The organism is Collinsella aerofaciens, from assembly GCF_039752985.1.
GTDB classification, from domain to species: domain Bacteria; phylum Actinomycetota; class Coriobacteriia; order Coriobacteriales; family Coriobacteriaceae; genus Collinsella; species Collinsella aerofaciens_BT.
In genome coordinates, this window is record NZ_JBDMHA010000001.1 from 18,716 (window position 1) to 72,753 (window position 54,038).

The window sequence follows — 54,038 nt, forward strand, 5'->3', positions numbered from 1 at the left end:
GCCGAGAGGGACACCGAGCTCGCCGCCCACGCTTCCGCAGACGCCTTCATCGGAGAGGATGAGTAACCATGGAAAACGAGAACATCACCGCCGTCGCCGAGGGCAAGCCCTCCGGCTACAAGGTCACCAAGAAGGATCTGCGCAACGCGAACTGGCGCTGGCTCATGAGCGTGTGCACCTTCAACTACCAGACCCAGCAGGGCGCCTCAGTCGCCTACGCCCTCTCGCCGGTCCTGAGGAAGATCTACACGAACGACGAGGACTATAAGCAAGCGCTCAACAACCACTTCCGCTACTACAATACCCAGCCTTGGCTCGCCGCCATCATCCTTGGCGCCTGCGTGGCCATGGAGGAACGCGACGGCCTAGCGGCGGCGGACGCCGTCCAAGACCTGAAGATCGGCACCATGGGACCGCTCGCCGGCGTCGGCGACTCCCTGCTCATGACCATGATCCCGACCATCATGGGCTCCATCGCCGCCTACATGGCCATCGAGGGCAACCCCGTGGGAGCCGGCATCTGGTTCGCGCTCATCCTGGCCATCTTCTGGGTCCGCATGCACGCCCTCGAGTTCGGCTACAAGCAGGGCGTGAAGCTCGTCACCGACTTCAGCGAGAAGCTTCCCAACCTCACTGCCGCCGCCTCCGTGCTCGGCCTCACCGTGGTCGGCTGCCTCATCGCCTCGGTCATCGGCGTCACCTGCCCGATTAGCTTCAGCTTCGGCGACGTCTCGATGGAGATTCAGCCGCTGCTCGACAAGATCCTGCCTGCCATGATCCCCGCCGCCATCACGGGAAGCGCGTATTACCTTCTTACCAAGAAGAACGCGAGCATGACGGTCCTCATCCTCGTGGTGATCGTCCTCGCGATGGTCGCCTCCGCCGTTGGCATCCTCGCCTAGCTTCGACCCAAGAGATTGGTGAATCAATGAGAAAGATAGTTGTGGCGAGCCATTCCCTTCTCGCCCAGGGCTTCAAGGACACCCTCGAGTTCCTTACGGGTAAGAGCGACGCCGTCAACGCCGTGTGCGCCTACGTGAACGACAACGGCGAGGGGCTCGACGCGGCGGTCGAGGCGGCTCTTTCGGGCACTGACGAGGTCGTCGTCCTCACCGACGCGCTCGGCGGCAGCGTGAACCAGCGCTTCTCCCGCTTCGCCTCCGACCGGATCCACGTGATCGCGGGTGTCAACCTCCCGCTCGCCATGACGGTCGCGCTCGCGCGCCCCGACGAGAAACTCGACTTCGACGCCCTCGTCGACGAGGCGCGCCAGCAGATCGTCTACGTGAACGGTGCCAGTTCCGCCGAGTGCGAAGACGACGAATAGAGGAGGTCGACGATGAGAGAGTTCCTTAAAGACGTGTGGATGCACGGCGGTGAGGAAAGCCGCGCCATCACCCCCGAGAACATCACGGGCGAGAAGGGCCGCGCCGCCATGTCGGCCAGCCACCTCGGCGTCGGCCGCAAGGGTTCGTGCTGCGTGCCCCTTGAGTCCGGCGAGACCATCACGCTCGCGGACATCGAGGGCCCCGGCATCATCCGCCACATCTGGATGACCGTCCCCGACAAGACCGCCGCCGGCAGCTTCGTCATGCGCGACCTCGTGCTGCGCTTCTACTGGGACGACGAGGAGACCCCCTCGGTCGAGTGCCCTGTCGGCGACTTCTTCTGCAACGGCTTCGGTGAGCGCGCCATCGTCAACTCGATGCCCATCTGCGTGAACCCGACGGGCGGCATGAACTGCTACTTCGAGATGCCCTTCAGGAAGCACGCCAAGGTCACGCTTACGAGCGAGCACCCCGGGTTCATTAAGTACATCTTCTACACGTTCAACTACGCGCTCACCGACGTGCCGGACGACGCCATGTACTTCCACGCCCGCTTTAACCGCGAGCGCAGCACTCGCAGGGGCGTCGACTACACCGTGCTCGACGGCGTGCGCGGCAAGGGCTACTACGTCGGCACCTACATGGCCCTGTGCGCCCTGGAGCGCTATTGGTGGGGCGAGGGCGAGATGAAGTTCTTCCTCGACGGCGACGAGGAGTTCCCCACGGTCACCTCGACGGGAGCCGAGGACTACTTCGGCGGTGCCTGGGCCTTCCTCGACAGGCCGCCCCACGCGCTGCCCGAGGCGCAGTGCTTCAACACGCTGTTCGCCGGCTACCCGTACCGCTCGACGCGCGACGCCACGCGCGACCGCTTCAGCGCGGGCAAGCCGAACCCGAACCCGATGCTCGCGACCAACGACGACGCGCTGCCCAGGCACGGCCTCTACAGGTGGCACCTTCCCGACCCGATCTCGTTCAAGGAGGACCTGCGCGTGACGTTCCAGGACCTCGGCAACGACGACATCAAGCTCTACGAGCGCGAGGACGACATCTCCACCGTCGCCTACTGGTACCAAAGCGAGCCGCACGCCGTGCTCGCCCCGTTTGCCGCAAGGCAGGACCGCGTGCCCAGGTAGGGTCGCCTCGAAACAAGCCAACGTTATGGGCGCCCGCGGTTGACCATGACTGCGGGCGTCCCTTTGTAAGGAGGATCACATGAGCGAAAAGCAAATGAGGCTCGGCGCCCTCGAGGCCGGCGGGACCAAGATGGTCTGTGCCGTGGTGTCCGGCGACGGCGAGGTCCTCGACCGTATGGAGACCCCGACGCTTACGCCCGCCGAGACCGTCCCACAAATGGTCGAGTGGTTCACCGCCCGCGATGTGAACGCGTTGGGCATCGGCGCCTTCGGCCCGACCTGCGTCGACCCCAACGATGAGCGCTACGGTTCCATCCTCCAGACGCCCAAGCTCGCGTGGCGAGGCTATGGTCTTCGCGCCGCGTTCGCCGACACCCTCGGGATTCCGGTGACCTACGACACGGACGTGAACGTTGCCTGCCTCGGCGAAGTAGTCTTCGGCTGCTGCAAGGGGCTCGAGGACGCCGTCTACGTGACCATCGGCACCGGCGTGGGCGCGGGCGTCATGTGCGCGGGCAGGCTCCTTCACGGCATGCTGCACCCCGAGGCCGGCCACATGCTGGTAAGGACCCGTCCCGCCGAGGAGGGACGCTGCGTCTGCCCGAGCCACGCGAGCTGTCTCGAGGGCCTCGCCTCCGGCCCCGCCATCGCCGCGCGCTGGGGAAAGCCCGCGGCCGAGCTCGCGGACAACGCTGAGGTGTGGGCGCTCGAGGGGGATTATCTGGGGCAGATGTGCGCGAACCTCGTGCTCATGTACTCGCCTCGCCGTATCGTCCTCGGCGGCGGCGTGATGCACCAGGAGCAGCTCTACGGCATCGTCCGCAAGAAGACCCTCGAATATCTGGGTGGCTACATCCAGACCGCCGAGCTTAAGGACATAGAGAGCTACATCTGCGCCCCGGGCTGCGGCGGCGACCAAGGAATCCTTGGCGCGGCCGAGCTGGCAAGAAGGGCGCTCGCGTAACTTGCGCTCTCTCCGCCATACAACGCGTTAAGGAAAGACGAGCGCTTCTTGCCAATTGGGCGGCAAGAAGCGCTCGTCTTTTGCATTTTTGCCTCTCAAAATCTTATTTTCACGATTTGCATTTTCATCCCATTGTCACCGACCCTTGCGAGAAACCGGAAAAAGCCGCTGACAGAAGGGTCTCTCAAATCGTTGTAACCCAGCATATAGCCGCGACTTGTGACCTGCAGACGGCTGTCCCACGTGCCGATTTCCTTGGCGGCATCCGAAACCGCAAAATATGCCCCCACATCCTTGATTTTTGCAGTCTTAAGCCATGTTTTTGCGATCATCTTTACTGCCATCCGATTGGCAGCATCAAAGACCAGCACACCGCCGGGGAAAGCGTCCGCCATCTCCCGCACCAGTTCCCGGACCTGCTGGGTCAGAAAGTAATAGAACACCCCGGAGGCAAAGAACACCGCCCCGCCGGAGGCATCGATTTTGCCAAACCATGCGGTGTCTTTCAGATCGCAGGGGATATTTTGTTCTCGATCCTCGGCGGGCAGCAGCTGCTGCCGCAAGGCAATCACATCCGGGAAGTCCAGATTGTAGATCTTGCATCTACCGTTGTCGCAGGTTCTGCCGGTGTTGTCCAGCCCACAGCCCAGATTGACCACCGCCGCATTGGGGTGGCCTTTCAGGTAATCCCGCACCTCGAAAGCAAGATCACCCTGCCGCATGGCCACCTCCAGCGCACCAAAGCGCTGCATCAGGCTGCGGGAGTTTTTCTCTGCCTCTGAAAAGTCGTAGTCGATCTGGTCGAGCAGGCGAACCGCTGTTTCATCCCTGTAAAGGTTCGGGTACAGCTCCGTACACAGCTTCCGGGAATACAGCGGGAGGATCAGCGTCTCCTGCACGGTGTTTTTCTCAATTTTACATTTCATAGGTTTCTTCCTCAGTGAATAAGAACTGTCATAATTGCCGCCAGCACAGCCGCTATGACCGTCATGCCTATCGCCATGTGCAGGATGGATGCAAAAATGCCCGTGCTTGTTACCCTTACTTCCGTGCCGTGACGCAGAGCCACCTTTTCTTTTTGCGTATCTGCACCTCGTGAAAACCCGCCTGCTCCAGACACGCCTTTAATTCAATGTCCTTGTAGATGGTCATGCCGCCGATGATCTGCGTCCACCTCTCGTCCTTGTCCGTATCGCCATTGCTCTCGTTGCAGATAAGAACTGTCGCGCCTGGCTTCAGCGTCCGCCAAACCTCACGGAAACATCGGGGCAAATCAGGCCAGAAATAGACGGTCTCAAAGGCCGCGGCAGCATCGAAACAGCTATTCTCAAACGCCATATCCGCCACACTGCCTTGCAGAACGGCGCAACGCCCCTCCTGAATTGCAGTTCGGTTGAGCTTTCTAGCCTTCTCCACGCTGACGGGCGAATAGTCGATGCCCTTGACGACGCCATGCGGGCATTTTTTCAGCAGTCGTTTTATGTTTGCCCCGCCGCCGCAGCCGCAATCTAGCACCTTGGCGTTTGGCGCAAGTCGTAGAAATCGAAGTCCCCACCGCGCCACAGGGCCGTGGCCCAGATTCATCATGGCAACCATAAGTTTTCCGCCGAGGCCCACGGGCTTGCGGGTGTTTTCAAAGAACGACATCTGGCCCCTCCGATTTCGTGCATTCCGTATAGGTCAACTGGAACGAGGCCTTCAGCACCGCGCTTTTCTGCACCGCCCAGCCGTTTTGACGCAGGAAACGTAGGTATTCCTCGCTTGTCCACCTGCTGTGGAGGGGGAATCCCGCCATACTCATGAAAAAGGCTTTTGTCTTGCCGGAAACCGAGTTTCCCGCGTGGGTGAAGGTTGGCGCGATGAGCACGCCGTCGTCCTTCAGCACCCGCCTGATTTCTTGCAGGGCCTTTTCCGGATGCGGCACTATGTGAAGCGCGTTGGACACGATCACCACTTCGAAGGACTTCTGTGCATAGGGCAGGCGGAACATATCTTGTACGGAAAAGTGCAGCTTTGCGGATTGATTGTCCCGTTTTGCTTCAAGGATCATCTGTGCAGAAGCGTCCGTAGCCTCGATATGCGCCGCTGTATTCACGATGCTCTTTGCGATAAGCCCCGTGCCGGTGGCAACCTCCAGTACGGTTTTTTCTTTCACCACCGGCCGGATCAGCCCATACATCTTCTCATATGCCGCCCGGTCGTTTCGCATGAAACGGTCGTACCGACCGGCATTCTTGTCCCAGAAGTCCTTGCGTTCGTGCATGGCTATCGCCCCCAAAAAGTTAGAGCCATCTAACCATAACACACGAATCATGCAGTAAGATAAGGCTAACCTTATTTTCTTGGCAAAGATGCATCTCTCCGACCCTTTGAATCACCCCTTTTCACGCCGCCCGCTACGAACCCCGGCGGAAACCAGGGAGTGATTAAAGGAGCGACCTGCGGTTTTGCGAATCAATTGAGTCATTCCCGAAACCGCGAATCAAGGGCCTGATTCGCTCAAATTGCGCACGAATCAGCTCTCGGGCGGTACGACGCGACACGCATCGACAATACTCGGATTGGATTAGTCACTGAGCGGGAACAGTAATAGAACACTTGTTCTTGTATTTCATACGGTTTCGTACGGTCCGATGGCGACCGATGGGGGCGTTTCGCAACCGCCGCACCTGCAAGCCACATGGTTTCACAATCGGGCAAAAACTCAGAAGGCTCCTCGAGAAAAACGAGGAGCCTTCCTGTTTCCTTCGGCGCGGGCGGATCGGGACCCACCGCCGATCTAGAGGCACTCGGTCAGAATCTGGAACACCTCGCTGCGCTCCAGTTTCTTGGCGCAGCCGCCGATGAGCACGCAGGTGTCCGCAACCTTGTGCAGTGTCTCGTCGGACGCGTCGGAGCCCATCTCGGCGAAGCTCGTGGGAAGCCCCATCTCGCCGATGAACGTTTGCAGGCGGTCGATGCCCTCCAGCGCCACCGTAAGGTCGTCTTTGCCCTTGGCGTCGACGCCCCACACCTCGCGCGCCCAGCGGGCGAACTGCGCGGGCGCCTCGGGGGCCAGGTGGCGGTAGAGCGCAGGGTGGATGACCGCGAGGCCCATTCCGTGGTTGGTGTGGGTGTACGCGCCGTACTGGTGCTGAATCATGTGCGCCTGGAAGTCCGTTGACTTGCCGATCTTGAGCATGCCGTTCTCGGCCATGGCGGAGTCGTATACGAGCTCGCTTCTGGCATCGAGGTTCTGGTCGTCGTCCGCGATGATCCGCATGTTGCGGATGACGTTACGCTGGATGGCGAGGTTGATGTCGTCGGTGACGTTGCGTCCGCGCGGGCTTCCGAAATAGCTCTCCATGCAGTGCGAGAGCGTGTCGAACGCGCCGCTCATGAACTGCGCGTGCGGTACGGTGAGCGTGAGCGCCGGGTCGAGCGCCGCCCACATGGGCATCGCCCCCAGATAGGCGCCCTTCACGTGTGTCTCCTCGTTGGTGATGACGGCCCCGTTGTTCTGCTCGGCGCCCGTGCCGGAGAGTGTCACGATGCAGCCCATGGGGATGAACGAGCTCGGCATCTTGCCGTCGACGTGCTCGAACGTCTCGATGTCCTCATCAAGCATCGCCTGCGCGGAGACCACCTTGCAGCAGTCGAAGACCGACCCGCCGCCGACGGCGAGAATGAAGTCGACCTGCTCCTCGCGTGCGAGCGCGGCGCCTTCCTGGCACTTCTCGTAGGTCGGGTTGGGCATGATGCCGCCGAAGTCCACCACGCGCTTGCCCGCGCTCGTGAGCTTATCGACCACGTGGCCGTAGACGCCGGTTCGCTTGACCGAACCTCCGCCGTAGGCGAGCATCACTGTCTTGCCCATGGCACCCATCTCGGCGTCGAGTGCCTGGTCCATGGCCCCCTCGCCGAAGTAGTTCCTGACCGGGTAGTCGTACGTGAATGAGTTCATGGCAATTCCTCCTAGTAAGTTATCAGTGCGGTCTGACCGCTGGTCTACACGTTGCGCACGAGGCCGGACATCCATTCGATGGTGGCGGGGTCGTGGTGGTCGAAGAACGCGCTGCGCCCGGTGTCGAGCGCGGTGATGGCGACCATCTCGTCGTCGCCCAGCGCGAAGTCGAAGACGTCGAAGTTTTGCTCCATGCGATCGCGGTGCGTGCTCTTAGGGATACAGACCACACCGCGCTGCAGCAGCCAGCGCAACACGACCTGGGCGACCGTCTTGCCGTGCGCCTCGCCGATGCGAGCGAGGACCTCGTTGCGGAAGAGGTCGTTTCTGCCCTCCGCAAAGGGCGCCCAGCCCTCCATGGCCACCTCCTTGCCGGCCATGTACTCCTGCGCCTCGCGCTGCTGGAAGAACACGTTGCACTCGACTTGGTTCACGGCGGGGGCGATGCGGTTGAACGAGATGAGGTTTGCGAGGTGATCGGGGTAGAAGTTAGCTGTGCCTATGACGCGGATAACGCCCTGCTCGTAGAGCTCCTCCATGGCGCGCCACGCGCCGAAGACGTCGCCGAACGGCTGATGGATGAGGTAGAGGTCGACGTAGTCGAGCCCCAGCCGCTTGAGCGACGCGTCGAAGCCGCGCTTGGCCCCCTCGTAGCTCACATCCGACATCCACAGCTTGGTCGTCACGAACACCTCGTCGCGCGGCAGACCGCTCGCACGAATGGCGGCCCCGACCGCCTCTTCGTTGCCGTAGCTCGCGGCCGTGTCGAGCAGCCGGTAGCCGACCGAGAGCGCGTCCTCTACGGCGCGCTGGCATTCCGTGGCGTCCGGGATCTGGTACACGCCGAAGCCGAGCTGCGGCATCCTGACGCCGTTGTTCAAGGTGATGTAGTCCATGGTACCTTCCTTCCTCGCAACTTGACGTATCCACCATACGAGGGGCGCCGTACCGGCGGAAGTTTCCGTTGGTGAGGGTTCTATAACGCTGGGGTGCGCACGGGGTTATAATCCGCGGGTTCTAGGCGTCACCTCAAAGAGATCGGCGCCGAGCTCGTCGGCGATGGCCTGAGCTACGACAGCGGTGTGGCCCTGTGCCGAGTAGCAGGCCACGAGGACGTTGCCGTCTGCAGCGGGCACTGCGGCGGGCTCGTCCTCGACAGCCGACTGGTCCTCGGCGGCGGCTTGGTTGGTCCGTTATCGTCTGAGCGCTACTCCTGCGCGTCGAAATCGGGGCGTATGGCCAGGTAGCCCTCGAGTGCTTCCTCAGTGGCGGTGTAGTAGGTCATGGTCCCGTCGAGCTTGGCAATCTCGGCCATCTCGTCTTCGGTGAGGGAGAAGTCGAAGATGTTCGCGTTGTCGGCGAAGTGGGCGGGGTTCTTGGAGCCGGGGATGATGGAGGTGCCCATCTGCACGTGCCAGCGCAGGATCACCTGGGCCGGGGTCTTGCCGTACTTCTCGGCGAGAGCGACGAAGATGGGCTCCTCCAGAAGACCTTTGTCGCCGTGGCCGAGCGGGTACCACGCCTCGATCACCGTGCCGTACGGCGCGAGGTAGGCGCGCAGGTCGCGCTGGGCGTGATAGGGGTGGCACTCAACGGTCACGAGCTGCGGCATGATGTCGGCGACCTCGATGACCTCGGTGATCTTGTCTTGCGGGAAGTTGGAGAGGCCGAGGGCGCGCACCTTGCCCGCGCGGTACGCCTCCTCCATCGTGCGCCACGCGGCCAGGTAGTCGCCTACCGGCTGGTGCAGGATGAGCATGTCGACGTAGTCGAGCCCCAGGCGCTGGAGCGTGGCGTCCACCGCCGGCATGCCTGCGTCGTAGACGCTCGGCCAGAGCTTGGTGGAGACGAAGATCTTGTCGCGCGCGATGCCGCTCTTGGCGATGGCACGGCCCACGGCGCGCTCGTTCATGTAGGCGTTGGCGGTGTCGATGTGCTCGTAGCCAGCCGCGAGCGCGGCGGTTGCGGCCGCCTCGGCCTCGACCGGGGTCATGAGGAAGGTGCCCAAACCTTCGATGGGCATCTCTGCGTCGTTATTGAGCTTCAGATACTCCATGGTCTCCTCCTTAATGGTGACTTTTCGAATGCAATGCTACGGCGTTTGCTGACGTGCGAGAAGTTCACGTTGGAATGATGGATATAACCATGGGGTATATACGGCACATAATGCGTGACAGGAGGATCGATGTACAACCCACAGCTTGACACTTTCATCCGCGTGGCGGAGGCGGGCAGCTTCTCCAAGGCGGCACAAGAGTCCTTCATCACGCCCACGGCCGTCATCAAGCAGATGAACCTGCTGGAGTCGCGGCTAGGCCTTACGCTGTTCCACCGATCGCATCAGGGGCTTTCGCTTACGCGAGCAGGCAGGTCGCTGCTCGCCGACGCCCGCCATATCGTGCAGTACTCTCAAGAATCAATCGCACGCGCCCGCGTCGCCGAGCGTGGAGAGAAGCGCATCATCCGCGTGGGAGTGTCGCTCATGACGCCCAGCACGCCGCTCACGAAGCTGTGGCCGAAGGTGAAGGAACGTTGCCCTGGCATGAGCCTTCAGGTGGTAACGTTTGAAAACACACCCTCGGCGGCACGCGGTTTGGCGAACCTCGGGCAAGACATGGATATCGTGGCGGGGATTTTCGACGATGCCTTTCTTAAAGAGCGCGGGTGCCTGGGCCTCGAGCTTTCGCGCGAGCCGCTCTGGTGCGCCGTTCCCGTCGACAGCGAACTCGCCAAACGCGACATCGTCACATTCGACGACCTCCACAATCACAGTCTTATGCTTATACGCCGGGGCTGGAACGCCGAAATCGACCGCGTGCGCGACGAGATACTCTTGCATCATCCTCAAATCGCGCTCGTAGACTTCCCGCAATATCGGGCGGAGGTGTTCAATCGCGGCGCGAACGAGGACCTCGCGCTTGCGACGCTGCCGTTGTGGGCCAACGTCCACCCCATGCTCAAAACCGTCCCTACCGATTGGGACTGTCTCGTGTCTTACGGGCTGCTTCATTCGTCGCACCCCGCAGACCATGTGCGGGAGTTCCTCGATGCGGTGTCTGCCGCGCTCGAGGCAGAGCATCGATAGGCAATCGCGAACAGATGCGCTTATGCCTATGGGAATAACGGGAATAACAGCCTCCGGACCCTCTGGTTCGGAGGCTTTCTTTTTCGTTCTGCTCGGAAAGAGCCCCTTGCCAAAGCCCCTTGAGCATCGGGCGGCATTATTGAGCGTGGGCGTTATTGTAGGTATCTTTGATCTCTTCCGGCAAATCGTCGGGGATCAGCGCCTTCAGTCTATCCTCGTTGCCATCCTGAATCGCCTGCTCGTAGTACCAGCATTTGAACTTCAACATGTCCAGCGCGCGGTTCATCTTCGCGATCTCCGACTCCATGTGGGTCTTCCGCTCCTCGAACATGGCCTTGCGCTTGGGATATGTCGATGGGCCCTCCGCACACCATTCCATGAACAGCCGGATGTCCTTGATCTCCATTCCGGCCTTCTTCAGGCATTCGATGACCCGAAGCGCCTCGAGTTCCGTATCGCCGAATCGGCGAATGCCGGACGTCCGCTCCAATTCCGGGAACAATCTCTGCTTGTCGTAATAACGCAGCGTGGAAACGGGCAGATCGAACATCTCCGCCACCTGTCCGATTGTGTACATGGTCCCTCCGGACAAATCTCGAATTTACTCCTTGACCTAAAGTTAGGTTTAGGTATTACCTTCATTCTCGTCAATATAAATTGGGAGCGCAAGGGATTTTCGCCAAAGGCGCACGCTTGCCGGAACGGTTTTCGCCGGCGGCGTGAACGACGTGGGTAATATCGCCGGGCACCCTGCTCTTGAGCAGGCGCGACGAATGGGCATGGGAATCTAGGCGGGCCACTTGGCCATGCGTAAACAGATTCGTGTCCAGAACCATCGATAGGAGGAAATCGATCATGGCAATTAAACAGACGGCGGGCAGAGACGCCCTGGGGGATTTTGCCCCCAAATTCGCTCAGCTCAATGACGATGTGCTGTTCGGCGAGGTGTGGAGCCGAGAAGACGGGCTTTCCCTTCGAGACCGCAGCGTGGTGACGGTGGTGGCCCTAATGGCGCAGGGGCTGACGGACTCTTCGTTCCAATATCATCTGATGTCCGCAAAGAGCAACGGGGCGACCAGGGCTGAGATAGCGGAAATCCTTACGCATGCGGCGTTTTACGCGGGATGGCCCAAGGCGTGGGCGGCCTTTCGCATGGCGAAGGAGGTCTGGGCGGATGGCGACGCCGCCGACGCAAGAGCTGAGCACCAAAACGAGATGGCCTTTCCTATCGGCGCCCCCAACGACGCATTTGCGAAGTACTTTATCGGGCAAAGCTACCTCGCGCCCCTTTCCACCAAGCAGGTCGGCGTCTACAACGTGACGTTCGAACCCGGCTGCCGCAACAACTGGCACATCCATCACGCCAAAAGCGGCGGCGGACAGATCCTCGTCTGCGTGGCTGGTCGAGGGCTTTACCAGGAATGGGGCAAACCGGCACAGGAGCTGTGCCCTGGCGATGTAGTAAATATTCCTGCGGGCGTAAAGCACTGGCACGGTGCGGCGCCCGACAGCTGGTTCTCCCATCTCGCGGTGGAGGTTCCGGGCGAGGAGACCTCCAACGAGTGGTTGGAGCCTGTGGACGACGAGGAATACCTTACAGCGACTAACAAGGAGGCATGAAGATGGAACAGTTGAATCTAGCGTAGGAATGGGACAAGGTGTTCCCCAAAAGTGACAAGGTTGAGTGCAGCAAGGCGACTTTCAACAACCGATACGGCATCACGTTGGTGGTCGACGTCTACGTGCCAAAGAACGTGAAAGGCAAGCTGCCTGCCATCGCCGTCAGCGGTCCGTTTGGCGCGGTGAAGGAGCAAACGTCCGGCCTTTATGCGCAGAAAATGGCGGAGCTGGGCTTTTTCGCGATTGCCTTCGACCCGTCCTATACCGGCGAGAGCGACGGTGCACCCCGCTATGTGGCATCGCCGGACATCAACACCGAGGATTTCTGCGCAGCGGTGGATTTCCTCTCTGTGCAGAATAGCGTTGACCTGGAGCGCATCGGTATCATCGGCATCTGCGGTTGGGGCGGCATGGCAATCAATGCCGCAGCCATCGACACCCGCATCAAGGCCACCGCGGCTATGACCATGTACGATATGACCCGCGTGACCGCAAACGGCTACTTTGACGCCGAGGATTCCGAGCAGGCGCGCTTTGAGAAGCGTAAAGCGCTGAACGCGCAGCGCACCGAGGACTATAAAAATGACAGCTACGCGCTGGCGGGCGGCGTGGTCGATCAGCTGCCCGATGACGCGCCGTAGTTTGTGGCGGACTATTACGACTACTACAAGACTCCGCGAGGCTACCATCCCCGCAGCCTGGGCTCCAAAGGCGGCTGGAATGTGACGTCCTCGCTGTCGTTTTTGAATATGCCGATTTTGCAATATAGCAGCGAAATCCGCTCTGCTGTGTTGCTGGTGCATGGCGAGAAGGCGCACTCCCGCTATTTCAGCGAAACCGCGTACAGCAAACTGACCGGGGACAACAAGGAGCTGCTTATTATCCCTGGTGCCAGCCACACCGACCTTTACGATCAGATGGACGTCATTCCGTTTGGAAAGCTGAAAGCGTTCTTTGAGGAGTATTTGAAATAAGGCGTGCCTTGATTCAATGCCAAGTCTCCAGCAACGATTCTTCTAAAGAGTGGGAGTAGCTGAAACGAGGCGATTGAATAGCTCCATCCGTTTTGGTTAAAACAAAAAATATGCCGCGCGCCTGCGGCATGAAGGAGGGAGATTCTTATGAATATCGTTGTGTTGAGCGGTAGCCCGCGCAAGGGCGCCAATACCGACACCATGGTCGAGGCGTTTGCCGAGACCGCGCGCGAGGCCGGCCATACGGTCGAGGTCATCCGCGTTGCCGGCAAGAAAATCGCTGGTTGCCTGGGGTGTCAGTATTGCTTCGCCCACGAGGGCACTTGCGTGCAGAAGGATGACATGGCCAACGTGATTGAGTCGCTGAAAGACGCAGATATGGTCGTCTTCGCCTCGCCTATCTACTGGTTCGATATCACCGCGCAGGAGAAGGCCGCCATCGACCGCCTGTACGCCTTCGGTGCTACGGGCTTCCCGTTCACCAAGACGGCCTTTTTGCTCGATAGCCACAGCGAGGGCGTCTATGATGCGGCGATCGCTATGTACAAGTCGACCTGCGCGTACTGCAAGTGGGAGGACCTGGGCATTGTCACCATCAGCGGTATGACCGAGCGCGACAGCATGGCATCCTCGCCCAAGTTGGAAGAGGTTCGAGAGCTCGCTCGCAAGCTCGCCTAAGGACAAGAAGAACGCATGGCAATCGGTGTTGGTGGAAAATGCTTGCTGTCCTTACCAAGAGGAATGCCGATTGCCATGCAACGATGCTCCAGCGGACAATTCCGGTGTGCTAAAACGCCTTCTCGTTCAAGAACTCCCTGAATGCGGGGATGTCAAAGCCAACGAGACCACGCCCACGTTCCCCGATGACGCCGTCCTCGAGGAGGCGGCGTTTGTATTGGCTTGCGTAGTTGCTGGCGACGCCCATGCGTTTGGCTATCTCCGAGACCCTGCTGGGGCCAGAATCGGGCAGCATCGCGAGCAAAAAATCAATGTCTTTATCGGAAAGCTCCCGATAGGTCGTTTCGAGAATTCGATCGTGCAGCTCCATACGGGCAAGCAGAGAACCCTGCTGGACATCAGGTGCGCTGATTTTGGGCGAGTTCTCCGAAACATCCCATGTGCGATATCCGACGAGCTGCATCATGTAGGGGAATCCGTCGACGGCCTTCACGGCATCCTCGAGCGCTTCTGGCGTGATTGAGCGGCCTCCGGCCTCAACGGTTTTGCGGAATGCGTTTGCAATTTCAACGTCAGTGATTCGTCCCAACTGATGATATTGGGAACGCCTGAGGAACGAGACGGAATCGTTACGCAGCAACGCCGATACTTTGTAGGGCAGTCCTGCCATGAGTAGGGCAACTTTTTTACCTTCGCGTACAAAGTGCTGGTAAACAGAGGCAAATTGAAGCATTTCTTCGAGATCGACGGTGACTTCATCGATGGTGATGAGAAGTCCGATGTCATGTTTTTCGAGTTGCTTAAAGATGCCATTCATGCGTGTGCGCCAGTTGCCCTGGGCCTCTTGAGCATATGTCCAATCGATGCCCACTGGACCAATTTGAACGCCGTTTATGCGCGCGTGAGGCTGTGAGAGGTAGCTATCTGCGGCTTCTTTGGTTCGCTCGATAATATCTTCGAGCATGCCTGGCATGGCGGAGACATTTGCTGCGATCCAGCCGTGTTCAAGCGCCGTTTCTGAAAGGAGCGAGAGAAGCGCCGTCTTGCCCGTTCCCCTTGCGCCCGTAAAAATAGTCGACAGGTTTGGATCTCCCGGGCCGTTGATAAAGCCACGGTTGATGTCACGCAGAATATGCTCGCGACCCGCTAGAAAGGGAGGGACGCTTCCAAATGTTGGGGTAAAGGGGTTCTTGCTGTACTCCATGGTAGCTCCTTTGCAAGTTTTGCTAATTTTTGCAACTTTTGCTAACTTTTGCAAGTTTTGCTAACGACTGACCAATGGGCATCGAAGCAGTGACGCTGACATTTTTTACGCAGAAAAATAAGCAGAAATCAATTTATCTGCGTTAAAAAATAGTTGAGAAGAAAAACGACGAGTCCCGGGCGCAATGCCGTTGCGTTCCGGGCCTCGTCGCTTTGCGAAGTATCTAACGATCTCGTTGCCGTGGTACCTAGTCAAACAAGCTCGGCATGTCGTTTTCCTTCATGAGGGCACCGGCAGAGGGAAGGCTCTGCGCGGTGAACTTTTCGGCCGAGACGCCGGCGCCAAGAATCTCCTCGGTTGTGCCGACGGTGGTGACCGAGCGGCCCTTCTTGGCGGTAAAGGCCTGGACGCCCTGCGTGTTGGTAGTCGTCTTGGTCTTGAGCAACGACGTGTTGAAGTTCATCAAACGATAGTCGCTCGAGACCAGTGCGATGTCGCGGTCTTCCTTGAGCACCTGGGCATACAGCAGCTTGCTGCCGCCGTAGATAGCGTTCTTGAGGCGCTTGCGGTTGGTCTTGGTGACGTATCCAGAAAGTGCGACACGCACCACGCGGCCGTTCTCAAAGACAAACAGCACGTCGGCCTTATAGTCCTCGGGGTCGATGACCCAGATGACGCTCTCGTCGGGTTCCATCTCAAGATCGGTCGGCAGGTACGAGCCCAGCTGGGCCGACTTGGTATCCTCAAACGCCGCGACTTTGCATTTGTACACCTGGCTCTTGTTGGTAAAGACCAGCAGCTCGTGGGTGTTGGAGGACGGGAACTCGATAAAGGGTTTGTCGCCATCCTTGTACTTGAGCGTGGTGGCCTTCTTGAGCACGCGGTCCGTCATCTTTTTAAGGTAACCCTCGCGCGAGAGCATGATGGTAACCGGGTACTCCTCGACCTCGGGCTCCAGGCTTACCTCGATGACCTCGTGGGGCTCGATCCTGCCCGTGCGGCGCGGCATCACGTACTTCTTGTTGACTGCGGCCAGCTCGTCGCTGATGACCTTCTTGATGTTCTCCTCGCTGGAGAGGGTCTCCTCAAGCTCGGCAATCTCGCCCTCAAGCTTGGCAATGTCCTTGGTGCGGTTGAGGATGTATTCCTCGTTGATATTGCGGAGCTTAAGCTCGGCAACAAACTCGGCCTGGGTCTCGTCGATGTCGAAACCCTTCATAAGGTTGGGCACGACCTCGGCTTCGAGCTTGGTGCCACGGATGATGGCGATAGCCTTGTCGATGTCGAGCAAGATCGCCTCGAGGCCGTGCAGCAGGTGCAGGCGCTCGGACTTTTTGCCCAGGTCAAAGTTAATGCGGCGACGCGTGGACTCAATACGCCACTTGACCCACTCGTGCAAGATCTGGCGCACGCCCATAACGCGAGGATAACCATCGACGAGCACGTTGAAGTTGCATGAGAACGAATCCTGCAGCGTGGTCGAGCGATAGAGCTTGGCCATGAGCTTGTCGGGGTCGACGCCGCGCTTAAGGTCGATAGCGATGCGCAAGCCCGAGAGGTCGGTTTCGTCGCGGATGTCTGCGATCTCCTTGACCTTGCCCTCCTTGGAGAGCTTGACGATGCGTTCGATGATGACATCGGTCTTGGTGGTGTAGGGGATCTCGTAGACCTCGATGATGCGCTCTTCGGGAATCCAGCGCCAGCGGGAGCGGATCTGGAAGCTGCCAAGGCCGGTCTCGATAATCTTTTCCATCTCCTCGCGGCGGTAGATGATCTCGCCGCCGGTAGAGAAGTCGGGCATGGGCATATACTCGAGCAGGTCGCAGTCGGGATCCTGCAGGTAGTGCATGGTGGCGGTGCAGACCTCGTTGAGGTTGAAACCGCAGATGTCGGACGCCATGGCGACGCCGATGCCCTTGTTGGCCGAGACGAGGATGTTGGGGAACGTGGTGGGCAGCAGGCGCGGCTCCTTCATGGCGCCGTCGTAGCTGTCGACGAAGTCGACCGGGTCCTTGTCGATGTCCTTGAAGATCTCGGCGCTGATGGGGGAGAGCTTGGCCTCGGTATAACGTGAAGCGGCGTAGCTCAGATCGCCCGAATAGTACTTGCCAAAGTTGCCCTTCGACTCAACGAACGGCGCGAGCAGCGCTTCGTTGCCCGTCGCCAGGCGCACCATCGTCTCGTAGATCGCGGCGTCGCCGTGCGGGTTGAGCTTCATGGTCTGGCCCACGATGTTGGCGCTCTTCTGGCGCTCGCCCTTGAGCAGGCCCATCTTGTACATGGTGTAGAGCAGCTTGCGGTGCGAGGGCTTAAAGCCGTCGATCTCGGGGAACGCACGCGAGACGTTGACGCTCATGGCGTAGGGCATGTAGTTGACCTCGAGCGTCTGCGTGATCGGCTGGTCGGTGACCTCGGAGTGCAGGCCGATGACGTTCTCGGCGTTGACCTGCTTTTTCTTTGGCTGGTTCTTCGTCTTCTTCTTTGCCACAATATCCTCTTGAACTTCTTATGGCCGTCGTTATCGATTTGCTGCTATTGCAGGTCTAGCTGGTCCAGATATTCCTTGCCGTGCTCGGAGATATGGCGCTTGCGGCCTGCCTCGTCGTTGCCCAGCAATAGGTTGAACATGGTCTCCATCTTGGTGACGTCCTCGGGTTCCACCTTGATCAGACGACGCGTCTCGGGGTTCATGGTGGTGAGCCACATCATGTCCGGATCGTTCTCACCAAGACCCTTGGAGCGGTTGATGGAGCACTTCTGGTCGCCGATTTCCTTAAGAATGCCGTTCTTTTCGAGCTCGGTGTAGGCAAAGTAGGTCTTCTCTTTGCAGTTGATCTCGTAGAGCGGCGACTCGGCGATATACACGTAGCCCTCGTCGATAAGCGTGGGCACCAGGCGGTAGAGCATGGTGAGCACGAGCGTGCGGATGTGGTAACCGTCGACGTCGGCGTCCGTACAGATGATGACCTTGTTCCAGTTGAGGTTGTCCAGGTCAAAGGCGCCCAGGTTCTTGATGCGCTTGTCCTTGATCTCCACACCGCAGCCCAGCACGCGCATAAGGTCCATGATGATGTCGGACTTAAAGATGCGCGGATAGTCCTCCTTCAGGCAGTTGAGAATCTTGCCGCGGACGGGCATAACGCCCTGGAACTCGGCATCGCGCGAGGTGCGAATGGCGCCCGCTGCCGAGTCGCCCTCTACGATATAGATCTCGCGACGGCTCTTGTCCTTGGAGCGGCAGTCGATGAATTTCTGCACGCGGTTGGCCATATCGGTCTTCTGCTGCAGGTTGGTCTTGATGCTCTGACGCGTCTTCTCGGCGTTCTCGCGCGAGCGCTTGTTGATGAGCACCTGCTCCATGATCTTGTTGGCGGCGTCTTTGTTCTCGATCAGGTAGGTCGAGAGGCGCTCCTTAAAGAAGGCGGTCATGGCCTGCTGGATAAAGCGGTTATTGATGGCCTTCTTGGTCTGGTTTTCGTAGGACGTCTGAGTGGAGAAGCAGTTGGTCACCAGCACCAGGCAGTCCTGGACGTCTTGCCATTTAATGCCGCTCTCGTTTTTGTTGTATTTGCCCTGTTGCTTAATGTAGGCATCGATGGCGCTGGTCAGAGCGCTGCGGGCTGCCTTTTCGGGCGAGCCGCCGTTCTCGAGCCAGGAGGAGTTGTGGTAGTACTCCTGCATCGTGAAGGTGCGCGAGAAGCACATGCACGCGGTGATCTTTACGTTGTAGTCGGGCAAGTCCTCGCGGTCGCGACCGCGACGGTCAGCCTCGATAAAGAAGGGCTCGGTGAGATAGTCGGCACCGACCTTCTCGAGCACATAGTCCTCGATGCCCTTGGGATAGCAGAAGTCCTCTTCGGAGAACTCGCCATCGTCGCCCTCGATGCGCAGGCGGAAGGTCACGTTGGCGTTGACCACGGCCTGGCGGCGCATGGTCTCGCGATACCACTCGTGGGGAATGCTGATCGAGGTAAAGACCTCAAGATCGGGACGCCACTTGATGGTGGTGCCGGTGCGTTCCTCGTCGCTGGGCTCAATCTCGAGTGCCTTCTTTTTGGCGCCGACGACCTTGCCCTTCTTAAAGTGTAAGGAGTATTTGTTACCGTCACGCCAGACGGTGACGTCCATGTACTCGGAGGCGTACTGGGTCGCGCACGAACCCAGGCCGTTGGTACCGAGCGAGAAGTCGTAGTCGCCGCCCTGGTTGTTGTTGTACTTGCCGCCGGCGTAGAGCTCGCAAAAGACGAGCTCCCAGTTAAAGCGCTTCTCGGAAGGGTTCCAGTCGAGCGGGCAGCCGCGGCCGTTGTCCTCTACCTGAATGGAGCCATCGCGAAAGGCGGTAAGGGTGATGAGCTTGCCGTAGCCCTGGCGTGCCTCGTCAACGGCGTTGGACAGAATCTCGAAGGCGGCATGCGCGCAGCCATCGAGTCCGTCCGAGCCGAAGATGACGGCAGGGCGCAGGCGTACGCGCTCCTCGTCCTTGAGCTGGCGGATACTGTCGTTACCATAGTTTGCGGTGTTTTTTGCCATACTCGCTCTCTCGATGCTCCTTTGCTGCGTTTTAGTCATATAGATAGTCAAGGTAGCATAGCCCAGCCCACAGACGATTCCACCCAACACGAAATCCATCGAACAATCGTTCGGAATTCGATGGAGATTCGTTTACTTGGACAAAACCGAGTCGGTTTTGTCCGAGTAAGTTTGAATAGCGACTCGAAGTTGTTGTGTCCGCATGGCGATGACGAACATGATTTTCATAATGACAGATATAGTTGACATCTTCTGATGGATGCAATATATTTCTGTCATGTTGCAACGGATATTTGTCCATTACCACGAAAGGAACTTTATGCCAGGTAAGAAAAACCTTCGCATGAAGGCGGCGCGCGCGACGGCCGGCCTTTCGCAAGCCGATTTAGCCAAAGCCGTGGGCGTTACGCGCCAGACCATCGGCCTGATCGAGGCGGGCGGCTACAACCCCACGCTCAATTTGTGCGTGGCAATCTGTAAAGCGCTACGCGTTACGTTGAACGACTTGTTTTGGGAAGACGAAAACGACGTCGACCCTGACGCTCTTTAGGAGTTCGCTATGAAATTTGAAGATTTAAAACTCGTGCAAAAGTGGCGTGAATATGCCGGCCCAAAGGATGAGCGCCTGGAGGCTGAGAGCGCGAAGATCTACAAGATTGGTTTCGTGCTGCTTTCGTTTGGCATGTTGATGATCTTTTTCTACCAGTTTATAGCTCGACAGGTCGCGTGGGTTCACAGCGACGCCAGTGAAATGCCGCATGGCTTTGCAACGCCGTTCGAGGTAGCCATGTATTTGTGGCTCGTTCTCGTGATGTTGATTTGCGCAGGACTGCAAACGCGGAAGGGCTATGTCGACACCAATCGTTTTGGGCAAACCGAGCATCTTCCTGTTGGATATTTTCTGCTTCTCAGCGGTCTTAGCGGCGCCGCGTTCGCGCTTGTTATTGCCGCAATGCGTTGTATCGCTGAGGCGCAGATCGTACCGCTCGAAAGCGTCTTTTGGTTGGCGAATCTGGCCACGGGCGTGTTCTGCGGTGCGACGATTTTCGCGGCCATGTTTGCTGGCCTGTGCGCAACGTTTTTCACGGCGAAAAGACGCCGTGCCAAGCTCGAGGCAGAACTCGACTCCACTGACGATATCTAATGCGCAATGGGCTGGCTCTGGGTATCCAGAACCAGCCCTTTTGGTGTTCGATGAGCCGAGTCGGCGTCTCTCGCAAAGGTAACTGGGAGCTAGCGAGGCGTATCCGAATTGACCTCATCGGCGGTGTCGTTTTCGAGCGCCGTGCGGCGGGCGCTGTAGGCGACGAGGCCGGCGCCGGCTGCGGCGAGTGCTGCTGCGGCTGCCGTCAGGGGGACGTTGACATCGCCCGTGCCCGCAAGCGCGCCCGCTTTTCCGGAGCGCTTGTTATTGCCGTGGTCCTTGCCACTGCCGGAGCTGCTTCCGCCGGAGCTGCCTCCCGTGCCGGAACCGCCGCCACTCGAGCCGCCATCGCCGTCCGTCGTCATCGGGGCGTCGTGAAGTCCTGTCGTATCCGCGCTGTCGCATACGCCGACCTGAACTTCTGAGCGCTCGCATGCCGCGTCGGGCACATGAAGCTCGTGCAGTACGGCACCCAGCGCCGAGTTTGCCCCCGGTCGAATTTCCTCGAGCGTTACGGGATCGAGCGCCACCAGATTACGCGCCTTCGCATACAGCGTTACGCGTTTGCCCACTTCGTCGCTCCAACTCTCGGGAATGGCGAAGCTCATGCGGAACTGTGCCGTGCAACCTGGTGCCAGCACTGCGTTGCCACTGTCGGCTACCAGTGGGTGCGTTGCAAAACGTGCGCCCAGCGTCTCGAGCGCGTACTTCACGTGTGTCATGTCGTTGGCCGAAGCGTCCTCGGCAAGCTCTGGATCGTAGATCGATGCCATGCGTGTGTTCGCTCCGAACCCGATGGATGCGCTGGAGAACGGCTGGCTGGAGCCCTCTCGGTACAGATCGATCGTGCCGGCGGTCAGCAAGGTGTTGCCGTCGTTTCGCACCGTGACCATGAAGGATTCGCCTGCTGCTCCAGGCACCACCGCGCCCGAGGTAGCGACTGCGCCCGTCGGAGTGGCACACGCCACCAAGGGCACTTCGATGCCGTGCAGCTCTGCCTCGCTCTTCTCCGCGCTCACAATGTGCGTAGCGAGCGCGGAGAGCATGCTCCCCGACGTCAAAAATGTCGTTATCTGATCGACGGGATGGTCCAGCTCGCACATCACGAACGGCTCCGTAAACAGATCGCCTGCCAAGGTGCTGGCGAAGATGCGGAAGTGCTTGCCCATCACTGCTACCGGGTTGCCTTCTTCGTCGTAGGTTTGTCCCACCTTACCATCGGTGTTCTCTACATAGAGCACGCACCTGCCGTTGTTGCTTACGCTAAACGATGCCGGGCCACAGCCTGCGGCACCCACGGGCTGCGTTGCAAATGCCGATGCGCCTCGTGCCCAAGTAATATGCTGCAGTTGCTCGTTGACGGTAGCCAAAAAGCCCGTGTGCTGCGGCCACGGCACCGCGTGGGGTACTGTAGCATCTGGCGACATAACGCCCCAGCCCGCAATGGACTGGCCGATCACGGCGTACGATGCAGAGCCACAACCGCCTGCAGTCTCGTATGCAACGGGCACCACCATTTTGCCGTTGATATTCTCGGGCGCGCCGAGCTCGATGCTCGACGGTGCCTGCGGAAAGCGGAGGACCTGACGGAACGTGAGACTGTCGCCCGAAACGTCCGACCACAGGGTAAAGCACTCCAGTGCAACCTCGGCCTCGCTGCCGAGCGCCTTTTCTGCGGTGGTTCCGCGGCGGTGGAGGTAGGCGCCCGACAGGCGCCCGTCGACAAGTGTCTTGCCCACCGTGATGCGTGGGCACTGCAGGCAATGGTAGCCATCCTCCTGAAGGCGGCCGCGCGAGATGCTGCGCCACGACGTGTGCGATATCACGCGAACTCCGTCGTTGCTTATGCGCAGGCGCACAACGGACAGTATGCCGGATGTGCTCGCCGTATCGAAAAGGGTGTCGTCGCCGTCACGCCGCTCGCCCGAGAGCAGCAACACGTAGGCGTCCTGGTTTCCTCTTCCGTCCGTATATTCCACCACGTCGAAGTCGTAATCGTATATGCCGTCGCGCTCCACGTCGCCCTCGCCAAACCCAAGGGGAAAGTCCACAGGCGTGGGAGCGGACCACGTTCCGTTTGCCTTTGTGTGTACCACCAGGCGCGAGCGACCATTGTCGCCGTAGCGCACCGAGGCGATACGGAACAGGCATTCTACGCCGGCAATCATTGCCAGCTTCATGTGGGCTTCGCTGAGCACGCCAGCAAACAGCACGTTGTCGCTCGAGGGTTTTATGCCGCCACGCTCGTCCTCCGACACGCCGGCAGAATTGGCGTTCGGGTCGGCAACGGTGTTCGTTGCCTGACCGATGTAGGTGTACTCATACATCGGCGCGGCATTTTCGTCGCTCTCTATCAGTGCGTGGACGAAATGCTCGATCTGTCCCGTGTCGTCGCTTTCTGCATCCGCCTCGAGCTCAATGCGCGTGACCGCTTGATCCCAATCGCGCACGACAGGCGCGGCGTTTACGGCAGTGGCCTTAACCTCGGCGCGTGCGAGCAGCTCGGCGTTGGTGACGATGGTGGCCGATGCGATAAATTGCGGCACGCCGCCCGCCTCAATGTTGCCGGCCGAGTCGAAGCAGGCATCCAGCGTATAAGGCGTATCTCCACCCAATGCGAGCTCAGAGCGCTGGAGCACATACTGGTCGCCATTGTTCACCGACATATTCCACGAATCGATGAGTGTGGGCCACGACCCCGACCAAGCCTTGGTGGTCCACTTGAACATTACGAACTGGAGTATCACATCGACATCGACGTCTGCACCTACGCGCAGTCGCGGAAGCTGGTGTCCATCTGCCTTCTCGTACCCAATGAACAGCGTGAGGGATGCGGCGCCGCGCACGGCAGACGAAGCGACGCCTGCAACGCCGGCGCCAAAGGTGACGGCAAGCCCGATCTGGATGGTGAACGAGCCCGACGTGTTTGAATAGTCGAGCGAAATGTTTTTAAAAAACGCCGCGCCGCTGCCGTGCGTGTGGGCACCCACGGCGAGCGCCAGTTTTGCCAGCACCCAGGGGTTGACGTTTAGGAAAAATGGCACCGGTCCTAGGGTAAACTGCTCGGTCCAATTGAGGTCGGTTCTTACCTGGAAGAGGGCCTTAATATTGCCGTATGCGGGGTCGTTGTTGTTACCCCAGGTTTTGCCCACCCAATCGTAGGCGAGCGAGCCGTACACCTGTGTTGCGATATCCATCGTGAATAGCAGCGTGCAATGGTGGCGAAGGAGCTTGGTGTTTCTTGGATCGGTGCCCGATCCGGCACTCATACTCTTGTACTGATTCCACTTCCCCTCCATCTCGTCGAGGTAGCGGTTTGCCTGCTTGGCGCCCGACTCGCGCGGCGATTTCTTCCAGTATTCCGGATCAGGGTTGCCCGAATCGTTCATATAGCTGGCTGGTTTGTATCCTCCGCCAAACAGCACGTATCCAGCAAACGAGAAATCGAAGAGGATTGGAAATGTGGGCATCCAACACGTGAACTTATTACCACCGATGCCGGGAAACGATGCGGGGAAATCAAACGGAGTGATCTCTTGGTCCATGGTGGTGGGAATGATGGTGGTCGAGCCTGATTCCGCCTTTGCGGCCGGCGCGGTGACAACGGCCATAGGGGATGAGAGCGTGTAGGTTTTGCCCTGGTAGTCGAGCATAAAGCGCAGCTTGCACCCTTCCTCCAGAAGGCCCGAAGCTGCATCGAGGAACGTGTCTTCGAGCGTGAACGTCGCCAGATTATCCGCGCCCGATGCGCTGGCCTTGATCTGGCCGATCTGCGTGACGGTTTCGGTTGAGCTGCCCGCAGAGGGCATCACTTTATTGATATGCAGCGTTGCCTGTCCACCCTGTGGCAGATGTGCCTGCACGGTAAAGGCGTGCGTATCGGGCTGCTCGTTTGCCGTGTCGTCCTTCGGCAATGCCATGAACGTGGCTTCAGCGTACTGGATGTCCCATTCGTCGAATGTGAGCTGGCGAAAGTACGGCTCGCCGTCGGAAAGCGGACGCGTGGGTGCGGTTATGGCGGTGCCGCCCTGGATACGCGCAAGGGGAATCTCGACATCACGGTAGCCCGCCATGCTAATGGAGATGCCGCCGTTAAAGTCGTACGCGTCGAGAAGCGTTGCCTCGTCCACGTAGCCTTCCGAAAGAGGCGCGACCTCAAAGATGGCCGTGCCCTCGTCGTCGGTAGTGGCGGAGAGCTGCTTGCCCGCGGCATAACGCGACGCGAGCGTGACCTGGGCTCCCTTGATGGGTATATTCTTGTTGGCGACGTCGACCACGACCACACCAAACATGGTGCGCGAGAGAACGAGCACCCTGAAGGGGTCTTTTTCGTCGGCATAGGCTTCGGTGGGCGCGAACGGCAATATGAAGGCGTTTGCGCTTCCCGGCACGCGCGGCAACATAATGCTCGCCAGCGAGGACGCTCCGGCAACAAGTAACGAACGGCGATCAAGCATCTTTGGCTCCCATCCCGCAAACATCGGAGGAAATAATCCAATTTTGCGAGAAGTCGCCCCGTGGCGGTAGTGCCGTTCAAGGGTCAAAACGTCCAATTTGAGTGCGCGAAAGCGTCAGGCCCCCGGAGCGCTTTCGATACGCCGGGCAGTCTGGCCGCTAGCGCAACATGTGGGCAATCAGCTCGGCGCGAGTTCCGATACCAAGCTTGGCATACACTCCTGATAGGCGGTTTTTAACGGTGCCCGGCGATACTCCCATGTGGCGTGCGATTTCGGCGTTGGTCCAACCGCGGCAGGCGAGCATGGCCATGGTGAACTCCGTGGTCGTTAAATCGTCGGCCACGTCCTCACCCGAATCGGGGTTGTGGATGCGCCGCCAGCCGTAGCTGAATCGATACGTAATCTCGATGATGCGAGCGAAATCGTCGGGATATTGCGATTTTAAGCATGCCTCGATAAGCCCCTGCAAAAGGCCGTGGTGCTCGCCAATGAGCTCGATAAGGCCGTCGGGGCGCGCAATGTCCCAAGCGGCTCCGAAATGTGCCTTTGCGGCGTCGATGTCCTTGAGGCTCATGCATGCCATGGAAGCCGCCAGGTGCAGGAACAGTTCCGAGATGGGATAGCTTCCCTGTTTCATGATCAGGGCATTTTCCACCATGCCCAGGCTGCGGCCGTATTCGCCGCGCAGATACAAGGCGTGCGCCATCACGTAGCTGGCGAACAGGCGCAGGCCTTCGGGCAGATGCGCCGCAAGCGGATAAAACTCTTCGGCGGAATACGGGGAAGGCAAGTGCAGCAGGACGCTCGCGGCAGAGGCGAACAGGATATGCATGGCGTGGACGGCAGGCGATTCATCGTCAGGTGGCGTATCGAGGATGCCCGCAAGGCAACGGCGGGCATCGGCGATACGGTTGAGCGACAGACTGGCATATCCGCAGATAAAGCATGCGGAATAGCGCGGTGCGGGGTCGGTGGCGTCAAGATAGGGGCGTGCTGTCTCGGCGGCGAGCGTGGCCTGTCCGCGAAAGTACAGCGCTTCTGCCGTGGCGATGGTGCGTGAATCGGGGTCGGAAATGCCTGCAACCGCAGCGTCGATCTGCCCTGGCACAAAAGCGGTGCACATCAACGGCATGGGAATGCGTGGGTAGCCATCGCAGTCCATCTTCCATCTCCCAACAGCTGGCAACAATTGCAGCAATTGTACTCCTGTTGCTCGGGACTGGAATTTGTGGGTATCGCCTACGATTATGCCGAACGTATAAAGGAAGAGTCTATTGGCGATGCTTCCAAGGTGGCTACCGAAGCCTATCTGACCTTGGGATATAGAAAAACTGCCACCCCTGCAAAAAGCTCTGCCGCAGCGATGGGAAACGCATCTTCTGGGCATTCCGGCGTCTCCAGCCAGCGCTGGACTGCTGCTGTCGCCTGCGCGTTGGCGAGCGGGGCGTGGGGACCGTCCGGCGACCAGCGGTGACGGGCGAGCCCTGCCGCGTACGTGGGACTCCATCGGCGTAGACCCATGACCCCCATGGCATCGGAGAAGTTCACCATGGCGTCCAGGACTTTACCGTCCGGCACGTCCAGCCTAGCGGCTCTCTTGAACCCAAGGTTGAAAGGGGGCGTTGTACAAGGCGAATGGGGCCGAGTGGAAGTGGATCAAAAGAGCGTTACTTGACGTTTCATGCATAATGCCAACCGCCCCGCGACATCACGTTCGCAGCGCGCAGGGGCCGGAGAATCTTCGCGATGAGAGTTGACGTCTAATACCTTGCATCGTATAGTGTGTATAGCATAGTATATGACGAGAGGAGGTGTGCGGATGGAGGCACAGATGAAGCGCGGCTTCCTGGAGGCCTGCGTGCTCGCGGCCGTCTCCGGCGAGGAGTCCTACGGCTACCAGATCGTGAAGGACGTACCGGCGAGCATGGGGCTCACGGAGTCGACGCTCTACCCGCTGCTCAAGCGCCTGGAGAAAGCCGGGTGCATCACGGCGCGCTCCGCCGAGCACAACGGGCGGCTGCGCCGGTACTACCGCATCACGGACGACGGGCGAGCACGCATCGAGGAGTTCCTGGCCGAGTGGCCGTCCGTACGGGAGATTTACGCATACGTTGAGGGGGCGCACCATGACGCGCGATGAGTTTCTGGGCCGGTTGGGCGAGCTGCTCGCCTGCCTGCCGGCCGAGCAGGTGGAGGAGACCAAGGCGTTCTATGCGGAGGCCATCGCTGACCGCATGGAGGACGGTATGAGCGAGGAGGAGGCCGTGGCCGCCATGGGCACACCCGGCGAGGTGGCGGAGGCCACGCTCGACGACCTGCCCGCCGTGCCGCGCGCGATCGCGAGGACGCGCCGGCGCAGCACCACGCTGCTGTGGGTGCTGACCATCGTGGGCTCCCCGGTGTGGGTGCCGCTGCTCGCCGCCTTCGCCGCCGTGGCCGTCACGGTCTATATCTGCATCTGGCTGCTGGCACTCTGCGTGTGGATCGTCGCGGCGGCACTCGGGGGCGTGGGCGTAGTTGAGCTCCTGCTTGCCGTAAGCGGCGTCACCATCGGCCACTTCCCGTACGCCCTCGCCTCGGCGGGCGTGGGGCTCGGCCTCGTCGGCGTGGCGCTCTTCGTTGGTGCTGGCGCTTGGGCCGCCTCAAAACAAATTGCGCGCCTTTCGGCGCTCTGGGCGAGGAAGGCCGCCTCGCCCTTCTGGAAGGGCAAGGGCGAGAAGGGCGGCGCTGCCGCGCATCTCGCGGCGTAGAAAGGAGTGAGTACCATGACCAGCGCGAAGAAGATCTACCTCGCCGTGGCGGGCGGGCTCGTTGCCGCGGGTGTTGTCCTCGCGGGCATTGGCTTTATCGCTTCGGGCTTCGACCCGGCCGTGTTCACAACCCATATCGACACGCGCGACAGCACCATCGTGCTCGGCGGCGTCGAGGTGGACGACCCGATGGGCCTCCCCCTCATCGAGCAGCTCGCCAATCTGGGCGAGATCGACACCTCCGGCGTCGCGGATCCCGCCGCGCCCTAGGCGCAGCGAGCCCGGGCGCTCTGCCCGCCAAGCTGCGTAAGCCGGCGAAACCCGAACCTCAACCTCTACGCAACTGGCCCCAAGCCTGCGCCGATTCGCTCTCGGCGCCGCGCGGGGGCCCGTGACGCATGCCCAAAAGGTATGAGGAGAAAGGAACGCGATGACGACAACCACGCCCTTCCGCCTTCATGGGGCCACGCAGGACCGGAAGCGACTGGGCCGTGCGGTGGGGCTGTGCTTGGATTGGCTACACTGATATGGACAGTTCCGTGAGGGGCGCGAGAGACGGGACTCTGGGGAGATCTTCGAGGAGGAGTGTCTCGACTGGAAGCGCGGGTTCAGTGGAGCAGGAACCTAATCTCTGTCTCTCCTGCTTTTTTGATTTGTTGAGAAGCCGGCATTTGGGGGCATTTTGGATAGCGAACAGTTCAAACAAGAAGCTGAGAAAATAGAACAAAGCCTGAGTGCCTTGAGAGTCGCCGAGCGCAATGCAGTGATTCCTTTCATGAACGGCGACTTTACCCAATGGGATCTATATCTGGCATCCTCCTCTGAGTATGCGATGAGACTGATAGACGGATTCATCTCCATGCTCGAGTCGAGGAATCTTGTTTGCGTCGCCCAGCTTCTCCGCGCACAGGTTGGAGTCTGCCTGCGGACATTCGCATTATTCGCCGCCGAAGACCAGGATGACTTTCTCAAGCAGGTGTTTCAAGGTGTGCCTGTGAACAAGCTGAAAGATTTCTCGGGTGAGAAGATGTCCGATGGAAGACTTCAAGACTTACTCGAGAAGTTCGATCCAAAGGTAAAAGATGTATACAAGGTGACGTCTGGATTCGTCCACTTCTCCATTGATGTTCTGCCGAGCATGGGTGTGCCTGGGGAGGGCTATGAGGTCGAGTTTAATTTTGGAGCCGAGCCCAACGAGAGAAACAATGCGCCTCTCGTGGAATGCGGCAAGGCGTTCTGCCACTATGTCGACCTGCATCTCCAGATGCTCCATAAGGTGATTGCTTCGGATGAATGGTATGCCGATCGATTCCGTATCGATTCCGATGGTCCTGCAGACGAGGCCTCGAAAAGCGAGAAGGTGTAGGTCGAACGCATTGACGCTGCCTTGACAGCATCCCGATATGATAACGAATGGGAGGTTCCCTGCGAAATGTGCGCCTCTGTATATTCTCGCTAGGACGCCCTCGACCGATAAGGCATCGTTGAGTTCAATTTGAGTTCAGCTCGGGTGCCTGAAATCGCCCAACTCTGATAAAAGGGGAGACGACGGTACACCACGTAGACGAGAGGCTATGGAAGTGCACGATTTGATTATATTGGCGCGCTAAACCGCCCCGCTGCCCAACTTGAACTCCGCTCACGCGTGTATGGGGCTGCGAGAGGTAACGGCCTGCGGCCTCCTTTGTGTGCTCGATGATATCTTCGAGCATGCCGGGCATGGCGGAGACATTCGCTGCAATCCAGCCGTGTTCAAGCGCCGTTTCGGATAGGAGCGAGAGGGGGCTGTCTTGCCCGTTTCCCTTGCACCCGTAAAGATGGTTGACAGTTTGGGGTCTCCCGGGTCTTTAGCTTTTACCGTGCTAGATGCCTCATGGAAACTGTTGGACTTTAATCAGACAGACCCAGCATGTCGTTTTCCTCCATGAGGACATCGGCTAAAACCGCAACACCTATGCTTGTTTAAGCAAACTTCCTGATAGTCGTGGAGCTGCTGTAGCCCGACATGCAGGACATCGCTCGGCTTAAACACCGGATGCCGCATCCGCGAAACGAGTTGCGGTGCACCCTGTTCCAAAAGGTTGCCAAGTACCATGGCGTGAGCGTTGGGGTAGCCATCATTCAGCGTGGATACATCCGGATGCGCATAGATCCAGACGATTCCAACGTTCTCGTATTTCCCGTGCAGGTAATCGAAGAGGGCAAGCGACGCCATACAGTTGCCGCCGACGGTCACGACTCTGTCGGGGTTTTCTGCCGTAAGCTTCCTCTGCGCATCCTGAATTCCCGCCAGGACTTCGTCCTCGGCACAGATGTGAACTGCCTCCCATTTCTCATGTCCAAGTTTTGGGACGCGTTTCGCAATGCCGAGTGGGACCCCTGGACAGTCGGATCACGTGGTGGCCCCCTTTGAGAGGGTCACGAGCATGGTGGTCCCGTTCTCGGAACTTGCTTCGACCTCTACCGTGCCGCCGTGTAGGGCTGCAATCTCCCAAACAAGCGCTAGCCCGAGTCCTGCGCCGCCGTATGCCCTGCTGCGGGATTTATCTAGACGAAAGAACGGCTGGAAGATGCTCTCTCGGTACTGTTTGGGTATTCCCGGGCCCTCATCTTTGACTCGCAGGAGCACGTGGCTGTCGCTGTCGCTGATGGAGACGTTGACAGTCGAGCCGGGGCGGCTGTAACGGATGGCGTTTTCGACCAGATTGAACACCAGCCGATAGAGGAGCGTATCACTTCCGATTGTCAAAGCGTCTCCAGCACAATTGAGGGCTATGCCCTTATTCTCGGCAAGTGGCGCAAGGTCGGTGAGGACCTCTTCGGACAAGGGACCGAGTTCAACATCGTCCTCGCAAGGAACGCTGCGGAGCTCACTCATCTCGAGTAATACCTTGGTCATTCGAGACATGCGCTCGGTTTGTTCTTGTAGCAGGCCGAGCAGCTCGGCTGTTTCGGGTTGCAAACCGGAGTGCTCGGAGATGAATAGTTCAATCTGTGCTTGCATAAGGGCGAGCGGGGTGCGCAGCTCGTGTGCGGCGTTGCCGGTAAACTGACGCTGTGCAGAGAACCCTTCGCCAAGACGGGCGATCATGTCGTTGAAAGAGGCGCTACATCGTTGTAGCTCGGTGGGCACATCTTCACTGAGTCTGATTTCGCTTAGGTTGTCAGGCTGCACACGCTCAACCTGGGCGGCAAAAGCTCGTAGCGGTTTGAGCGCACGGCCGCTCACAAAGTATGCCAGCACGCCGCCAAGGAGTGTGACTCCAGCCGTGATGCACCAGGCTGTCGTGCCAAAAGACTCCTGTGCGTCGTTTACGACGATCGTGACCTCGTCATTGAGGGTCGCTTTCGTTGGGTCGAACGCCTGGGGCGAATCTTCGCCGGCTGCGCTAAGGGCCGAGACGTCGCTGCCGATAGCATCCATGTAGCGCATGCCCGTATAGCCGACCAGGCAGTTCGTCAGCACGCACGCAGCGCACGTGAGCAGTGCCGTCATAATCGTTATGCGCCATTGCAACGAAAGCCTTTTCATTCGCTATCCTCCATAACGTAGCCCTCTCCAATCCGATTGCGAATCGGGTCGTATCCCAAAGCGATGCGTAGCTTTTTGCGGAGTGACGAGATATGAACGCGGGTCGCGTTGCTAAAGCTGTTCACGCTGCTATCCCAAACGTGCTCGATAAGCTCCTCTTGGCTTACCGGACGCCCCTGATTAAGCATCAGGTATTCCAAGATTCCCGTTTCCTTGCGCGTAAGAGATAAAGTCTCGCTGTCCACGGAAGCGATGCGCGCCTTGGTGTCAAAGCGGAGCTTTCTGCAGGTTAAAACTACGTCGCTTTGTGTAAAGCGTCTGAGGGTAAGGCTGCGGATCCTTGCCGCAAGCTCGTCCAGATGAAACGGCTTGGTGAGGTAATCGTTGGCGCCGGCATCGAGTCCGGCGACTTTATCGGATACTTCGCCACGCGCGGACAGAATCAGCACCTTGGTCTCGCAGTCGGTTTTCCTAAGTTCCCTGAGTACGGTCATGCCGTCGATACGGGGAAGGTTGAGGTCGAGTATCACGAGGTCGAAGGCCTCAACGTCCAGTAGGTCGAGCGCCTCCTGTCCGTCGTGACAGCAGTCGACACTGTACGCCAAGTTCCGCAAGCTGCGCGCGATTGCGTCGCACAGCGCCCGCTCGTCCTCGACGATCAAAATACGCATAACAGTCTCCTTGCACATTTCAAATCGCGCTTAACACGGATTTTATAGTCGATATGGTCCAATGGTCGCGTAACGAAAGGAGTGGTCAGGTTGTTCAAAGCGGTAAAACCCGTGGTACAGGTCGCTTTGTTGATCGTCGGAATTACCATGGTGTGCTTTGGTGTTATGCGTGGCGAGGCGGATGCCGTGCTGGCCAAAGCGATTAGGCTGTGCTTGGAGTGTATCGGAATTGGATAAAAGAGAAAACACTGCGTCGCATGTTTTGGTCCGATTTCGCGGATTCATTCAGGCGGCGGCGACGCTGGTCACCAACATTCACCTGCCAAACTTTGCCAAAGGCGGCATCTATCAGGGCGCGGGAAAAACAGTCTGCGTACCTGGACTTAATTGTTATTCGTGCCCCGCGGCATCGGGTGCGTGCCCCATCGGGTCGTTCCAGTCGGTGGTAGGTTCATCCAAGTTCAACTTTTCTTACTATGTTACCGGTGCGCTCATTTTGCTCGGCGTGCTGCTGGGACGCTTTGTATGCGGCTTTCTGTGCCCGTTTGGCTGGCTGCAGGAGCTGCTGCACAAGATTCCCGGAAAAAAGTTCTCCACGAAAAAGCTTAAGCCGCTCACGTACATCAAGTACGTCGTGCTGCTGTTTGCCGTGGTGCTGCTGCCCGTCTTGGTGGTTAACGACGTGGGCATGGGCGACCCGTTCTTTTGTAAGTACATCTGTCCGCAGGGCGTGCTCGAGGGCGCCATTCCGCTGGCCATTGCCAATGCCGGCATTCGATCTGCGTTGGGACATCTCTTTACTTGGAAACTTGCCGTTCTCATTGCCGTGGTAGTGCTGAGCGTTTTGTTCTACCGCCCCTTCTGCAAATGGATTTGTCCACTCGGCGCATTCTATGCGCTCATGAATAAGGTATCCCTACTGGGCATCTGGGTCGATGCATGCAAATGTGTCTCGTGCGGCAAGTGCTCAAAGGTTTGTCAGATGGACGTTGATGTGGTCCGCGCGCCCAATCATGCCGAATGTATCCGGTGCGGAAAGTGCATCGGGGCCTGTCCTGTCGATGCCATCAGCTATCGCTATGGCCTGGATGTGTCGGCGGAAAAGCTTCCCTTGACCGTCGATAAAAAGTAAACAAGCTTCGACAAAACGGAGGAATGACTATGAAGCTTTCTAAGATTGCGGCCCTGTTTATGGTGCCGGTACTGGCCTTGTGCCTTGTGGCATGTTCGGCGTCCGGTGGCAATGCGAGCGAATCTGCGGGCTCCGATCCTAAGATCGCAGAACTCACTGCGCAGAAGCCGACCAATGCCGACGAGGCCGCCGAGTTGTATGCAAAACTCATGCAGAAGGAGAACGATATCTTTTCGAGTGATAACGCGCTGTGGGAAAAGGTATTCAATGCGGCAAATAAAGACTCGGCAATGATTGAGGACGGCAGCAATTACGGCGATTTCCTGCTCAAGACCATCGACGGCGCCAAGGATGAGTTCACGGCGGATGAGCTTAAGACACTCAAGGCCGGTGCACAGCAGATCAAGGAGATCGAGGACAAGCTCGAGAGCCTGGAGAAGGAGTTCCCCGGCTGTGGAAGCACGCCGAGTGCAGGCGAGAGCGTCGACGCTTCGACCGCTGGCATGACGGCTGGTGCCAATGCTTCGAGCGAGGCGACGAAGTTCCCCAGCTTTACGGGCAAGGACCTGGATGGCAACGACGTGAACAGCGACGAGCTGTTCTCTAAGAACAAGGTCACCGTCATGAACTTCTGGTTCACCACTTGCAAGCCGTGCGTGGGTGAGTTGGGCGACCTTGAGGACCTGAATAAGGAGCTTGCCAAGAAGGGCGGCCAGGTCGTGGGCGTCAATTCCTTTACGCTCGATGGCAACAAGGGCGAGATTGCAGATGCCAAGGACGTGCTGAGCAAGAAGGGCGTGACATATAAGAACATCTGGTTCAAGTCGGATAGCGAGGCCGGTAAGTTTACGTCAAATTTGTTCTCGTTCCCGACAACGTATGTCATCGATCAGAATGGCAACATCGTAGGGGAGCCCATCGTGGGCGCCATCAGCTCCGCTGAGCAGCGCGCAGCGCTCGACAAGCTTATCGACCAGGCGATTGCGAATAGCGAGCAGTAGAAAACGCGTAAAGCATGGCGATGATCGTGCACCGCTGTGCGAAGTAGTCCGCTACCTTTCAAGATAAGCTCCACCATATAGAGGTCCCGCTCGGGACCTCTTCTTTTGGGCGCCGTCCCGTTCGTTTTTTGGCGCGGTTTGTTACATTCCTCACTGGCGTCGGCAAAAAATGGGGATAGAGTAGGACAAACGCGTCGAATACGAACGGCGGAGGAGAGCGGGCAGGGTGCCTGCGCAGGAGAGGTTGCCGTCCATGCTGGAGCTCAAAGGTATTTGCAAAAGGTACGTTTCGCAGTCGTTTACGCAGGTGGCGCTCGACAGCGTGAGCCTGTCTTTTCGCGATAACGAGTTCGTGGCCATTCTGGGTCCCTCGGGTTCGGGCAAAACCACGATGCTCAACGTTATCGGCGGACTCGACCACTTTGATTCTGGCGACCTGCTGATTGACGGCATCTCGACCAAGGACTTCCGCGACCGCGATTGGGATGCCTACCGCAACAACCGCATCGGCTTTGTGTTCCAAAGCTATAACCTCATTCCGCATCAGACCATTTTGGAAAACGTGGAGCTGGCGCTCACGCTCACGGGCGTGGGGCATGCCGAGCGCCGCCAGCGTGCGCGCGAGGCGTTGGAGAAAGTCGGCTTGGGCGAGCACGTTAACAAGCGCCCGAGCCAGCTTTCGGGCGGGCAGATGCAGCGCGTGGCCATCGCCCGCGCCCTGATAAATGATCCTGAGATCGTTCTTGCCGACGAGCCGACCGGCGCTTTGGATTCAACGACATCCGTACAGGTCATGGACCTGCTCAAGGACGTGGCGCGCGACCGCCTGGTCATCATGGTCACGCACAATCCCGAGCTGGCGTACCAATATGCCACGCGCATCGTCAATCTGGCGGACGGCAAGATCACCGACGATTCCGATCCCTTCGATGCTGCCAAGGCCGCGCGCCGCGAGGCCAAGCCTACGCGCAAAACCTCGATGAGCTTTGTGACGGCGCTGGGGCTTTCTGCCCGAAACCTCATGACCAAGAAGGGCCGCACGGCCATGACTGCCTTTGCGGGCTCGATTGGCATTATCGGTATCGCGGCGATCCTGGCGCTCTCCAATGGCGTAAACGGCTACATCAAAAAGGTCGAGGAGGATACGCTCTCGAGCTACCCGCTCACCATTTCCAAGCAGGATTACGACCTGTCGTCCATGATGGGCGGACAGGGGGCTGCGGATGATGACTCGCCTGAAAACGTGGATTCGTCCGACGACAGTGCCGGCGACAAGGCTCAGGGAAACGATAAGATTCCCGTGGTCACGGCCGTAAAGGATATGTTTGCAAGTGTTAAGTCCAACGACATGACGAGCTTTAAGGCATGGCTCGATGCCGGTGGCGACGGCATCGATAAAGAAGTCAACGCCATTCAGTACGGCTACGGTGTATCGCCGGTTGTCTATCGTGCCGGCAAGGGCGACGAGAAGCCCGTCCGGCTTGTTCCCAACGCTATGACCGAGGCCATGAGCGGAGGCGCGAGTTCGGCGGCAACGGTGAGCATGGAATCCATGGGAACCTCGGTCTTTAACGAGATGATTGACGACCAGAGCCTGCTCGACAGCCAGTACGATGTCGTCGCCGGTCATTGGCCCACGTCTGCCAACGAAGCCGTGATGGTGCTCTCGAGTCGTGGCACGGTGGGCGACTACACGCTCTACAGCATCGGTGCGCTGGATATCAATGAGCTCAACGATCTGGTAAACAGTGCTATGACGGCTGACGGTGGGGTCGAAACGCCCGAGACCGGCACCGAATTTACCTACGACGATGCGCTGTCCACGACGTTTAAGGTGCTGTCGCCGGCCGATGCGTATCGCAAAAACGAAGAGACCGGCATGTGGACTGACATGTCTGACGATGCCGACTTTATGACGGCCAAGGTTGCCGACGGTATTGACGTGCGCATTGTGGGCGTGGTGCGACCTAACGAGACGGCCAATGCGAGCGCATTGACCCCGGGCATTGCCTATACGCATGCACTAACTCGTCAGCTTATGGAGCGCGCCGCCGATTCGCAGATTGTGCAGGAGCAACTCGCCCGCCCCGAGACGGATGTCTTTACGGGCAAAACCTTCGACGAACTGCAAGGCGAGGCCAAGCAAGGCGTTGATCTGGGCAGCATGTTCAGTGTGGACGAGGCGGCGCTCAAGAGCGCGTTCTCGTTCGATACCTCCGCGCTCTCGGGTGTTGCCGGCGGTATGGACCTGTCGGGTCTTGACTTGTCCGGGCTGGACATTGACCTTTCGGGCGTTGGCAAGGACATCGACTTCAGCGACATCATGGCAAAAGTGCCAACCCCAGATTTCTCGGGTATCTTTGACGGTCTGGAACTCACGCCCGAGCAAATGCAGCAGGTGGGAACACTAGCCAACCAGCTGTTTGAGGGCTTTTTGCAGTCTGATCAGTTTAAGGCGCTGTCACCCGAGGATCTTAAAGACGCGGCAAAGCTCGCTGCCGCATTCTCGACGTATCTTGAGAGTGATGCCACGGCGCAGCAATACCTGACACAGCTCAAGGCACTCGGTGGCGATGCCCTGGCCGAGCGCCTGCAACAGACGATGACCGACTATGTGCAAAAGCAGCTGGCTCCGTATCTGCAGCAGGCTATGGATCAGGTGATGAAGTCGATCAGCGATCAGATTGCGGCGACGGTGTCAACTCAGCTCAAGGCAGGCGCGGCAGGGCTTATGGACCAGATGGCGACGCAGATGTCTTCGAGTTTTGCTAACCTGGCGAGCGCCATGCGCGTGGATGCGAGTGCCTTTACTCGTGCCATTCACTTCAACATGGACGCCGAGGACCTGAGTTCGCTCATGATGAGCTATGCCAAGGCGTCGAAGCTCACCTACGACAACAATCTGACCACGTTGGGCTATGCGGACGAGGCAGATCCCATCTCGGTCAAGATTTTCCCGCGCGACTTTGAGGCCAAGGAGCGCGTGCTCGATCACATCGACGCGTACAACAAGCAGGTCAAAGCCGCCGGCCACGATAATCGGGCAATTTCGTACACCGACTACATGGGCATCATCATGGGTTCGGTAACCGACATCGTGAACACCATCAGCTTGGTGCTCATCGCATTCGTAAGCATCAGCCTGGTGGTGAGTTCCATCATGATCGGCATCATCACGTACATCAGCGTGCTGGAGCGCAAAAAGGAGATTGGCATTCTGCGTGCGATTGGCGCGTCGAAGCGTAACGTGGCAAACGTGTTCAACGCCGAGACCTTTATCGAGGGCCTCATTGCCGGCGTCTTTGCTGTTGTCGTCGTGGTGGCCGTGAGCTTCCCGGTCAATGCTTGGGCGCTTACGGCCAAACAGGTCCCCAACCTGATGAGCCTGCCCGTGCAGGATGCGCTGGTGCTCATTGCAATTTCGGTGCTGCTGACGGTTGTCGCTGGCCTGCTGCCGGCCCGCAGCGCATCCAAAAAAGACCCCGTGGAAGCCCTGCGCTCCGAATAATGCGACAAAGGGGCGGTCCCTTTGTCACGTTCGTTGATATGAGAGAAGAGTAGATGATCCTTTCGCTGGCCCCTATGGAGGGGATTACCGGGCATGTGTTCCGTCGCGTGCATGCGGAGTGCTTCGGCGCGCTCGATTGCTATTACACGCCGTTTTTGCCGCCGCCGCGGGTGGGAAACCGCTTTGGCGGCAAGGCGTTTAAGGAGATCGATCCTGCCAATAACCAGGGGCTCAACGTGGTGCCTCAGCTGATGTCCAAGAACGCGGACGAGTTTGTGTGGGCGGCACAGGTGCTCGCCGACATGGGCTACCGCGAGGTCAATCTCAACCTGGGTTGCCCCTCGGGAACGGTTGTTGCCAAGGGCAAGGGCTCGGGTTTCTTGCGTAATCTCGACGAGCTCGAGGCGTTCTTAAGCGATGTGTGCGAGCGGTCGCCGTTGCCGGTATCGGTAAAGACCAGGCTGGGGTTGGAGAGCGACGACGAATACGAGCGCGTGCTCGATCTGTATTGCCGCATGCCGCTGGCAGAGCTGATTGTGCACCCGCGCGTGCAAAAGGACCGCTATACGGGCTCGCCGCGCAAGGAGTTCTATGGCGAAACGCTGGAGCGTGCGCCGTTTCCGGTCGCCTATAACGGTGACATTTTTGATCTTGAGGATATGGATGCGCTGGTGGAGGCCTATTCCGGCACGCGCCATGTAATGCTGGGGCGCGGCCTCCTCGCGAACCCCGCGCTGGCTCGCATGGTCAAGGGTGGCCCTGCTGCCACGGCTGCTGAGCTGCAGCGCTTCCACGACACGCTGTTTGCGGCCTATGCAGAAGAGATTGGCGGTAACGCGGTCTTTCGTATGAAGGAGTGGTGGTTCTACGCCAAGTGCGCTTTCGCCGACCCCGCTACCGTTCACAAGCTCGTACGCAAGACTAAAAAGGTCGACGAATATCGCGCCGCCGTCGAGCGCGTCTTTCGCGAGCAGCCACTTGCACTCATAGCTCGCTTCCACGGCTAGTTGGTCGTTGGGGACGTTCTTTAACGACTAGTCATTTAAGAACGTCCCCAATGACTAGCTATAAAAAGTTGTACACCAGCATCCAAAGATGTCGAAAAATGTCGACTTTGGATGCTAGCGTACATGTTTGGGTCGGCGGGGGAGTTGAGTCTAGGCAATCATTGCATCGAGCGTGATGAGCTCTCTGAGTTGCTCCGTGCGTGTTTGCCCATGGCGCTTTGCTTTTGCGTCAAAGGCTTCAAGGACCGATTCGCCCACACGTGCCGATAAAACAACGCTTGACTCATCAGAGATCGACGGCCTTCCCAGCTTGATGGTGCGACCCTTCGGCCACCCATCTTTTTCGTATGCCTCTGCGGCTTTCTCCAACTCTCCGGGAGCAAACCCCATCATCTTTTCGAGCTGCTTAGCGTCCATAGCGCCTCCTATCGATCGACATAATGTCGAGCGCCGGTTCTCGGATTCTCTTTTTGTATACAATTTTGTAGACAAAAATACAAGCAGTTTATCGGGCTAATTAGCTTGTTTTGACCCGCCTGTTCGATAGGAAATGAGCATTGACGACTTCGCTACTCCTTTGCTTTTCAGCTTGGAATTTGGATGCTCATTGAACTTCCGGAGGGGAGCGCTTTATTAAGCTATCGAGATTCTGGGCAGGAACTCTCACTGGTCTTCGGTAATGGGACCAGCTTAATTCGCGACACAGTGTGTCGCGAATGGGAGTAGTCGTTAGGTGTCCTTCAATGGCTACTCATATAAGAACGTCTAAGTGTCGGATTTTGTCATTTAGTGTCGTTCTCAGCGACTATTCTGGAGGGTCGTGGTCAAAAAGGGCAAATATGAGTACTGTTGCCATTATGGTTGCATTTATTTTGCTATAAATAGCAGCTCCTGATGAGATTTGTTCCCATTAGGAGCTACTTTTATTGAACATATGAGGAGAAATAACGTCGTCTGCGGACGAGTGGAACGTTGAATAGTTCCTGAAGTGATCAAAATCGCTGCTACTAAACAGGTAGCAGTACTCATATTTGCCCTTTTTTGACCACAGCCCTCTCGGAAACCTTTCCAGAGGCGTCAAACAGCCATAATCCAAAGGTCGCCTCAAACAATTAGCTGGCTAAGAGCGTCCATGGCTACCCAAAAGCTGTACACCAGCATCCAAAGATGTCGAAAAATGTCGACTTTGGATGCTGGCGTACATGTTTGTGCCGTATTGGTTTGTGCGTTGGGGCGGGCCGACCGCAATGGCACACTAGAGCAGATTCTCCTGCACCCATGCGATGATGTCGCTTGACTCGTAGAGCGGTTCGCCATCGATGAATAGACAGGGAACCTGGCGTTTTCCGCCGACGGCGATGAGTGTCTGCTCGGCTTCGGTATCGGTCGAGATATTGCGTTCGGGAATGGTCACGCCGTTATCGGCCAAAAAGCGCTTGACCTTTATGCAATACGGGCAGCCGGTCATAACGTAGAGCACGAGCTCATGATTAGTAGCCATAGGTCTCCAATCGGTTGCTGTTTTGATTGAAATACCCAAAGCCGCCGCAATCTATGCGCGGGCCAGCGACGACTCGATGGCCTGTACCAAAAACGCCGTGGCTCCGGTGCCGCAGGGTTTGTCGTAGTAGCCAACAAAGCGCTGGTCGGCAAGATAACCGTGGACGAGGCCCAGGTACGCTTCGTTCTGGGGCTCGCATCCCCAGTTGAGAGCAATCCAGCGACGATGCATCGCGACAAGCTTGCGAGCCTCGTTGCTCTCTGGGTCGCCAATGCCCATGGCAATCGAGAGCTGGCCCAGAATAGCGCGTTCAAGTTCCTTCATGTCGTTCCATGTCTGAGGATCTATGTCCAGTAACGTTTCGTTTGCTGCATCGATAGCCTCATCGCCATAGCGCGCCCGCGCCTCGGCGCCGTAGCGCTCCTCGTTTTCCTGCACGGTGCGCCAGCGCTCCAGTTGCGGCAACACGGCGCCCATGAGCGAGACGGCATCGTCGAGCGACATACCGGTGTTTTGCGCCAGGCGCGGGGCGCAGTCCTCGATCATCGCCTCCATGGTGGTGTCGTAGGTGTACTTGCCGTGGTCGTAGCACCACTTGCAGTAATGGTCGGTCGTGGCGCCCGTGGCATCGGTGCCGCAGTCGTCGGGCTTGAGTATCATGCCGCAGCTCTGGCAATAGTGCTCGGGCATTTCAAGCAGATGAGACAGAGGCTCGCCGGTCACGGCGGCGACGAGCTTCATCATGTCGATGCCAGGTGTGACCTCGCCGCGCTCCCAACGGCTGACGGCTTGGCGTGTAACGAAGAGCTTGGCGGCGAGCTGCTCTTGGGTAAGGCGATGGGCGCGACGGACAGCGATGAGCTTTTCTGCAAAGGCCATAGCGGCTCCTTTCTGCTGGTTGATGGCTTAAGCATACGCGGCGGCAGGCGCCCTTCCAAGCAACCGTTGGTTGCACGACGGGGGACCGCGGCGAAGAATTGCGCACAACGCCTCACACCTTCATGCCGTACAATGACCGGCATGGAACCTATTGCACACATACATACCGATCTGCCACAGAAGTTCGGCATTCCGCGCAACAGCTTTTTGGCGCCTCATCTGCAGGGGCGCATCGTTTTTGAGCCGGAATTTGCCTCCAACGCAGCGGTTGAGGGTCTGGACTCCTTCTCTCACCTATGGCTGCTGTGGCGCTTCGAAAACGGAACGCCCGGTGGCACGGCTAAGGACATAGCTGCCGATGCCAAAACGCAGGACAGGTCCGGCACCAACGCAAAATGGTCGAAAACCGTGCGCCCGCCGCGTCTGGGTGGAGCCGAGCGTTTGGGCGTGTTTGCCACACGCAGCCCGTTTCGCCCTAATCCCATCGGGCTCACCTGCGTCAAGCTCGATCGCGTCGAGCTCACCGACGATGGGCCCATCATCCATGTGCTGGGGGCCGACCTGCGCGACGGTACGCCCATCTACGACATTAAGCCCTACATTCCGTTTGCGGACTGCCACCCGGATGCGACCGGAGGCTGGATCGAGGATGCTCCGTGGCAAGAGCTCGACATCGAGTTCCCTCAGACGCTGCAGGATATGGTCCTCCCCGCAAAGCTCCCCGGCTTGGTCGAGGTCCTTCGCCAAGATCCACGCCGCGCGGGCAGCAAGCACGAGCCAAACCGCGTCTATCATCTGGCCTTCGCCGGGCTCGACATATCGTTTACGGTCGACGAAACCCAGCTAACCGTAACCGCCGTCAACGACGCGCAAGACTAACCTGCCATTCGTCCGCACCCGTCAAATTAAGCGCCAAACCCCGCGCCAAAACTGTCCGCGCTGGTGGACAATAACGCCTACCAAAACAATCACTTTGCACGGGAGCTCAGCATGAAATACGACTTCAGCTCGCTTATCGACCGCCACGGCATGGACTCTATCGCCGTTGACTCTTGGGGTGAGATCCCAGGTATGGCTCCGAACGCACCCGACGAGGGCTTCGACCGCATTCCCATGTGGGTGGCGGACATGAACTTTGCCACGGTGCCCACGGTCCAGGAGTACATCATTCAGCGCGCCCAGCACCCCATGTTTGGCTATTTCAATCCGCGCCCCGAGTACTTCGACCGCATCATCGAATGGCAGAGCCGCCGCAACGGCGTTGAGGGCTTGGCGCCGGAGCATATCGGCTACGAAAACGGCGTGCTGGGCGGTGTCGTGTCGACGCTGCGTGCGTATGTTCAGCCGGGCGATGCGGTGCTGGTCCACAGCCCTACCTACATCGGCTTTACCAAGTCCATTGAGGCCGCGGGCTATCGCATTGTCCACAGCCCGCTTAAGCTCGACGACCAGGGCGTGTGGCGCATGGACTTTGAGGACATGGAGTGCAAACTCGCCCAAAACCACATTCATGCCGCGGTGTTCTGCTCGCCGCACAATCCCTGCGGCCGCGTATGGGAGCGCGACGAGATCGAGCGCGCTATGGACATTTATCGCCAGCACGATTGCGTGGTGATCTCGGACGAGATTTGGTCCGATATCATCCTGCCGGGGCACAAGCATATCCCGACGCAGTCGGTGAGCGAGGACGCCCGCATGCGCACGGTTGCCCTCTATGCGCCGAGCAAGACGTTTAATCTGGCGGGTCTGGTCGGCAGCTACCACATCATCTACAACGAGACGCTGCGCGACCGCGTGTGCGCCGTGTCCAACAAGACCCACTACAACGAGATGAACGTCCTCTCCATGCATGCGCTTATCGGTGCCTACCAGCCGCAGGGCTACGAGTGGGTGGACGAGCTCAACCAGGTGCTTGCCGGCAATATCGAGTACTTCTGCGATTACGTGGACGAGCATTTTGAGGGCGTGTCCTATTCACGTCCGCAGGGCACGTACATGGTGTTTCTGGACTGCTCCGAGTGGTGTCGCGAGCATGGCCGCGATATTCAGTGGCTGCTCGATGAGGGGGCGCGCGTGGGCGTGGGGTATCAGGACGGCCGTCCGTTCCACGGGCCCTGCCACATTCGCGTGAATCTGGCGCTGCCACTTTCGCGCGTGAGGGAAGCGTGCGACCGCCTGGACCGCTACGTTTTTAATGCACGGTAAGTGTGCGCTGCATGCGGGGCCTTCTGCCAAGTCGGCTGGAAGGCCCCGCATGGTAAATAAACGTCTGTAACCATTGGGCACTCGTGTGGTTTCGTTTGCTATTATTTTTAGCCATTTCAGTCTGTAAACAGGATTGTCTGGAGCTCGATGAAAAGACCTCGCCGCTCGGTTGCCATATCGTTACTTGTTGTGCTTGCAGTAGCGAGTGCCTTTGTCGTAGCGATAGCTGGCTGTTCTGGGCGTAATGACGAAGCCTTGACGTCTGCATTAAAAGGTCTGGACGCCTCGCAGGCCAAAGACGACAACCTTAAGACGCTCAACGTTGGTGGCGACCTCTATCCACCGTTTGTGTATACCGACGAGTACGGCGATATCGTTGGCCTGGATGTCGAGATATTGAGCGAGGCTTTGGCCCGCATTGGTTACAAGCCAAAGTACCAGCTGATCGATTGGGAAAAGAAGAACGAGCTGCTGGCGAGCGGCGAGCTCGATTGCGTCATGGGCAGCTTTAGCATGACGGGTCGCGAAAACGAGTATCGTTGGGCCGGCCCGTACCTTGCGAGCCGCCAGGTAGTCGCGGTCGATCCCGAGAGCGATATCTACACGCTTGCCGATCTTGAGGACAAGGTCGTGGCGGTTCAGTCTACCACCAAGCCTGAGGGCATTTTGCTCAATCGTACAAATGAAAACGTTCCGCAGATCAAAGAGCTCTACTGCTTTTCGGACCGCTCATACCTGAACCCGGCGCTCGTCGAGGGTCTGGTCGATGCCATCGCTGCGCATGAGTCCTCGCTGCTCACCTACGAAAAAGACTATGGTGTGACGTATCGCATTTTGGATGAGCCGCTGCTAGAGGTCGGTTTGGGTACCGCTTTCGATCTAAACGATACGCGCGGCATCGACGCTAAGCTTACCCATGCCTACCAAGAAATGCTTGCCGATGGCACCATGGAACGTCTGGTGTCAAAGTATTTTGATGACCCTTCGCCATTTTTGAATATGGAGGGCCTGTCATGATCGATGCGCCCGACCACGCCGCTCAGGAGCGGGACAATCGTTCGACAGGGGCATGGCTCCTTGTCGCTCTGCTGGGGATAGCGCTCTCGGTTGTTGCCGGCATGATGAGCTACGGTTACACGACAGCCCAAGCCGAGCAGCGCTTTGGCGACGTTGTCGATTACGTGGCGACCCAGAGCCTTTCCTACGATGCGTTCAATAGCGCCTATACGACCAAAAACCTGATTCGCGTTATGGAGATCGCCGGAGAGGCGGCGCGCGATATGGAGCGCGACGGCTCGGTGGATAACGCCACGCTGGAGCAATATGCTGACCAGTTCAACGTGAGCGCGCTGATCGTGACGGACGCATCGGGCAACCTGGTGTCCGAGTCCTCGACGGATAACGTGGGCTACGAGTCGCTTGCTGCATATCTCAAAAAAGCGCCCGTGCTGGAGGTGGCAACCCATCCGCTTAAGTCCTATACCACTCGTATTACGCTTGCGGATGATTCGGTTGCAGACATTGGCTGCGTTACTCGGCAAGATGGCGAGGGTATCGTTATCGCGGTAAGGCATCAGAGCGCGAAGGCGGTTGCGAGCAATACGCTCAAACTGCAGAGTCTGCTCGAAGGCTATGAGACTATCGATAGCGGCAATATCGTGATCGAAAACGATGGCAAGGTCGTTGCGACCAACGCCGTTGAACCCACCATCTTGGGCGTGTTCGACCTGCCTGCGACGGACGCCATCATTGTCGACGAAATTAAGGATCGATGCCTGCCCGGCAAAGTCCGACTGGTCAACGTCAACGGCGAGTGGTATTTGGGCACATACGGCAAAGCGCAAAAATTCTACGTGTACACCTATGCCTCGGCGCGGCGCTACTTTGAGGTCGTCGCCGCTGTTGCTGCCGGCGTGCTGGTGCTCTACAGCGGTGTTATAGCCGTTGTTGTGATGGCACGTCGCCGCGCTGATCGTCGACGTTTGACGGACTTGCTGCAGCAGGAGCGCGACTATGGCGACAGGCTAGCAAAGGCGGCACGTGAGGCCTCGTCTGCCAACTCGGCAAAGACGGAATTTTTGCGTCGCATGAGCCACGATCTGCGCACGCCCATCAACGGCATTCGCGGTATGGTTGAGGTCGGCGATGCCAATGCGGATGATCTGCAAAAGCAGACCGAGTGCCGCTCAAAGATCTGGACGGCATCGGGACTGCTGCTCGATCTTGCCAACGAGGCCCTGGATATGAGTCGTCTGGAGAGCGGGCAGATCGAACTGGAGCTTGTTCCCACAAACTTGGTGACCCTCAACCACGAGGTGCGCGATATTCTGGAGCGCCAGGCCGAGGAGCGTCTGGTGACAATTATCTGCGACCAGCAGACGCTTAATCATCCCTATGCGCGGGTGAGCGTGACGCACCTCAAGCGCTTGTTGCTCAATATTGCCGGTAATGCCGTCAAGTACAACCGCCGGGGCGGCTATGTTCGCCTGACATGCCGCGAGGTGGAGCCAGTGGATGGCGCCCCCGTCTATGAATACACGATCGCCGACAACGGTATTGGCATGAGCGAGGAGTTTCAACAGCACCTCTACGAGCCGTTTTGTCGCGAGGAGCAACAGGTGGAAGGCGCTTCATCGGGAACTGGCCTGGGTGCGCCTATTGCCAAACAGTTGGTCGAGCTTATGGGCGGAACCATGAGCTTTACGAGTATCTTGGGGCAGGGGACGACGTTTACCATCCGTCTGCCGTTTGAGAAGTGCAAGCGCTCCGAGATTCCTCAGGCTGTGCGCGTGGACGCGGGTGACGGCGATGCGCTCCAGGGCTTGCGCGTTTTGCTCGTAGAGGATAACGACCTGAATGCCGAGATTGCACAGTTTATGCTCGCCCGCGCCGGCGCCGTCGTGACGCATGCTAAGGATGGTGAGTCTGCCGTCGAGATGTTTGCCGCGAGCGCGCCGCACGAGTACGACGTGGTGTTGATGGACATCATGATGCCCGGTATCGATGGCCTTGAGGCCACGCGTCGGATTCGAGCGCTCGATCGCGACGATGCCGCGCTCACGCCGATTATCGCCGTGAGCGCCAACGCCTTTGCCGACGACCGTAGGCTTTCGCGCGAGGCGGGCATGAACGCGCACCTGAGCAAGCCTGTGAGCTCGCAGGAGTTCGTTGAGGCGCTTGCACACATAGCCGCCGACGCTTCATAAGCATATGGCTCGGTTCCAAGGTGGGTTGGAACCGAGCCATATTGCTATTGATGAGGCCTGATAAGGGGCTTACTTTTCTTGAATCTGCTTGCCGCAGAGATGCTCAATCGTAATCTCGTAGAGTTGGACGCCCTTAATGTCCTTGGCGATTTCCTCTTCGACTTCTTCGGCAGAAGGGTAGTACTTAAGTGCGAGCTGGCGGACTTTATCCTCGATAAACGCGGGAGTGTCATTTGCCAGGCGACAGCGGCCAAAGACTACGGTACTCATAACGTAGGGAGCCCAGTCGCCGTCCTGGTGCCATTCGTTGCCGTAAACGGTAAAGCAGACCTTGTCATCGCGCTTAAGTGCGTCGACCTTGTGGCCAGCCTTGGCGCCATGGAAATAAATCTTGTCGTGCTCGGCGTCAAAGAAGTAGTTGACGGGAATGGCGTACGGGTAGCCATCGTCGCCGTTGACGGCAAAGACGCCGCGCTTGCAGGTGGCGAGCAGTTTGCGCGCTTCCTCGTCGGTGATGGCGCGTTTCTTTCGACGTAAGGGCCTAAACATCGTTGGCTTCCTTTCTGGTCGTGCGTGGTTGCTGCAAAAACTATAGCGAAACGGATCCGTTTTTCTTGATGCGGGCGAGTATGTTTTTGAGCTTGTTAAAGTCGATCGGTTTGGACAGATGAGCGTTCATGCCGGCAGCGTGTGCCGTCTGGGCGTCTTCGGCAAAGGCGTTGGCGGTGAGCGCGATGATGGGGATATCGGCCGCATCGACCTTCTCGCTCAGACGAATCGCGCGGGTTGCCTCGTAGCCGTCCATGCCCGGCATCATAATGTCCATCAGGATCGCATCGAAGCTGCCGGCGGGATGCGACAGGTACAGATCGACGACTTCGTTGCCGTTGGCGGCGCGGGTGACCACGACGCCTTCGGATTCTAGCAGCGCCTGGGCAATCTCGGCATTCAATTCGTTGTCTTCGGCGAGCAGCACGTTCATGTTGGCGAGCGAGCAGTCGAGCGCTCTCTCGACCGTATTCGCCCGCGCCTGGGGGTTCTTGTCGATATCGAGCGGAATCTGGACGTTGAACGTACTCCCCACGCCAACCTCACTCGAAATCTCAATCGTACCGCCCATCAGTTCAATAAGCGACTTGACGATTGGCATACCCATGCCGGTTCCTTGGAACTTGCTGCGCGCATCGTCACCTTCTTGGGCAAACGGCTCATAGATTTGCTTTAAAAACTCGGGAGCCATGCCAATGCCGGTGTCCGAAACGCTAAAGCAAAAGAGCACACGCCCGTTATCGAGTGGCTTGGTCTTTGAGCTAAAGGTGACGGAGCCGCCGCGTTTGTTGTACTTAATGCTATTGTCTAACAGGTTGATCATGATCTGTCGGATATGGGTGGGACTGCCGATCATGTATGGTCCCGTGGCGTACGGCAGACTATTGTCCTGCAGTGTGATGCAGTTATCGGATGCGCGGAGCTTGCACAGCACCAGCGTATCGTCACAGAGCTCTTTGAGGTTAAAAGGCACATGTTCCAGTGTTAGCTTGCGGTCTTCGATTTTGCCCATCTCGAGGATATCGTTGATCAGTGAGAGCAGGTGATTGGCGGCAACGCGCGCCTTGGCACGGCTCTCGCGGGCGACCTGGATATCGCCTTCCTTCAATTCCTCGATCTCGATAAGGCCCAGGATGCCGTTGAGCGGCGTACGGATGTCGTGGCTCATGCGCGTGAGGAATGCCGTCTTAGCGGCGTTGGCGGCGTCGGCTTTCCGCTGTTCTTTCTGCGCACGTTGAAGCGACCAGGCAAGGATGACGATGCTGGTGAGCAAAATGCAGATGATAACAGTCACAATGGCGGCGCGGTTGCGGTAGAGAAGCTGGAACGTGTCCGATTCCTGTGCCGTGTACGACGTTGAGGAGTAGCTGCTGGCGGAGAGCGATTCGCCGGCATTGATGATGCCTTTATTAATGATTCCCAGCAGTTCGGGCTTGCCACGAGAAATCCAGCACGAGAGCTCACAGGTGTCAGGGAGCTCGACCGTCTCGCAGTCCTCGAGATCATAACGGTCGCCGATGGTTTTTACGCGTGAACTGGGAGCGACGATGCAGTGCACCGTTCCCTTCCTGAGGGCGTCGAACGCTTCATCGTCGGATTGGTATTCGGTTACGGTCGCTGTGGGGAACAGACTTTCAAGTGCATTTTGGTTGATAAGCGATGATTTGGTACAGGCGATGCTCTGAAGGTCTTTGTTCAGGTTGCTGCCGGTGTGGATGGCGGTGAGGGACATGGTCCCCAACGATACCGACTGCACAACGCCTGTTTGCTCGGCAAACCAGTAATCTCGGTATACCGGCAGCGCAACGTCTATGCTTCCCTTTGACAGGGCCTTTGACATCATCTTGTAGCTATCAAAGGCGACGGTTTTGACCGTAATGCCAAATTTATCGTGCAGCGTCGTCGCAAGCGATGCGAGCGAGCCTTCCATTTCGCCGTCTTCGTCTTCGTTACAGTAGGGGAGTTTGCCCGTAATGTAGCCGAGCGTGATGGTGTTGTCATTTGCTTTGAGCCAGGAACATTCGGGGCCGTTGAGCGATGATGAACCGCTGTTTTGGGTCGAGTAGCTAGATTTGACTTCGTCGTTATAGCGTGGGTTGACGCGGGCGATTGCCGTCATGGCAGCATTGATGTCGTTCATCAGGTCGGGGCGGCTTTTGGGAACGGCAAAGTAGTAGTCGCTCGAACCAATGTAGAACATGGGGGAGGCACTGGGCGACGAGATCGTGTCATTCATGATGACGGCATCGACCTCGTTGTTTGCGAGCGCGTCAAAGAGAACGGAGTCTCCGTCATACTCCCTGTATGTGCAGGCGATTCCTTCGTTGGTGAGCCACTGCTGGCCAACGAAGGTTTGCATAACGCCGGGGTTGTAGCCGATGGTAAGGCCCTGGAGCGATTGGGGGTCACCCTTGGCCAGATCGTCGCGATCGGGCCTGGCGTAGATGTAGTAGCGTTCGGTGCCCTCGGGGTTTGAGGAAAAGAGCAACTTTTGGGCGCGTTCCTCGGAGTAGGAGATGTTGGGCATGAGGTCGATCTCGCCCGCCTCGAGCATGTCCATAAGCTCGGTGAAGGTGCCGGTGACGTATTCGTACCGCCAGCCGGGCGTGTAGTACGACAGGGTCTGGAGGTACTCGTAGCCCCATCCCGAGAGACGCTCGCCAGGAGTGCCGTCCTGGAAGCCCTCGTTGTTGACGAGCCAGCCGACGCGGACCGTCTTGACTTGCTGATCGGAGTCGACGGCAAAGGCGGGGGCGGGCGCGACGGCGCTCAGTACGGTGAGCGCGGTAAGCGCAACGACCAGAGCGCGACATATAACTGAACGAAGGACAGTGGCAGTTCTCACATGCAATCCTAACGAATCGAGACATTACCGCATAAGAATACCAGCTCCGCCTGCCCAGTCGGCAGCAGCACCGCTAGACGGTTCCGCCCGGCAGTTGGGGTCAGTCCCTTTCTGCCGGCACAAAAGGAACGTTCCTAACTGCCGGTTGTGGGACAATACCGGGCGAGTGTGATTGGGCGTCTGGGAAAAGGGGTCGCGATGAACAAGTTGAGGACGCTTGCCGACGTGTTACGCCAGGCTGGTTTTGCGCGCATCACGGGCCTGTTTCTCGTCTTCTATCTGCTGTGCTCAACGGCTGTCTGGCTGTCCGAGCCCACGACCCTCACGTTTGGCGACGGGCTCTGGTTTAGCTTTGAGACCGTCTCGACCATCGGCTTTGGTGATATCCCGGCGGAGACGCCGGTCGCCCGCGCCATTACCGTCATCCTGAGCGTTATCAGCATCTTCTACATCGCTATGCTCACAGGCGTGGCAGTGAACTACTGCAATACGCTCATCAAGCTGCGCCAAAAGGACACCATGGCGCGCTTTATGGACGATCTTGAGCATTTAGAGGAGCTCGATCATGACGAGCTCGCCGACCTGTCGCGCCGTGTGCGCGAATATCGCCGACGCCAACGCTAGAACGGGCGCCGCGCGTCACGACGAGGGGGACTGAATATGAATATCACGGTATACCTGGGCGCCAGCGTTGGTGACGACCCAGCATTTCTGCCTGCGGTGCAAGAGCTGGGCAACTGGATTGGCTCCAACGGGCACGCGCTGGTATACGGCGGGTCCAAATCGGGCCTGATGGGCGCGCTCGCCGATAGCGTGCTCGATGCCGGCGGACATGTGACGGGTGTGGAGCCGAGCTTTTTTATCGAGGCCGAGTTTCAGCACGACGGTATTGACGACCTCATCGTGACGAGCGATATGGCAGAGCGTAAAGCAAAGATGATTGAGCTCGGTGACGCGTTCGTTGCCTTCCCGGGTGGCACGGGCACGCTCGAGGAGATTGCCGAGGTCATGTCCGCCGTGTCGTTGGGGTATCTCGATGCGCCGTGCATCCTGTACAACCTCGGGGGCTACTACAACGACCTCAAGGCGTTGCTCGAGCACATGATTGATAAGGGACTTTCGAGCCCGCAGCGCCAGCAAGGCATTTACTTTGCCGAGGATCTGCGCGAAATCGCATCAATTATCAACGGATAAGCCTTGAGCCTGTCCCGCCGTGGTTCCCGGTGGCTCCGTTTGCAGCGCAGACGGTTGGCTTGCCTGGGCCACGCTCGCTCTACAATAAAACGTATCTATGTCGACTTTGACCGCGGGAGGACCCGATGGATAACCTTGCCAAACCCACGAACCGCGCGCTGTTTTTAGTTAGTGTTGCCGTGACCGGTGCGTTCGCGGGTGCCGCAGTCTGGCTGTTCTTTTTTGCGATGGAGCACGGCATTGATTATTTGTGGACCGAGGTCCCGCATATGCTGGGTGTCTCTTCGCCCGAGCTCGCCAGCGGCCCGTTTGGCTTTTTGCCGTACCCGTTTTTTGTCTGCCTGCTGGGCGGCCTATTAATCGGTCTGTACGAAAAGATGACAGGCGCCAAGACCGATGACCTCAACCAGGTGATGGCTAAGGTTAAGCAAGACGGGCGCTACCCGTACGACAACCTGGGCAAGCTTTCGCTCGCGGCGTTGCTGCCGCTGCTGTTTGGCGGCAGCATTGGACCGGAGGCCGGTCTGACCGGTGTTATCGCGGGTCTGTGCAGCTGGGTCGGCGACCGTATGCGTTGCTTTGGCGCCGAGTTTAGGGAGCTCACGCTGCTGGGCACCCAGGCTGCCCTGACGGCGCTCTTTACCGCGCCCGTCTTTGGCTTTGTAGCACCGCTTGCCGGTAGCGCCGACGGCCAGGGCGAAGACGCCGACGATGAGTCCACGTCCGGCGAGATCACCATCAAGCTACCCAAGGTGCAAAAGACCGTGGTCTATGGCATCGCGATTGCCGGCGGTCTGGGCACCTACCTGCTGCTTGGCCAGCTTGTGGGCGGCGGCATGGGCATGCCCAGGTTCGAGTCCGCCGAGGTGGGCAACCTGGAACTTGCCTGGCTCATTCCGCTGGCGTTGGTCGGCACCGTTTGCGGCTGGCTGTACTTTGTCTCCGAGCACGCAAGCGAGGCGCTGTCTCATGCAATAGGGGAGCGTCCTGTCGTCAAAGCCATGCTGGCCGGTCTGGCGCTCGCCATCTGCGGCACGGTCCTGCCCTACACCATGTTTGCCGGCGAGACCCAGGCCGACGTGCTCATGGAAACCTACCTGACCATTCCCGCCGGCGTGCTTATCGCGACCGGTCTTGTCAAAGCCATGCTGACCCCCGCCCTCATCAACCTGGGCTGGCGCGGCGGCCACTTCTTCCCGGTTATCTTCTCGGGCGTAAGCCTGGGCTATGGCCTTGCTATCCTCACCGGCGCAGATCCGGTCTTTTGCGTCGCCGTCTGCACGGCATCGACGATGGGTGCGGTCATGCGCCAGCCGGTCATGGTCGTGGGCCTGCTGCTCATGTGCTTCCCACTCAAAGGTATCGTCTGCATGATCATCGCCGCCGTTATCGCTTCCGGCATTCCGCTGCCCAAGCCGCTGCGCAAGTAGTACGGTTTTCACGATTCAATTCCAGGGGTGCGAGATGATTCTGTACTTTAGCGCGACGGGGAACAGCGATCATGTGGCGCGTCGCATTGCAGCGGCGACAGACGACAAAGTTATGTCGATCGAGTGTTTTGATGCCGAGGCCCTTCACCTTGCTGTGACGGAAGGTCCCCGCCAGCTGGGGTTTGTCGCCCCGGTGTATACCTGTGGCTTGCCGACGCCGATGATCGAGTTTTTAAAGACTGCCGACCTGTCGATTGCTGCCGGCGCAAAGGGCGGCGAGCGCCCGTATACGTTCTATGTCTCGACATATGGTTCGACGACCGGGCAATCGGGCAAGTTTGCCCGCGATCTGCTACACGAGAGTGGGCTCGAGTTGGATGCAGCGATGAGCGTCAAGATGCCCGATACCTGGACGCCTGTTTTCGACCTGTCTGACCCTCAAAAGGTTGAGGGTATCAATAGGGCTGCCGAGGCGCAGATTGATGCCGTGATCGAGGCGGTGCGGGCGCGCCGCACGGGCAACATGATGCGCCATCGCGTGCCTCTGTTTGCATCGTGCGCGTATCACGCAATTGGGCTGCCGCGCATGCAACAGACGAGCAAGTTTGCCGTCGATGCCGATCGCTGCATCGGCTGCGGCCTGTGTGCCAAGCGCTGCCCCATGGCGGCGATTGAGATGCGCGACGGCCTTCCCGTCTGGACAAAGCCGGAGTGCGCAGCCTGCCTTCGTTGCCTGCACTGTTGTCCCATATTTGCCATCTCGCACGGTAAGCGCACGGCATCCCACGGTCAGTACAGGCATCCCAAGCCAGGTGTGAGGATGTAGCGGCTGCTGGCCGCGCTACTTCCAAACTGCGAGCGCGGCGGTGCCCAGTACAATGAGGGCGAGACCGATGACGCTGCGTCGTGAGAGTTTTTCGTTGAATGTCAGGCGCGCAAATAGTACTGATACGACAATCGATAGTTTGTCGATCTGCACCACGACGCTCACCTGGCCTGTGGCGATGGCGTAGTAATAGAGCAGCCACGATGCTCCGGTCGCAATGCCCGATGCCGCGAGAAATACGAGTTCGTAGCGGTCTACGTGCACGGCTTGGCCCATCTTGCCTTTAGCTGCCACGATTGCCCATGCCATAACCAGTACCACACAGGTACGGATTGCCGTGGCTAGGTTGGACTCGACGCCTTCGATGCCAACCTTGGCAAGGATGGACGTGAGCGCCGCGAATACGGCGGCGCCGAGGGCGTAAGCGAGCCAGGTCCGGTCTTGCTGCCGCTCGGGTCCGGCAGACTGCTTCTTCTCGATCATTAAAAACGTGCCGAGGGTGATGACAGCGGTTCCCACGAGCTTAACCGCAAGGTTGCTCGTCTCGCCAAAAAGCACGATGGCGATCAGTGCAGCGAGTACGGTGCTCATCTTGTCGACCGGTACGACCTTATTGACGTCTCCGATGCCCAACGCCTTAAAGTAACAGATCCACGAAGCACCGGTAGCGAGTCCCGAGAGGACGAGAAAGAGCCAGGATCTGGGTTCGATGCTGCCAATGGTTCCAATGGATCCAGAA

The 54,038-nt window shown here is 58.6% G+C and carries 50 protein-coding genes; 28 read left to right on the top strand and 22 right to left on the bottom strand.

Going from position 1 to position 54,038, the window contains the following annotated elements; genetic code table 11:
- The first annotated feature begins 68 nt into the window (after positions 1 to 68).
- The 4 genes from ABHR76_RS00090 to ABHR76_RS00105 all read left to right on the top strand — a co-directional run bounded on the left by ABHR76_RS00090 (position 69) and on the right by ABHR76_RS00105 (position 3,428).
- Entirely contained in the window at positions 69 to 902 is an 834-nt protein-coding gene (locus ABHR76_RS00090; RefSeq protein WP_346976436.1) for a PTS system mannose/fructose/sorbose family transporter subunit IID, read from the top strand.
- Between the two features lie 26 nt (positions 903 to 928).
- Positions 929 to 1,327 carry a PTS sugar transporter subunit IIA gene (locus ABHR76_RS00095; protein WP_055287011.1) on the top strand — a complete coding sequence of 133 codons (399 nt, stop codon included), beginning with the start codon at positions 929 to 931 and terminating at the stop codon, positions 1,325 to 1,327.
- Between the two features lie 12 nt (positions 1,328 to 1,339).
- The gene (locus ABHR76_RS00100; RefSeq protein WP_172676343.1) at positions 1,340 to 2,464 is read left to right on the top strand and encodes a glycoside hydrolase family 172 protein; all 1,125 of its coding nucleotides are present in this window, start codon (positions 1,340 to 1,342) and stop codon (positions 2,462 to 2,464) included.
- Positions 2,465 to 2,543: 79 nt separating this feature from the next.
- The gene (locus ABHR76_RS00105; RefSeq protein WP_270226032.1) at positions 2,544 to 3,428 is read left to right on the top strand and encodes an ROK family protein; all 885 of its coding nucleotides are present in this window, start codon (positions 2,544 to 2,546) and stop codon (positions 3,426 to 3,428) included.
- Positions 3,429 to 3,523: 95 nt separating this feature from the next.
- On the opposite strand, the gene ABHR76_RS00110 is transcribed toward ABHR76_RS00105, so the two are convergent.
- The 7 genes from ABHR76_RS00110 to ABHR76_RS00140 form a co-directional block, all read right to left on the bottom strand.
- Positions 3,524 to 4,354 (bottom strand): class I SAM-dependent methyltransferase, encoded by an 831-nt coding sequence (locus ABHR76_RS00110; protein WP_346976437.1) that lies wholly within the window; start codon positions 4,352 to 4,354, stop codon positions 3,524 to 3,526.
- A 115-nt stretch (positions 4,355 to 4,469) separates the two neighbouring features.
- Complete coding sequence (locus ABHR76_RS00115; RefSeq protein ID WP_270226034.1) at positions 4,470 to 5,075, bottom strand: class I SAM-dependent methyltransferase; 606 nt, start codon at positions 5,073 to 5,075, stop codon at positions 4,470 to 4,472.
- Positions 5,062 to 5,691, bottom strand: a complete 630-nt coding sequence (locus ABHR76_RS00120; protein ID WP_346976438.1) for a class I SAM-dependent methyltransferase — start codon at positions 5,689 to 5,691, stop codon at positions 5,062 to 5,064. The genes ABHR76_RS00115 and ABHR76_RS00120 overlap by 14 nt, the downstream gene beginning before the upstream one ends.
- A gap of 516 nt (positions 5,692 to 6,207) precedes the next feature.
- Positions 6,208 to 7,371 (bottom strand): iron-containing alcohol dehydrogenase, encoded by a 1,164-nt coding sequence (locus tag ABHR76_RS00125; protein WP_346976439.1) that lies wholly within the window; start codon positions 7,369 to 7,371, stop codon positions 6,208 to 6,210.
- 44 nt (positions 7,372 to 7,415) lie between these two features.
- Complete coding sequence (locus tag ABHR76_RS00130; RefSeq protein WP_346976440.1) at positions 7,416 to 8,267, bottom strand: aldo/keto reductase; 852 nt, start codon at positions 8,265 to 8,267, stop codon at positions 7,416 to 7,418.
- A 105-nt stretch (positions 8,268 to 8,372) separates the two neighbouring features.
- Positions 8,373 to 8,507: an NADPH-dependent FMN reductase family protein gene (locus ABHR76_RS00135; RefSeq protein WP_270225726.1), complete on the bottom strand. Its 135-nt coding sequence runs from the start codon at positions 8,505 to 8,507 to the stop codon at positions 8,373 to 8,375.
- Positions 8,508 to 8,578: 71 nt separating this feature from the next.
- Positions 8,579 to 9,427 (bottom strand): aldo/keto reductase, encoded by an 849-nt coding sequence (locus tag ABHR76_RS00140; protein WP_346976441.1) that lies wholly within the window; start codon positions 9,425 to 9,427, stop codon positions 8,579 to 8,581.
- A 129-nt stretch (positions 9,428 to 9,556) separates the two neighbouring features.
- On the opposite strand from ABHR76_RS00140, the gene ABHR76_RS00145 reads away from it, so the two are divergent.
- The gene (locus tag ABHR76_RS00145) at positions 9,557 to 10,456 is read left to right on the top strand and encodes a LysR family transcriptional regulator (protein WP_270225724.1); all 900 of its coding nucleotides are present in this window, start codon (positions 9,557 to 9,559) and stop codon (positions 10,454 to 10,456) included.
- A gap of 136 nt (positions 10,457 to 10,592) precedes the next feature.
- Here the strand turns inward: ABHR76_RS00145 and ABHR76_RS00150 are convergent, their stop codons facing one another.
- Entirely contained in the window at positions 10,593 to 11,033 is a 441-nt protein-coding gene (locus ABHR76_RS00150) for a MerR family transcriptional regulator (RefSeq protein ID WP_346976442.1), read from the bottom strand.
- A 278-nt stretch (positions 11,034 to 11,311) separates the two neighbouring features.
- Between ABHR76_RS00150 and ABHR76_RS00155 the strand changes: the two genes are divergently transcribed.
- From ABHR76_RS00155 to ABHR76_RS00170, 4 genes are all read left to right on the top strand, one after another.
- The gene (locus ABHR76_RS00155) at positions 11,312 to 12,076 is read left to right on the top strand and encodes a carboxymuconolactone decarboxylase family protein (RefSeq protein ID WP_346976443.1); all 765 of its coding nucleotides are present in this window, start codon (positions 11,312 to 11,314) and stop codon (positions 12,074 to 12,076) included.
- Between the two features lie 38 nt (positions 12,077 to 12,114).
- The gene (locus tag ABHR76_RS00160; RefSeq protein ID WP_346976444.1) at positions 12,115 to 12,717 is read left to right on the top strand and encodes an alpha/beta hydrolase; all 603 of its coding nucleotides are present in this window, start codon (positions 12,115 to 12,117) and stop codon (positions 12,715 to 12,717) included.
- Positions 12,718 to 12,720: 3 nt separating this feature from the next.
- A complete protein-coding gene (locus ABHR76_RS00165; RefSeq protein ID WP_316366991.1) occupies positions 12,721 to 13,050 on the top strand; it encodes an alpha/beta hydrolase in 330 nt (109 codons plus the stop codon).
- A gap of 147 nt (positions 13,051 to 13,197) precedes the next feature.
- On the top strand, positions 13,198 to 13,728 hold the full coding sequence (locus ABHR76_RS00170) for a flavodoxin family protein (RefSeq protein ID WP_346976445.1): 531 nt from the start codon (positions 13,198 to 13,200) through the stop codon (positions 13,726 to 13,728).
- Positions 13,729 to 13,837: 109 nt separating this feature from the next.
- Here ABHR76_RS00170 and ABHR76_RS00175 read toward each other — a convergent pair whose 3' ends face one another.
- From ABHR76_RS00175 to ABHR76_RS00185, 3 genes are all read right to left on the bottom strand, one after another.
- Positions 13,838 to 14,932, bottom strand: coding sequence for a P-loop NTPase family protein (locus tag ABHR76_RS00175; RefSeq protein WP_346976446.1), 1,095 nt, complete (start codon positions 14,930 to 14,932; stop codon positions 13,838 to 13,840).
- A 247-nt stretch (positions 14,933 to 15,179) separates the two neighbouring features.
- Positions 15,180 to 17,420 carry a DNA gyrase subunit A gene (locus ABHR76_RS00180; RefSeq protein WP_346976447.1) on the bottom strand — a complete coding sequence of 747 codons (2,241 nt, stop codon included), beginning with the start codon at positions 17,418 to 17,420 and terminating at the stop codon, positions 15,180 to 15,182.
- A 44-nt stretch (positions 17,421 to 17,464) separates the two neighbouring features.
- Positions 17,465 to 19,462, bottom strand: a complete 1,998-nt coding sequence (locus ABHR76_RS00185) for a DNA gyrase/topoisomerase IV subunit B (protein ID WP_138111705.1) — start codon at positions 19,460 to 19,462, stop codon at positions 17,465 to 17,467.
- Between the two features lie 319 nt (positions 19,463 to 19,781).
- Between ABHR76_RS00185 and ABHR76_RS00190 the strand changes: the two genes are divergently transcribed.
- Both ABHR76_RS00190 and ABHR76_RS00195 read left to right on the top strand, forming a co-directional pair.
- Positions 19,782 to 20,012 carry a helix-turn-helix transcriptional regulator gene (locus ABHR76_RS00190; protein ID WP_346976448.1) on the top strand — a complete coding sequence of 77 codons (231 nt, stop codon included), beginning with the start codon at positions 19,782 to 19,784 and terminating at the stop codon, positions 20,010 to 20,012.
- 9 nt (positions 20,013 to 20,021) lie between these two features.
- Positions 20,022 to 20,606: a hypothetical protein gene (locus ABHR76_RS00195; RefSeq protein ID WP_346976449.1), complete on the top strand. Its 585-nt coding sequence runs from the start codon at positions 20,022 to 20,024 to the stop codon at positions 20,604 to 20,606.
- 89 nt (positions 20,607 to 20,695) lie between these two features.
- Here the strand turns inward: ABHR76_RS00195 and ABHR76_RS00200 are convergent, their stop codons facing one another.
- Positions 20,696 to 25,063, bottom strand: coding sequence for a hypothetical protein (locus ABHR76_RS00200; protein WP_346976450.1), 4,368 nt, complete (start codon positions 25,061 to 25,063; stop codon positions 20,696 to 20,698).
- A gap of 157 nt (positions 25,064 to 25,220) precedes the next feature.
- Positions 25,221 to 26,225, bottom strand: coding sequence for a helix-turn-helix domain-containing protein (locus ABHR76_RS00205; RefSeq protein WP_217495602.1), 1,005 nt, complete (start codon positions 26,223 to 26,225; stop codon positions 25,221 to 25,223).
- Between the two features lie 657 nt (positions 26,226 to 26,882).
- On the opposite strand from ABHR76_RS00205, the gene ABHR76_RS00210 reads away from it, so the two are divergent.
- The 4 genes from ABHR76_RS00210 (at position 26,883) to ABHR76_RS00225 (ending at position 29,179) form a co-directional block, all read left to right on the top strand.
- A complete protein-coding gene (locus ABHR76_RS00210; protein WP_006234594.1) occupies positions 26,883 to 27,203 on the top strand; it encodes a PadR family transcriptional regulator in 321 nt (106 codons plus the stop codon).
- Complete coding sequence (locus ABHR76_RS00215) at positions 27,190 to 27,813, top strand: DUF1700 domain-containing protein (protein WP_138114217.1); 624 nt, start codon at positions 27,190 to 27,192, stop codon at positions 27,811 to 27,813. The genes ABHR76_RS00210 and ABHR76_RS00215 overlap by 14 nt, the downstream gene beginning before the upstream one ends.
- Positions 27,814 to 27,828: 15 nt before the next feature.
- Positions 27,829 to 28,083, top strand: coding sequence for a hypothetical protein (locus ABHR76_RS00220; RefSeq protein ID WP_117848184.1), 255 nt, complete (start codon positions 27,829 to 27,831; stop codon positions 28,081 to 28,083).
- 412 nt (positions 28,084 to 28,495) lie between these two features.
- Positions 28,496 to 29,179, top strand: a complete 684-nt coding sequence (locus ABHR76_RS00225; RefSeq protein ID WP_195361944.1) for a hypothetical protein — start codon at positions 28,496 to 28,498, stop codon at positions 29,177 to 29,179.
- Positions 29,180 to 29,707: 528 nt separating this feature from the next.
- Here the strand turns inward: ABHR76_RS00225 and ABHR76_RS10085 are convergent.
- From ABHR76_RS10085 to ABHR76_RS00235, 3 genes are read right to left on the bottom strand one after another with little or no spacing between them, the layout of a single operon-like run.
- The gene (locus ABHR76_RS10085; protein WP_138114220.1) at positions 29,708 to 30,178 is read right to left on the bottom strand and encodes an arginase family protein; all 471 of its coding nucleotides are present in this window, start codon (positions 30,176 to 30,178) and stop codon (positions 29,708 to 29,710) included.
- A gap of 27 nt (positions 30,179 to 30,205) precedes the next feature.
- Complete coding sequence (locus ABHR76_RS00230) at positions 30,206 to 31,345, bottom strand: HAMP domain-containing sensor histidine kinase (protein ID WP_138111717.1); 1,140 nt, start codon at positions 31,343 to 31,345, stop codon at positions 30,206 to 30,208.
- Positions 31,342 to 32,034, bottom strand: coding sequence for a response regulator transcription factor (locus tag ABHR76_RS00235; RefSeq protein WP_138111720.1), 693 nt, complete (start codon positions 32,032 to 32,034; stop codon positions 31,342 to 31,344). The genes ABHR76_RS00230 and ABHR76_RS00235 overlap by 4 nt, the downstream gene beginning before the upstream one ends.
- Positions 32,035 to 32,181: 147 nt before the next feature.
- Between ABHR76_RS00235 and ABHR76_RS10090 the strand changes: the two genes are divergently transcribed.
- From ABHR76_RS10090 to ABHR76_RS00260, 5 genes are all read left to right on the top strand, one after another.
- Positions 32,182 to 32,253, top strand: a complete 72-nt coding sequence (locus ABHR76_RS10090) for a CD1871A family CXXC motif-containing protein (protein ID WP_254179316.1) — start codon at positions 32,182 to 32,184, stop codon at positions 32,251 to 32,253.
- A gap of 205 nt (positions 32,254 to 32,458) precedes the next feature.
- A complete protein-coding gene (locus tag ABHR76_RS00245) occupies positions 32,459 to 33,148 on the top strand; it encodes a 4Fe-4S binding protein (RefSeq protein ID WP_254668687.1) in 690 nt (229 codons plus the stop codon).
- A gap of 29 nt (positions 33,149 to 33,177) precedes the next feature.
- Positions 33,178 to 34,149, top strand: coding sequence for a TlpA family protein disulfide reductase (locus tag ABHR76_RS00250; RefSeq protein ID WP_138111726.1), 972 nt, complete (start codon positions 33,178 to 33,180; stop codon positions 34,147 to 34,149).
- Positions 34,150 to 34,402: 253 nt separating this feature from the next.
- Positions 34,403 to 37,657, top strand: coding sequence for an ABC transporter ATP-binding protein/permease (locus ABHR76_RS00255; protein WP_138111729.1), 3,255 nt, complete (start codon positions 34,403 to 34,405; stop codon positions 37,655 to 37,657).
- A 53-nt stretch (positions 37,658 to 37,710) separates the two neighbouring features.
- On the top strand, positions 37,711 to 38,664 hold the full coding sequence (locus tag ABHR76_RS00260) for a tRNA dihydrouridine synthase (protein WP_138111732.1): 954 nt from the start codon (positions 37,711 to 37,713) through the stop codon (positions 38,662 to 38,664).
- Between the two features lie 150 nt (positions 38,665 to 38,814).
- Here the strand turns inward: ABHR76_RS00260 and ABHR76_RS00265 are convergent, their stop codons facing one another.
- The 3 genes from ABHR76_RS00265 to ABHR76_RS00275 all read right to left on the bottom strand — a co-directional run bounded on the left by ABHR76_RS00265 (position 38,815) and on the right by ABHR76_RS00275 (position 41,044).
- Positions 38,815 to 39,081 (bottom strand): ribbon-helix-helix protein, CopG family, encoded by a 267-nt coding sequence (locus tag ABHR76_RS00265; protein ID WP_138111735.1) that lies wholly within the window; start codon positions 39,079 to 39,081, stop codon positions 38,815 to 38,817.
- Between the two features lie 838 nt (positions 39,082 to 39,919).
- A complete protein-coding gene (locus ABHR76_RS00270; RefSeq protein ID WP_138111738.1) occupies positions 39,920 to 40,165 on the bottom strand; it encodes a glutaredoxin family protein in 246 nt (81 codons plus the stop codon).
- Positions 40,166 to 40,216: 51 nt separating this feature from the next.
- Positions 40,217 to 41,044 (bottom strand): TipAS antibiotic-recognition domain-containing protein, encoded by an 828-nt coding sequence (locus ABHR76_RS00275; RefSeq protein ID WP_138111741.1) that lies wholly within the window; start codon positions 41,042 to 41,044, stop codon positions 40,217 to 40,219.
- 141 nt (positions 41,045 to 41,185) lie between these two features.
- On the opposite strand from ABHR76_RS00275, the gene ABHR76_RS00280 reads away from it, so the two are divergent.
- From ABHR76_RS00280 to ABHR76_RS00295, 4 genes are all read left to right on the top strand, one after another.
- Complete coding sequence (locus ABHR76_RS00280; protein ID WP_254668688.1) at positions 41,186 to 41,923, top strand: tRNA (N6-threonylcarbamoyladenosine(37)-N6)-methyltransferase TrmO; 738 nt, start codon at positions 41,186 to 41,188, stop codon at positions 41,921 to 41,923.
- 111 nt (positions 41,924 to 42,034) lie between these two features.
- The gene (locus ABHR76_RS00285) at positions 42,035 to 43,249 is read left to right on the top strand and encodes a MalY/PatB family protein (RefSeq protein WP_138111748.1); all 1,215 of its coding nucleotides are present in this window, start codon (positions 42,035 to 42,037) and stop codon (positions 43,247 to 43,249) included.
- A gap of 255 nt (positions 43,250 to 43,504) precedes the next feature.
- Positions 43,505 to 44,266: a substrate-binding periplasmic protein gene (locus tag ABHR76_RS00290; RefSeq protein WP_346976451.1), complete on the top strand. Its 762-nt coding sequence runs from the start codon at positions 43,505 to 43,507 to the stop codon at positions 44,264 to 44,266.
- Entirely contained in the window at positions 44,263 to 46,455 is a 2,193-nt protein-coding gene (locus tag ABHR76_RS00295; RefSeq protein ID WP_346976452.1) for a hybrid sensor histidine kinase/response regulator, read from the top strand. Before ABHR76_RS00290 ends, ABHR76_RS00295 begins: the two co-directional genes overlap by 4 nt.
- A 69-nt stretch (positions 46,456 to 46,524) precedes the next feature.
- Here the strand turns inward: ABHR76_RS00295 and ABHR76_RS00300 are convergent, their stop codons facing one another.
- Together ABHR76_RS00300 and ABHR76_RS00305 are read right to left on the bottom strand one after the other, a co-directional pair.
- Positions 46,525 to 47,004 carry a pyridoxamine 5'-phosphate oxidase family protein gene (locus ABHR76_RS00300; protein WP_138111761.1) on the bottom strand — a complete coding sequence of 160 codons (480 nt, stop codon included), beginning with the start codon at positions 47,002 to 47,004 and terminating at the stop codon, positions 46,525 to 46,527.
- Positions 47,005 to 47,044: 40 nt separating this feature from the next.
- Positions 47,045 to 49,849 (bottom strand): ATP-binding protein, encoded by a 2,805-nt coding sequence (locus tag ABHR76_RS00305; RefSeq protein ID WP_346976453.1) that lies wholly within the window; start codon positions 49,847 to 49,849, stop codon positions 47,045 to 47,047.
- A 198-nt stretch (positions 49,850 to 50,047) separates the two neighbouring features.
- On the opposite strand from ABHR76_RS00305, the gene ABHR76_RS00310 reads away from it, so the two are divergent.
- From ABHR76_RS00310 to ABHR76_RS00325, 4 genes are all read left to right on the top strand, one after another.
- Positions 50,048 to 50,473, top strand: a complete 426-nt coding sequence (locus ABHR76_RS00310; RefSeq protein ID WP_346976454.1) for a potassium channel family protein — start codon at positions 50,048 to 50,050, stop codon at positions 50,471 to 50,473.
- Between the two features lie 36 nt (positions 50,474 to 50,509).
- On the top strand, positions 50,510 to 51,043 hold the full coding sequence (locus tag ABHR76_RS00315) for an LOG family protein (protein WP_138111770.1): 534 nt from the start codon (positions 50,510 to 50,512) through the stop codon (positions 51,041 to 51,043).
- A 125-nt stretch (positions 51,044 to 51,168) separates the two neighbouring features.
- On the top strand, positions 51,169 to 52,473 hold the full coding sequence (locus ABHR76_RS00320) for a chloride channel protein (protein ID WP_138111773.1): 1,305 nt from the start codon (positions 51,169 to 51,171) through the stop codon (positions 52,471 to 52,473).
- A gap of 34 nt (positions 52,474 to 52,507) precedes the next feature.
- Positions 52,508 to 53,299 carry an EFR1 family ferrodoxin gene (locus tag ABHR76_RS00325; RefSeq protein WP_138111775.1) on the top strand — a complete coding sequence of 264 codons (792 nt, stop codon included), beginning with the start codon at positions 52,508 to 52,510 and terminating at the stop codon, positions 53,297 to 53,299.
- 15 nt (positions 53,300 to 53,314) lie between these two features.
- Here ABHR76_RS00325 and ABHR76_RS10095 read toward each other — a convergent pair.
- Positions 53,315 to 54,038 (bottom strand): EamA family transporter (locus ABHR76_RS10095; RefSeq protein WP_430392678.1); only part of this gene is annotated, 724 nt, incomplete at its 5' end.

Excerpts from the sequence above, each read along its gene's own strand:
- ABHR76_RS00090 (WP_346976436.1), top strand. The coding sequence starts at position 69 with ATGGAAAACGAGAACATCACCGCCGTCGCCGAGGGCAAGCCCTCCGGC.
- ABHR76_RS00095 (WP_055287011.1), top strand. The coding sequence starts at position 929 with ATGAGAAAGATAGTTGTGGCGAGCCATTCCCTTCTCGCCCAGGGCTTC.
- ABHR76_RS00100 (WP_172676343.1), top strand. The coding sequence starts at position 1,340 with ATGAGAGAGTTCCTTAAAGACGTGTGGATGCACGGCGGTGAGGAAAGC.
- ABHR76_RS00105 (WP_270226032.1), top strand. The coding sequence starts at position 2,544 with ATGAGCGAAAAGCAAATGAGGCTCGGCGCCCTCGAGGCCGGCGGGACC.
- ABHR76_RS00110 (WP_346976437.1), bottom strand. The coding sequence starts at position 4,354 with ATGAAATGTAAAATTGAGAAAAACACCGTGCAGGAGACGCTGATCCTC.
- ABHR76_RS00115 (WP_270226034.1), bottom strand. The coding sequence starts at position 5,075 with ATGTCGTTCTTTGAAAACACCCGCAAGCCCGTGGGCCTCGGCGGAAAA.
- ABHR76_RS00120 (WP_346976438.1), bottom strand. The coding sequence starts at position 5,691 with ATGCACGAACGCAAGGACTTCTGGGACAAGAATGCCGGTCGGTACGAC.
- ABHR76_RS00125 (WP_346976439.1), bottom strand. The coding sequence starts at position 7,371 with ATGAACTCATTCACGTACGACTACCCGGTCAGGAACTACTTCGGCGAG.
- ABHR76_RS00130 (WP_346976440.1), bottom strand. The coding sequence starts at position 8,267 with ATGGACTACATCACCTTGAACAACGGCGTCAGGATGCCGCAGCTCGGC.
- ABHR76_RS00140 (WP_346976441.1), bottom strand. The coding sequence starts at position 9,427 with ATGGAGTATCTGAAGCTCAATAACGACGCAGAGATGCCCATCGAAGGT.
- ABHR76_RS00145 (WP_270225724.1), top strand. The coding sequence starts at position 9,557 with ATGTACAACCCACAGCTTGACACTTTCATCCGCGTGGCGGAGGCGGGC.
- ABHR76_RS00150 (WP_346976442.1), bottom strand. The coding sequence starts at position 11,033 with ATGTACACAATCGGACAGGTGGCGGAGATGTTCGATCTGCCCGTTTCC.
- ABHR76_RS00155 (WP_346976443.1), top strand. The coding sequence starts at position 11,312 with ATGGCAATTAAACAGACGGCGGGCAGAGACGCCCTGGGGGATTTTGCC.
- ABHR76_RS00170 (WP_346976445.1), top strand. The coding sequence starts at position 13,198 with ATGAATATCGTTGTGTTGAGCGGTAGCCCGCGCAAGGGCGCCAATACC.
- ABHR76_RS00175 (WP_346976446.1), bottom strand. The coding sequence starts at position 14,932 with ATGGAGTACAGCAAGAACCCCTTTACCCCAACATTTGGAAGCGTCCCT.
- ABHR76_RS00185 (WP_138111705.1), bottom strand. The coding sequence starts at position 19,462 with ATGGCAAAAAACACCGCAAACTATGGTAACGACAGTATCCGCCAGCTC.
- ABHR76_RS00190 (WP_346976448.1), top strand. The coding sequence starts at position 19,782 with ATGCCAGGTAAGAAAAACCTTCGCATGAAGGCGGCGCGCGCGACGGCC.
- ABHR76_RS00195 (WP_346976449.1), top strand. The coding sequence starts at position 20,022 with ATGAAATTTGAAGATTTAAAACTCGTGCAAAAGTGGCGTGAATATGCC.
- ABHR76_RS00200 (WP_346976450.1), bottom strand. The coding sequence starts at position 25,063 with ATGCTTGATCGCCGTTCGTTACTTGTTGCCGGAGCGTCCTCGCTGGCG.
- ABHR76_RS00205 (WP_217495602.1), bottom strand. The coding sequence starts at position 26,225 with ATGGACTGCGATGGCTACCCACGCATTCCCATGCCGTTGATGTGCACC.
- ABHR76_RS00210 (WP_006234594.1), top strand. The coding sequence starts at position 26,883 with ATGGAGGCACAGATGAAGCGCGGCTTCCTGGAGGCCTGCGTGCTCGCG.
- ABHR76_RS00215 (WP_138114217.1), top strand. The coding sequence starts at position 27,190 with ATGACGCGCGATGAGTTTCTGGGCCGGTTGGGCGAGCTGCTCGCCTGC.
- ABHR76_RS00220 (WP_117848184.1), top strand. The coding sequence starts at position 27,829 with ATGACCAGCGCGAAGAAGATCTACCTCGCCGTGGCGGGCGGGCTCGTT.
- ABHR76_RS00230 (WP_138111717.1), bottom strand. The coding sequence starts at position 31,345 with ATGAAAAGGCTTTCGTTGCAATGGCGCATAACGATTATGACGGCACTG.
- ABHR76_RS00235 (WP_138111720.1), bottom strand. The coding sequence starts at position 32,034 with ATGTGCAAGGAGACTGTTATGCGTATTTTGATCGTCGAGGACGAGCGG.
- ABHR76_RS00250 (WP_138111726.1), top strand. The coding sequence starts at position 33,178 with ATGAAGCTTTCTAAGATTGCGGCCCTGTTTATGGTGCCGGTACTGGCC.
- ABHR76_RS00255 (WP_138111729.1), top strand. The coding sequence starts at position 34,403 with ATGCTGGAGCTCAAAGGTATTTGCAAAAGGTACGTTTCGCAGTCGTTT.
- ABHR76_RS00260 (WP_138111732.1), top strand. The coding sequence starts at position 37,711 with ATGATCCTTTCGCTGGCCCCTATGGAGGGGATTACCGGGCATGTGTTC.
- ABHR76_RS00265 (WP_138111735.1), bottom strand. The coding sequence starts at position 39,081 with ATGGACGCTAAGCAGCTCGAAAAGATGATGGGGTTTGCTCCCGGAGAG.
- ABHR76_RS00270 (WP_138111738.1), bottom strand. The coding sequence starts at position 40,165 with ATGGCTACTAATCATGAGCTCGTGCTCTACGTTATGACCGGCTGCCCG.
- ABHR76_RS00275 (WP_138111741.1), bottom strand. The coding sequence starts at position 41,044 with ATGGCCTTTGCAGAAAAGCTCATCGCTGTCCGTCGCGCCCATCGCCTT.
- ABHR76_RS00280 (WP_254668688.1), top strand. The coding sequence starts at position 41,186 with ATGGAACCTATTGCACACATACATACCGATCTGCCACAGAAGTTCGGC.
- ABHR76_RS00285 (WP_138111748.1), top strand. The coding sequence starts at position 42,035 with ATGAAATACGACTTCAGCTCGCTTATCGACCGCCACGGCATGGACTCT.
- ABHR76_RS00295 (WP_346976452.1), top strand. The coding sequence starts at position 44,263 with ATGATCGATGCGCCCGACCACGCCGCTCAGGAGCGGGACAATCGTTCG.
- ABHR76_RS00300 (WP_138111761.1), bottom strand. The coding sequence starts at position 47,004 with ATGTTTAGGCCCTTACGTCGAAAGAAACGCGCCATCACCGACGAGGAA.
- ABHR76_RS00310 (WP_346976454.1), top strand. The coding sequence starts at position 50,048 with ATGAACAAGTTGAGGACGCTTGCCGACGTGTTACGCCAGGCTGGTTTT.
- ABHR76_RS00315 (WP_138111770.1), top strand. The coding sequence starts at position 50,510 with ATGAATATCACGGTATACCTGGGCGCCAGCGTTGGTGACGACCCAGCA.
- ABHR76_RS00320 (WP_138111773.1), top strand. The coding sequence starts at position 51,169 with ATGGATAACCTTGCCAAACCCACGAACCGCGCGCTGTTTTTAGTTAGT.
- ABHR76_RS00325 (WP_138111775.1), top strand. The coding sequence starts at position 52,508 with ATGATTCTGTACTTTAGCGCGACGGGGAACAGCGATCATGTGGCGCGT.